At 46.9% G+C, this 57,183-nt stretch carries 56 protein-coding genes, 1 tRNA gene, 1 pseudogene and 1 CRISPR repeat array (1 of these 59 only partly in view); of the genes and pseudogenes, 33 read left to right on the top strand and 25 right to left on the bottom strand.

Features of this window, described 5'->3' with window-relative positions; all coding sequences use genetic code 11:
* From yidC to C8R30_RS05935, 5 genes are all read left to right on the top strand, one after another.
* Window positions 1–984, top strand: partial view of a membrane protein insertase YidC gene (gene yidC / locus C8R30_RS05955; RefSeq protein WP_090669582.1) — the 3' portion only. Its footprint begins 756 nt before the window's first position; only the last 984 of its 1,740 coding nucleotides appear in the window; its start codon lies beyond the left edge, outside the window; the stop codon is at window positions 982–984.
* A gap of 130 nt (window positions 985–1,114) precedes the next feature.
* A complete protein-coding gene (gene mnmE / locus C8R30_RS05950; RefSeq protein WP_107789750.1) occupies window positions 1,115–2,470 on the top strand; it encodes a tRNA uridine-5-carboxymethylaminomethyl(34) synthesis GTPase MnmE in 1,356 nt (451 codons plus the stop codon).
* Window positions 2,471–2,835: 365 nt separating this feature from the next.
* A complete protein-coding gene (locus tag C8R30_RS05945) occupies window positions 2,836–5,304 on the top strand; it encodes a vitamin K epoxide reductase family protein (protein ID WP_181258702.1) in 2,469 nt (822 codons plus the stop codon).
* 221 nt (window positions 5,305–5,525) lie between these two features.
* Window positions 5,526–6,047, top strand: coding sequence for a hypothetical protein (locus tag C8R30_RS05940; protein WP_090669520.1), 522 nt, complete (start codon window positions 5,526–5,528; stop codon window positions 6,045–6,047).
* A 112-nt stretch (window positions 6,048–6,159) separates the two neighbouring features.
* The gene (locus C8R30_RS05935; protein ID WP_107783046.1) at window positions 6,160–7,341 is read left to right on the top strand and encodes a BaiN/RdsA family NAD(P)/FAD-dependent oxidoreductase; all 1,182 of its coding nucleotides are present in this window, start codon (window positions 6,160–6,162) and stop codon (window positions 7,339–7,341) included.
* Window positions 7,342–7,370: 29 nt separating this feature from the next.
* Here the strand turns inward: C8R30_RS05935 and ppa are convergent, their stop codons facing one another.
* Window positions 7,371–7,919: an inorganic diphosphatase gene (gene ppa, locus C8R30_RS05930; RefSeq protein ID WP_107789748.1), complete on the bottom strand. Its 549-nt coding sequence runs from the start codon at window positions 7,917–7,919 to the stop codon at window positions 7,371–7,373.
* 47 nt (window positions 7,920–7,966) lie between these two features.
* Between ppa and C8R30_RS05925 the strand changes: the two genes are divergently transcribed.
* From C8R30_RS05925 to C8R30_RS05895, 7 genes are all read left to right on the top strand, one after another.
* Window positions 7,967–8,917: an alpha/beta hydrolase gene (locus C8R30_RS05925; protein ID WP_258191949.1), complete on the top strand. Its 951-nt coding sequence runs from the start codon at window positions 7,967–7,969 to the stop codon at window positions 8,915–8,917.
* A gap of 93 nt (window positions 8,918–9,010) precedes the next feature.
* A complete protein-coding gene (locus tag C8R30_RS05920) occupies window positions 9,011–9,259 on the top strand; it encodes a tetratricopeptide repeat protein (RefSeq protein ID WP_090669511.1) in 249 nt (82 codons plus the stop codon).
* Between the two features lie 63 nt (window positions 9,260–9,322).
* A complete protein-coding gene (locus tag C8R30_RS05915; protein WP_107789747.1) occupies window positions 9,323–10,477 on the top strand; it encodes a cysteine desulfurase family protein in 1,155 nt (384 codons plus the stop codon).
* Window positions 10,478–10,577: 100 nt separating this feature from the next.
* Window positions 10,578–11,402 carry a phosphocholine cytidylyltransferase family protein gene (locus tag C8R30_RS05910; protein ID WP_090669505.1) on the top strand — a complete coding sequence of 275 codons (825 nt, stop codon included), beginning with the start codon at window positions 10,578–10,580 and terminating at the stop codon, window positions 11,400–11,402.
* Between the two features lie 3 nt (window positions 11,403–11,405).
* Window positions 11,406–11,858, top strand: coding sequence for an HIT family protein (locus C8R30_RS05905; protein WP_090669502.1), 453 nt, complete (start codon window positions 11,406–11,408; stop codon window positions 11,856–11,858).
* A gap of 1 nt (window position 11,859) precedes the next feature.
* A complete protein-coding gene (locus C8R30_RS05900; RefSeq protein ID WP_090669499.1) occupies window positions 11,860–12,903 on the top strand; it encodes a fatty acid desaturase family protein in 1,044 nt (347 codons plus the stop codon).
* Between the two features lie 20 nt (window positions 12,904–12,923).
* The gene (locus C8R30_RS05895) at window positions 12,924–13,634 is read left to right on the top strand and encodes a 2,3-bisphosphoglycerate-dependent phosphoglycerate mutase (protein ID WP_107783048.1); all 711 of its coding nucleotides are present in this window, start codon (window positions 12,924–12,926) and stop codon (window positions 13,632–13,634) included.
* Between the two features lie 114 nt (window positions 13,635–13,748).
* On the opposite strand, the gene C8R30_RS05890 is transcribed toward C8R30_RS05895, so the two are convergent.
* The 3 genes from C8R30_RS05890 to C8R30_RS05880 form a co-directional block, all read right to left on the bottom strand.
* Window positions 13,749–14,195 (bottom strand): c-type cytochrome, encoded by a 447-nt coding sequence (locus tag C8R30_RS05890; protein WP_239654204.1) that lies wholly within the window; start codon window positions 14,193–14,195, stop codon window positions 13,749–13,751.
* Between the two features lie 88 nt (window positions 14,196–14,283).
* Window positions 14,284–14,769: a DUF411 domain-containing protein gene (locus C8R30_RS05885; RefSeq protein WP_420812393.1), complete on the bottom strand. Its 486-nt coding sequence runs from the start codon at window positions 14,767–14,769 to the stop codon at window positions 14,284–14,286.
* Window positions 14,766–15,284: a cupredoxin domain-containing protein gene (locus C8R30_RS05880; protein ID WP_107783049.1), complete on the bottom strand. Its 519-nt coding sequence runs from the start codon at window positions 15,282–15,284 to the stop codon at window positions 14,766–14,768. The genes C8R30_RS05885 and C8R30_RS05880 overlap by 4 nt, the downstream gene beginning before the upstream one ends.
* 117 nt (window positions 15,285–15,401) lie before the next feature.
* On the opposite strand from C8R30_RS05880, the gene ttcA reads away from it, so the two are divergent.
* Window positions 15,402–16,322, top strand: coding sequence for a tRNA 2-thiocytidine(32) synthetase TtcA (ttcA, locus tag C8R30_RS05875; protein WP_090669490.1), 921 nt, complete (start codon window positions 15,402–15,404; stop codon window positions 16,320–16,322).
* Here ttcA and C8R30_RS05870 read toward each other — a convergent pair.
* From C8R30_RS05870 to cutA, 4 genes are all read right to left on the bottom strand, one after another.
* The gene (locus C8R30_RS05870; protein ID WP_090669487.1) at window positions 16,316–16,705 is read right to left on the bottom strand and encodes a DUF2784 domain-containing protein; all 390 of its coding nucleotides are present in this window, start codon (window positions 16,703–16,705) and stop codon (window positions 16,316–16,318) included. The genes ttcA and C8R30_RS05870 overlap by 7 nt on opposite strands.
* Before the next feature lie 10 nt (window positions 16,706–16,715).
* Window positions 16,716–17,258 carry a TlpA family protein disulfide reductase gene (locus C8R30_RS05865; protein ID WP_090669485.1) on the bottom strand — a complete coding sequence of 181 codons (543 nt, stop codon included), beginning with the start codon at window positions 17,256–17,258 and terminating at the stop codon, window positions 16,716–16,718.
* 117 nt (window positions 17,259–17,375) lie between these two features.
* Entirely contained in the window at window positions 17,376–19,325 is a 1,950-nt protein-coding gene (gene dsbD / locus C8R30_RS05860; RefSeq protein WP_090669483.1) for a protein-disulfide reductase DsbD, read from the bottom strand.
* A gap of 35 nt (window positions 19,326–19,360) precedes the next feature.
* Window positions 19,361–19,681: a divalent-cation tolerance protein CutA gene (gene cutA / locus C8R30_RS05855; protein WP_090669481.1), complete on the bottom strand. Its 321-nt coding sequence runs from the start codon at window positions 19,679–19,681 to the stop codon at window positions 19,361–19,363.
* A gap of 152 nt (window positions 19,682–19,833) precedes the next feature.
* On the opposite strand from cutA, the gene C8R30_RS05850 reads away from it, so the two are divergent.
* From C8R30_RS05850 to C8R30_RS05835, 4 genes are all read left to right on the top strand, one after another.
* Window positions 19,834–20,028, top strand: a complete 195-nt coding sequence (locus C8R30_RS05850; protein WP_239654206.1) for a hypothetical protein — start codon at window positions 19,834–19,836, stop codon at window positions 20,026–20,028.
* Between the two features lie 251 nt (window positions 20,029–20,279).
* Window positions 20,280–20,771, top strand: coding sequence for a hypothetical protein (locus C8R30_RS05845; protein WP_090669478.1), 492 nt, complete (start codon window positions 20,280–20,282; stop codon window positions 20,769–20,771).
* A 60-nt stretch (window positions 20,772–20,831) separates the two neighbouring features.
* Entirely contained in the window at window positions 20,832–21,071 is a 240-nt protein-coding gene (locus tag C8R30_RS05840; RefSeq protein WP_090669474.1) for a hypothetical protein, read from the top strand.
* Between the two features lie 26 nt (window positions 21,072–21,097).
* Window positions 21,098–21,883, top strand: coding sequence for a carbonic anhydrase (locus tag C8R30_RS05835; protein WP_258191948.1), 786 nt, complete (start codon window positions 21,098–21,100; stop codon window positions 21,881–21,883).
* A 46-nt stretch (window positions 21,884–21,929) separates the two neighbouring features.
* Here C8R30_RS05835 and C8R30_RS05830 read toward each other — a convergent pair whose 3' ends face one another.
* Window positions 21,930–23,066 carry a PilT/PilU family type 4a pilus ATPase gene (locus tag C8R30_RS05830; protein WP_090669468.1) on the bottom strand — a complete coding sequence of 379 codons (1,137 nt, stop codon included), beginning with the start codon at window positions 23,064–23,066 and terminating at the stop codon, window positions 21,930–21,932.
* A 30-nt stretch (window positions 23,067–23,096) separates the two neighbouring features.
* Entirely contained in the window at window positions 23,097–24,140 is a 1,044-nt protein-coding gene (locus tag C8R30_RS05825) for a type IV pilus twitching motility protein PilT (RefSeq protein ID WP_090669465.1), read from the bottom strand.
* 216 nt (window positions 24,141–24,356) lie between these two features.
* Here C8R30_RS05825 and C8R30_RS05820 point away from each other — a divergent pair, with 216 nt between their 5' ends.
* Window positions 24,357–25,073, top strand: coding sequence for a YggS family pyridoxal phosphate-dependent enzyme (locus C8R30_RS05820; RefSeq protein ID WP_090669462.1), 717 nt, complete (start codon window positions 24,357–24,359; stop codon window positions 25,071–25,073).
* Here C8R30_RS05820 and C8R30_RS05815 read toward each other — a convergent pair.
* Genes C8R30_RS05815 through rsmD form a run of 3 tightly spaced genes read right to left on the bottom strand, consistent with a single transcriptional unit; the run spans window position 25,042 to window position 26,377 of the window.
* Window positions 25,042–25,311 (bottom strand): YfhL family 4Fe-4S dicluster ferredoxin, encoded by a 270-nt coding sequence (locus C8R30_RS05815; protein WP_090669459.1) that lies wholly within the window; start codon window positions 25,309–25,311, stop codon window positions 25,042–25,044. The genes C8R30_RS05820 and C8R30_RS05815 overlap by 32 nt on opposite strands.
* A 15-nt stretch (window positions 25,312–25,326) precedes the next feature.
* Window positions 25,327–25,806 carry a pantetheine-phosphate adenylyltransferase gene (coaD, locus tag C8R30_RS05810; RefSeq protein ID WP_090669456.1) on the bottom strand — a complete coding sequence of 160 codons (480 nt, stop codon included), beginning with the start codon at window positions 25,804–25,806 and terminating at the stop codon, window positions 25,327–25,329.
* Window positions 25,799–26,377, bottom strand: a complete 579-nt coding sequence (gene rsmD / locus C8R30_RS05805) for a 16S rRNA (guanine(966)-N(2))-methyltransferase RsmD (RefSeq protein ID WP_338061133.1) — start codon at window positions 26,375–26,377, stop codon at window positions 25,799–25,801. The genes coaD and rsmD overlap by 8 nt, the downstream gene beginning before the upstream one ends.
* A gap of 153 nt (window positions 26,378–26,530) precedes the next feature.
* Here rsmD and C8R30_RS05800 point away from each other — a divergent pair, with 153 nt between their 5' ends.
* Both C8R30_RS05800 and lolD read left to right on the top strand, forming a co-directional pair.
* Window positions 26,531–27,778, top strand: a complete 1,248-nt coding sequence (locus C8R30_RS05800) for a lipoprotein-releasing ABC transporter permease subunit (protein WP_090669451.1) — start codon at window positions 26,531–26,533, stop codon at window positions 27,776–27,778.
* The gene (gene lolD, locus C8R30_RS05795) at window positions 27,771–28,445 is read left to right on the top strand and encodes a lipoprotein-releasing ABC transporter ATP-binding protein LolD (protein ID WP_090669448.1); all 675 of its coding nucleotides are present in this window, start codon (window positions 27,771–27,773) and stop codon (window positions 28,443–28,445) included. The genes C8R30_RS05800 and lolD overlap by 8 nt, the downstream gene beginning before the upstream one ends.
* A 274-nt stretch (window positions 28,446–28,719) precedes the next feature.
* Here lolD and C8R30_RS05790 read toward each other — a convergent pair whose 3' ends face one another.
* A complete protein-coding gene (locus C8R30_RS05790; protein WP_090669445.1) occupies window positions 28,720–29,034 on the bottom strand; it encodes a DUF1488 family protein in 315 nt (104 codons plus the stop codon).
* Between the two features lie 272 nt (window positions 29,035–29,306).
* Between C8R30_RS05790 and C8R30_RS05785 the strand changes: the two genes are divergently transcribed.
* The gene (locus C8R30_RS05785) at window positions 29,307–30,575 is read left to right on the top strand and encodes a glucose-1-phosphate adenylyltransferase (RefSeq protein ID WP_090669442.1); all 1,269 of its coding nucleotides are present in this window, start codon (window positions 29,307–29,309) and stop codon (window positions 30,573–30,575) included.
* 93 nt (window positions 30,576–30,668) lie between these two features.
* On the opposite strand, the gene C8R30_RS05780 is transcribed toward C8R30_RS05785, so the two are convergent.
* The 3 genes from C8R30_RS05780 to C8R30_RS05770 form a co-directional block, all read right to left on the bottom strand.
* Window positions 30,669–30,744 (bottom strand) — tRNA-Arg (locus tag C8R30_RS05780).
* Window positions 30,745–30,817: 73 nt separating this feature from the next.
* The gene (locus C8R30_RS05775) at window positions 30,818–32,092 is read right to left on the bottom strand and encodes an HlyC/CorC family transporter (RefSeq protein ID WP_090669439.1); all 1,275 of its coding nucleotides are present in this window, start codon (window positions 32,090–32,092) and stop codon (window positions 30,818–30,820) included.
* A gap of 125 nt (window positions 32,093–32,217) precedes the next feature.
* Window positions 32,218–32,418, bottom strand: coding sequence for a DUF3460 family protein (locus tag C8R30_RS05770; RefSeq protein WP_090669436.1), 201 nt, complete (start codon window positions 32,416–32,418; stop codon window positions 32,218–32,220).
* A 200-nt stretch (window positions 32,419–32,618) separates the two neighbouring features.
* Here C8R30_RS05770 and C8R30_RS05765 point away from each other — a divergent pair, with 200 nt between their 5' ends.
* The 6 genes and pseudogenes from C8R30_RS05765 to C8R30_RS05740 all read left to right on the top strand — a co-directional run.
* Window positions 32,619–34,037 (top strand): homospermidine synthase, encoded by a 1,419-nt coding sequence (locus C8R30_RS05765; protein WP_090669433.1) that lies wholly within the window; start codon window positions 32,619–32,621, stop codon window positions 34,035–34,037.
* Window positions 34,038–34,213: 176 nt separating this feature from the next.
* Window positions 34,214–36,103 (top strand): tRNA uridine-5-carboxymethylaminomethyl(34) synthesis enzyme MnmG, encoded by a 1,890-nt coding sequence (gene mnmG, locus C8R30_RS05760; RefSeq protein ID WP_090669430.1) that lies wholly within the window; start codon window positions 34,214–34,216, stop codon window positions 36,101–36,103.
* An 8-nt stretch (window positions 36,104–36,111) separates the two neighbouring features.
* On the top strand, window positions 36,112–36,765 hold the full coding sequence (rsmG, locus tag C8R30_RS05755; protein ID WP_090669428.1) for a 16S rRNA (guanine(527)-N(7))-methyltransferase RsmG: 654 nt from the start codon (window positions 36,112–36,114) through the stop codon (window positions 36,763–36,765).
* A 41-nt stretch (window positions 36,766–36,806) separates the two neighbouring features.
* The gene (locus C8R30_RS05750; protein ID WP_090669425.1) at window positions 36,807–37,571 is read left to right on the top strand and encodes a ParA family protein; all 765 of its coding nucleotides are present in this window, start codon (window positions 36,807–36,809) and stop codon (window positions 37,569–37,571) included.
* Between the two features lie 30 nt (window positions 37,572–37,601).
* On the top strand, window positions 37,602–38,438 hold the full coding sequence (locus tag C8R30_RS05745; protein ID WP_090669423.1) for a ParB/RepB/Spo0J family partition protein: 837 nt from the start codon (window positions 37,602–37,604) through the stop codon (window positions 38,436–38,438).
* Window positions 38,439–38,778: 340 nt separating this feature from the next.
* Window positions 38,779–39,591, top strand: a pseudogene (locus tag C8R30_RS05740) (ADP-ribosylglycohydrolase family protein); the annotation flags it as partial.
* A gap of 154 nt (window positions 39,592–39,745) precedes the next feature.
* Window positions 39,746–40,988: direct repeats of the CRISPR family, unit length 37 nt; unit sequence GTTGTAGCTCCCTCTCTCACCCCGGATGAACTACAAT.
* Window positions 40,989–41,050: 62 nt separating this feature from the next.
* Here C8R30_RS05740 and cas2 read toward each other — a convergent pair.
* The 4 genes from cas2 to C8R30_RS05720 all read right to left on the bottom strand — a co-directional run bounded on the left by cas2 (window position 41,051) and on the right by C8R30_RS05720 (window position 46,569).
* Window positions 41,051–41,359 (bottom strand): CRISPR-associated endonuclease Cas2, encoded by a 309-nt coding sequence (gene cas2 / locus C8R30_RS05735; RefSeq protein WP_107789745.1) that lies wholly within the window; start codon window positions 41,357–41,359, stop codon window positions 41,051–41,053.
* A gap of 27 nt (window positions 41,360–41,386) precedes the next feature.
* Complete coding sequence (cas1, locus tag C8R30_RS05730; RefSeq protein WP_219908822.1) at window positions 41,387–42,292, bottom strand: type II CRISPR-associated endonuclease Cas1; 906 nt, start codon at window positions 42,290–42,292, stop codon at window positions 41,387–41,389.
* Window positions 42,279–45,638, bottom strand: a complete 3,360-nt coding sequence (gene cas9, locus C8R30_RS05725) for a type II CRISPR RNA-guided endonuclease Cas9 (RefSeq protein ID WP_107789743.1) — start codon at window positions 45,636–45,638, stop codon at window positions 42,279–42,281. Before cas9 ends, cas1 begins: the two co-directional genes overlap by 14 nt.
* Window positions 45,639–46,104: 466 nt before the next feature.
* Window positions 46,105–46,569 (bottom strand): L,D-transpeptidase family protein, encoded by a 465-nt coding sequence (locus C8R30_RS05720; RefSeq protein WP_239654208.1) that lies wholly within the window; start codon window positions 46,567–46,569, stop codon window positions 46,105–46,107.
* A 233-nt stretch (window positions 46,570–46,802) separates the two neighbouring features.
* Here C8R30_RS05720 and C8R30_RS05715 point away from each other — a divergent pair, with 233 nt between their 5' ends.
* Genes C8R30_RS05715 through hypE form a run of 3 tightly spaced genes read left to right on the top strand, consistent with a single transcriptional unit; the run spans window position 46,803 to window position 49,242 of the window.
* Window positions 46,803–47,042: a HypC/HybG/HupF family hydrogenase formation chaperone gene (locus tag C8R30_RS05715; protein WP_090669417.1), complete on the top strand. Its 240-nt coding sequence runs from the start codon at window positions 46,803–46,805 to the stop codon at window positions 47,040–47,042.
* A gap of 5 nt (window positions 47,043–47,047) precedes the next feature.
* Window positions 47,048–48,175 (top strand): hydrogenase formation protein HypD, encoded by a 1,128-nt coding sequence (hypD, locus tag C8R30_RS05710; protein ID WP_107789742.1) that lies wholly within the window; start codon window positions 47,048–47,050, stop codon window positions 48,173–48,175.
* Window positions 48,172–49,242 carry a hydrogenase expression/formation protein HypE gene (hypE, locus tag C8R30_RS05705; RefSeq protein WP_107789741.1) on the top strand — a complete coding sequence of 357 codons (1,071 nt, stop codon included), beginning with the start codon at window positions 48,172–48,174 and terminating at the stop codon, window positions 49,240–49,242. The genes hypD and hypE overlap by 4 nt, the downstream gene beginning before the upstream one ends.
* 75 nt (window positions 49,243–49,317) lie before the next feature.
* On the opposite strand, the gene C8R30_RS05700 is transcribed toward hypE, so the two are convergent.
* Window positions 49,318–49,521 (bottom strand): cold-shock protein, encoded by a 204-nt coding sequence (locus tag C8R30_RS05700; RefSeq protein ID WP_090669410.1) that lies wholly within the window; start codon window positions 49,519–49,521, stop codon window positions 49,318–49,320.
* 297 nt (window positions 49,522–49,818) lie between these two features.
* On the opposite strand from C8R30_RS05700, the gene C8R30_RS05690 reads away from it, so the two are divergent.
* From C8R30_RS05690 to C8R30_RS05680, 3 genes are all read left to right on the top strand, one after another.
* Window positions 49,819–51,546: a hydrogenase maturation protein gene (locus C8R30_RS05690; protein WP_107789740.1), complete on the top strand. Its 1,728-nt coding sequence runs from the start codon at window positions 49,819–49,821 to the stop codon at window positions 51,544–51,546.
* Window positions 51,547–51,661: 115 nt separating this feature from the next.
* Window positions 51,662–52,276, top strand: a complete 615-nt coding sequence (locus tag C8R30_RS05685) for a hypothetical protein (RefSeq protein ID WP_107789739.1) — start codon at window positions 51,662–51,664, stop codon at window positions 52,274–52,276.
* Window positions 52,277–52,287: 11 nt separating this feature from the next.
* Window positions 52,288–52,854, top strand: coding sequence for a DNA-deoxyinosine glycosylase (locus C8R30_RS05680; RefSeq protein WP_107783063.1), 567 nt, complete (start codon window positions 52,288–52,290; stop codon window positions 52,852–52,854).
* Here the strand turns inward: C8R30_RS05680 and C8R30_RS05675 are convergent.
* The 3 genes from C8R30_RS05675 to C8R30_RS05665 are packed head-to-tail and all read right to left on the bottom strand — an operon-like array spanning window position 52,829 to window position 57,001.
* Complete coding sequence (locus C8R30_RS05675) at window positions 52,829–53,944, bottom strand: glycosyltransferase family protein (protein WP_107789738.1); 1,116 nt, start codon at window positions 53,942–53,944, stop codon at window positions 52,829–52,831. The two genes, C8R30_RS05680 and C8R30_RS05675, sit on opposite strands and share 26 nt — an antisense overlap.
* The gene (gene wecB, locus C8R30_RS05670; RefSeq protein WP_107789737.1) at window positions 53,944–55,053 is read right to left on the bottom strand and encodes a non-hydrolyzing UDP-N-acetylglucosamine 2-epimerase; all 1,110 of its coding nucleotides are present in this window, start codon (window positions 55,051–55,053) and stop codon (window positions 53,944–53,946) included. The genes C8R30_RS05675 and wecB overlap by 1 nt, the downstream gene beginning before the upstream one ends.
* Window positions 55,034–57,001 (bottom strand): glycosyltransferase, encoded by a 1,968-nt coding sequence (locus C8R30_RS05665; protein WP_107789736.1) that lies wholly within the window; start codon window positions 56,999–57,001, stop codon window positions 55,034–55,036. Before C8R30_RS05665 ends, wecB begins: the two co-directional genes overlap by 20 nt.
* Window positions 57,002–57,183 lie beyond the last annotated feature (182 nt).

The following is a 57,183-nucleotide window of genomic DNA, read 5'->3' as shown; positions in this document are numbered from 1 at the left end:
AAAATACATTTTTCCGATCTAGATAAAAATAAAGCGGATTATCCGCAAAATGCGGACAATGGCTGGATTGCCATGCTGGAGCATTATTTTGTTTCTGCTTGGTTGCCGGAGCAGGGCAAACCACGCGAATTTTTCGCCAAAAGAATTGGAGACAATTTATATACGGCGGGGATCATTGTACCGGTAGGCGGGATTTCTCCCGGTGACACCGCGCGTGTCACTATGCCACTTTATGCCGGGCCGCAGGAGCAGGATAAGCTTGCTGAACTTTCGCCGGGTCTTGAATTGACGGTCGATTATGGCTGGCTGACCGTCATTGCCGCCCCCTTGTTTTGGCTGCTTTCGTTCTATCATGAATGGGTGGGTAACTGGGGGGTTGCGATCATTCTGTTAACAATGACCGTCAAGCTTCTATTTTTCCCCCTCTCGGCTGCAGGCTATCGGTCGATGGCTAAACTCAGGCTGGTTACGCCTAAATTGCAACGTATTCAGGAGCAATACAAAAGCGATCGCCCGAGGATGCATCAGGCGATGATGGAACTCTACAAAGAAGAGAAAATCAACCCAATGGGCGGGTGCTTGCCGATTCTGGTGCAAATTCCGGTATTTATTGCGCTCTTCTGGACACTGCTTGCGGCGGTCGAGTTGCGCTATGCGCCGTTTGCGCTGTGGATCACCGACTTGTCTTCGCCCGACCCCTACTATGTACTGCCGGTTCTGATGGGGATATCGATGTTCATTCAATTTAAATTGAACCCTAAGCCCACCGATCCTCTACAGGCTCGCGTCATGCAAATCATGCCGATCGCGTTCAGTATTTTCTTCTTCTTCTTTCCGGCTGGGCTCGTGCTGTATTCATTGGTCAACAATATTCTGTCTATATTGCAGCAATGGCAAATTACCCGCTTATACGGCCAACCTGCGGAAGAAAAGGGAAGCAAAGTTAAACCCAAAGAAAAAGCGAAAGAAAAAAGAAAATCTTGACGTTTTTAATGTTGTTGGCAAGGCAAGCGTTGATTGATTCGGTAGACGCTTGCCAATGTTTATAGTGGCAATCGATTTCAATGTACGTTCTTCACCCTACTAGGTTTAAAACCTGATCTGTCAAAATCGTATGCAAGGCAATGACATCATTGCTGCTGTCGCAACCCCTCCTGGCCGGGGGGGTATCGGAATCGTCCGAGTTTCCGGTAAAAACTTACAGTCGATTGCGCAAGCCGTTATCGGCTCAGTTCCCTCCCCCCGCGTGGCCCAATTGAGCCACTTTCTCGACGAAAATAGAGATCCAATCGATCAAGGAATCGCCATTTATTATCCATCGCCCCATTCTTATACGGGCGAAGACGTCCTCGAATTACAGGGTCATGGCGGACCTGCGGTCATCAATTTATTATTGTCACGCTGTTTGCAATTGGGCGCACGTTTGGCGGAACCCGGTGAATTTACCCTGCGCGCTTTTCTGAACAACAAGCTCGACCTGGTGCAAGCAGAAAGCGTGGCGGATCTGATCGACGCCAGCACTTCAGGCGCAGCCCGCTGTGCAATACGCTCTTTGCAGGGAGCCTTTTCTGCCAAGATTCACGCATTGGTCCGCGCGGTGATTGATTTGCGCATGTTGGTTGAAGCAACCCTGGATTTTCCGGAAGAAGAAATCGATTATCTGGAATCGGCTCATGCCGCCCGCCAATTGCAAATTATCCGAGAAAAACTGGAGTGCGTGCTGATTGCTTCCCGTCAAGGTAGCCTATTGCAAGAAGGGATCATAGTCGTGCTGGTCGGGCAACCCAATGTCGGCAAATCCAGTCTGATGAACCAGCTGGCAGGCGATGATGTCGCGATTGTGACGGAAATACCGGGTACGACTCGTGACACGATCCAGCAATTGGTTCAAATGGAAAGTATACCGGTGCACATCATCGACACGGCGGGTTTGAGAGAAACCACTGATATCGTCGAAAAAAGCGGCATTGCGCGCACACATGCCGCAATCAAAAAAGCAGACCTTGCGCTGTTATTGATCGATAGCCGAGCAGGCCTGACTGCCGCTGACCAGCAGGTTTTGCAAAGCCTGCCTGCTGATTTGCCGCTGCTGACGGTCTATAACAAAATCGATCTTTCGAGTGAGTCAGCACGACTCGAAGAAGTATCCGGCCGACCGCGCGTATACCTTTCCGCCAAAACTGGCGCAGGGATCGAGCTGTTGCGCAAGAAACTGCTCGAAATGATCGGATGGCAAGCCAATGTTGCTGGTGAAGGTATGTTCATGGCGCGTCAGCGGCACCTGCAAGCGTTGAACCAAGCCAAAACACATCTGGATCAAGCCGGTCCCTGGGTGCAAAGCGGCATGCAGCTGGAGCTGCTGGCGGAAGAACTGCGGTTGGCACAACGAGCATTGTCATCGATTACCGGAGAATTCACGGCCGATGATTTATTAGGAGAAATATTTTCGAGATTTTGTATTGGCAAATGACCGTATTGATTACGTTTTTAAAAAGATGAATATCACTTACTGCGATATTCGCCGACGACAATGAATTTATCGGATTTGAAACCGATACATCAGAACGGTGAGTGAATGCTTATTTGGTACACACTCATTTATGTCAAAACTAGGATTGAGTAAGAATAACAACGAATTGCTCCGATAGTATTTTCCCAAGAATAGAAATTTGACTGATTGACTGAAGAATAACTGCAACGATCAATTGATCATCTTGTTCCTCAATTACATAAAGCACTTGGATTTAGAATCGCCGTGAGATATTCTTCAAGGTATCGGTAAGTTGCATCAAGTGCCCACCAAGAACTGAACCTCCTATTTGGATTTACGAGTGCATGATTAATCGGCAAAAACCGCTTATCGTCATAACGGGAGCTTCCGGTAATATCGGAAGTACGCTTTGTGAAGTCTTAAAGAAGAACTACCATGTAATTGGACTTGATATCAAGCCATGTGAAAAAGCAGATGACAATGTCAATTGTGACCTGGCATATGAAGATTCCATAGAATCAGCATTAAACAATATACGAGTCAGGTATGGGCAAAAAATTGCTGCTATTATCCATTTAGCTGCTTATTTTGATTTTACTGGTGCATCCAATCCGCTTTATCAGAGGATTACAGTTGAAGGCACCCGGTATTTACTTAAAATTTTGCAGGATTTTGAGGTTGAGCGTTTTATTTATTCCAGCAGCATGCTGGTGCATGAATCCACGGTTCCAGGCCAAAAAATCAACGAAGATTCTCCTCTCAAACCGCGGTGGGCTTATCCGCAATCCAAAGCCGCGGCAGAAAAAGTCATAATGCAGCAACATGGCCATATCCCTTTTACCATTTTGCGATTAGCAGGCGTATATGATAACGATAGTGCGGTACCAACGTTGTCTCACCAGATTGCGCGGATTTACGAACGTGACTTTAAAAGTCATCTTTATGCTGGCGATGTGATGGCCGGTCAGGCTCTCATCCATAAAGAAGACATGGTCAATCTTTTCCTGCGCGTAGTGGATCGCCGCAAGAAACTGCCAAAGACCAACATCATACTCGCGGGCGAGAGTGAAGTGATGAGCTATCGGGAATTGCAAAATCGGATCGGTCATCTGATTTTTGGCAAGAAAGAGTGGCAAACGATCGATATTCCGAAATTTGTTGCAAAGTCTGGCGCGTGGCTAGAGGCGCAAGTTGAACCAATCATTCCTGATGCAATTGATCATGGTGAAAAGCCTTTCATCAGGCCATTCATGATAGATCTTGCTTCCGATCATTACGATCTCGACATCAGTCGAGCGAGAGAATTACTGGATTGGCAACCCAAGCATAATATCTACGATGGATTAAAAAATCTCATTGCCAGCCTAAAAAAAGACCCCGCTGCTTGGTATAAAAGGAACGGCATTCCATTGCCGGATTGGGTACTAACGGCGAAGGAAAAGCATAAAAACGCTGATCAAATCAGGTCTCGACATGAAATAGCATATCGCCGTCAACATTATGAAAATCTTTGGGCGCATTTCCTCAATATGGGCCTAGCCTTTTGGCTCATAACGGCCCCTTTTACGTTGGCGTATGAGTCGCAAGCCATGGTGTGGAGCGATGTTGTTTCTGGTTTCACCCTACTGGTATTGTCATTCATATCCCTGTCATGGCGCTTTGGTCTGGTTCGCTGGCTTTGTGGGGCTGTGGGGCTCTGGTTATTGTGCGCACCATTAATCTTTTGGGCACCTACTGCAGCTGGTTATCTTAACGACACGATTGTCGGGATGTTGGTCATTGGATTTGCAGTGTTAACTCGACCAGAACCAGGTGTTGCAGCAGTTGCTGCGCAAACCGGTCCGACAATTCCGCCGGGTTGGGCATATTCACCTTCCGGCTGGTTTCAACGTTTGCCAATCATCATTCTAGCATTTGTAGGTTTTTTTATATCCCGCTACCTCTGCGCTTATCAGCTTGGTCATATCGAGGGAGTATGGGAGCCATTTTTTGCAGGCTCACTGGAAGACCCGCGAAATGGAACGGAAGAAATTATCACTTCGTCTATTTCTAAAGCTTGGCCGGTACCGGATGCTGGACTGGGGGCGCTGACCTATGCATTGGAAATTCTGATCGGCATCATAGGCTCAGCAAGGCGTTGGCGCACGATGCCGTGGCTGGTGATATTGTTCGGTATCATGATTGTGCCATTGGGCATTGTTTCCATTTTCTTTATCATTATTCAGCCTATCTTGCTCGGGACGTGGTGTACATTATGTTTGATTGCTGCCGCGGCCATGCTGCTACAAATTCCCTATTCCATCGATGAATTGGTCGCAACAAGTCAATTTTTATATCGCCGCAAAAAACAAGGGCGTTCTCTCTTGCGTGTTTTCTTTCAAGGTGATACAGACGAAGGAAAATGGGAGGCCATCGAAGATGATTTTGCACAAAGGCCGTCAAAAATTTTTAAGGAAATACTGGGGGGCGGCGTGACTCTGCCCTGGAATTTGGTGTTGTGTATCCCCATAGGGATTTGGTTGATGTTTACCCGTGTTACCCTCGATGCTGGAACGAGCATGGCCAATGCAGATCATTTGATTGGCGCACTTGTTCTGACGGTGACCATCACGGCGCTGGCCGAATCAGCCCGCGCCAGCCGCTTTTTTATCATACCCCTTGGCACTGCTTTATTAGTTACCCCTTTCTTTTATGATACTAGCATGATGTCACTCATTTCCAGCATCCTATGTGGATTACTTTTAATTGCATTTTGTTTGCCTCGAGGTACCATTCACAATCATTATGGAACATGGGACCGATTTATTGTTTGAAATTTTTAGCCTGATCCTTCAGAGGTTCATGCAATGATTAAACGGAATTTTATTGATAGCTAAGTATTATAGCGTATAGGGGTATATGGCCAGGCTCAGCGCAAGCAGGTAATTGATGCCGACATCGATTTATGAGGTATTCACCAGTAAAAACAGTATGCTATCTACAATGAGCCCAAATCAGAGCTACGTTTTACCATTTTTCCAGGAGAAAGAAGGCCATGAAACGATCAATCATGCTGCTGGCCGTATTGTTGTCCGCGTGCGTCAGTCTTAGCGAGCAGAAAGAGAGGCCCTTGATCTATGAAGACCAGATCGTCGAGAATCATGCAAGGCTGGCGCGTTGCGTCATGAGTCGGCTGCAGGCAGACAGTCGCTGGTCGTTTCGCTTGCTGCGATTCAGTCACCGTGTGTACCCCGACATTGGAACTGCCGAGATCGTTGCGCATGACATGAGATTACTGCCTGGCGTTTATGCGCGTAATTCCCCAACCAATCCGGATGCCGTTTTGGATCCCCCTGGACCGAATCCAGAAATTCGTTCTTCCGTGCAAAAAAATAGTGAAGCTGAGCCACCTTACGTATTCAACCTGCTGATCGAGCAGCGGGATGAAATTCATGTGCAGGTGACGCTGCGAGGGGAGCGCAATCGAGGTGAGCGCGCGTGGCGGTATGTGCAGGCCTGTGCGTCAACACCCAAACGGGGTGCGAATGACCGTGTTGATCGTCGATTCTACGTATAGGTGGGACGTATAAGGAATGCGGTTATGGAGGGAATCTTGCCACATTCAAAAAATCTTCCTAAACGTGCATCGCTGACAAATCCCCTGCCTTGGATTACTGAACCCCGCAAAAATGTCTCAAACCTACGATGTGATCATTATCGGAGCCGGTGCGGCTGGGCTGATGTGTGCAATCGAAGCCGGAAAACGTGGGCGGCGCGTATGGCTGATCGATCATATGGCAAAGATTGCTGAGAAAATACGTATATCTGGCGGCGGACGCTGCAATTTCACCAATCTGCATGCGCAGCCGCAATACTATCTCTCGCAAAACCCGCATTTCTGCAAATCTGCACTCAAGCAATATACGCCGCAGGATTTCATCGCGCGGGTACGACACCACGGCATCGCCTTCCACGAAAAAAAACTGGGGCAGTTGTTTTGCGATGGCTCATCTAAGCAGATTATCGATATGTTGTTGACGGAAGCACGTGAGGCGGGAGTTAAATTGGAGACCGCCACGCGCGTGCATGAGATCACGGCCATAGCGGGCGGCTACCAAGTTAAAACAAATCAGGGTGAGCAGACATGCCGCTCGCTGGTAATCGCAACGGGCGGGCTATCCATCCCGAAAATCGGTGCGACAAATTTTGGCTATGAAACAGCCAAGAAATTCGGCCTGAACGTTATCCGGCCACGGGCCGGGCTGGTTCCGCTGACGTTCGGCGGTACATTGCTGGAGCGGTGCAAGGCCTTGAGCGGCTTGTCAGTCGAAGCGGAAGTACGCTACGGTAAACAGGTTTTTGCCGAAGGACTGCTGTTCACGCATCGTGGATTGAGCGGCCCTTCCATCTTGCAGATTTCGTCTTATTGGCAGGAAGGCGGTGCCCTCATCATCGACCTTGCGCCAGGGATCGATGTTTTCATGCATTGCAAAGAGAAGAAACGCAGTCAGCCCAAGCAGCATGTCAACAATAGGCTTACCGAGATATTGCCCAAGCGGCTGGCGCTGAGTATCTGTGATGATCAGGCGTGCGATGGGCCGTTGGGGTCATTGTCCGACCAAAAGCTCGCTAATTTGGCGCGTGCAATCAATGAATGGCAAGTTTGGCCGACGGGCACGGAAGGTTACCGGACCGCGGAAGTGACCGTGGGTGGGGTCGATACCCGGGCGCTTTCTTCACAGACTATGGAGGCCAAGCAATGCCCCGGTCTGTTTTTTATCGGCGAAGTCGTCGATGTGACCGGTCACCTCGGCGGTTTTAATTTCCAGTGGGCTTGGTCTTCGGGCCATGTGGCTGGACAGGTGGTGTAACGCAGGCCTGGATCAGGCAGTCGATGGAACTAGAATTTGGGTTTGGTTTTCGCTGAATTATAACGCTTTACTCCCGACATGATTTCAGCTTTGGCTTGGTCTGGGCCGCCCCAGCCTTCAATTTTGACCCATTTACCCTTTTCGAGGTCTTTGTAATGTGCGAAGAAGTGTGCAATTTGCGACCGCATGAATTCAGGCAGGTCCTCCAGCGTTTTGATATGGGTATACAGGCTGCAGAGCTTATCGATGGGTACGGCGATCAGCTTGATATCTTCACCGGCTTCATCCGTCATCTGCAGTACGCCGAGCGGCCGGCAGCGTACTACCACACCGGTGATCAAAGGTACGGGGGAAATCACCAGTACGTCGACCGGATCTTTATCTTCAGATAAGGTATGCGGAATATAGCCATAATTGCAGGGATAATGCATGGAGGTCGACATAAAGCGATCGACAAACATCGCGCCAGTTTTTTTATCCATCTCATACTTGATGGGATCGGAATTCATAGGGATTTCGATGATTACATTGAAATCATTGGGGAGATCATGGCCGGAATCGACGCGATCTAAATTCATGGGTAGTCCTGGAGATAAATAAAGCGGTATTATAGCGAGAGGTGCGGATGATCTGGGATACGATGCAGGCTTACCAATTAATTTTTTTTACTTTAGGATGCTCGCTCAGCTTGAACATGATAAGGATGCTATTTAATACGGTTATTTTTATCGCAATGGGCTACATCGCATTGCTGTTGCTGGTATTTTTTACACAATCGAGCCTGCTCTATTTTCCGCAAGTGGAGCGCGAGCTGGTGGCGACGCCAGCAGACGATGGGCTGTCCTATGAGTCGGTGACATTGACCACTACCGATAACGAATCCTTGCATGGCTGGTTTATACCGGCAGCTTCATCGGCAAAGGCAACCATTCTTTTTTTTCATGGCAATGCGGGCAATATTTCCCACCGCATGTATTATTTACTGACGTTCTACCGATTGGGCTATAACACGTTTATTTTCGATTACCGGGGGTATGGCAAAAGCAGCGGCGCGCCCTCGGAAGCAGGTACTTATCAGGATGCGGTTGCAGCATGGCAGTATTTGATCGAGGAAAAAGCGATTCGCTCTACGGATATCGTGCTATTCGGCGAGTCGCTGGGAGGTGCGGTCGCTGCTTGGCTAGCTGCGCAGCATGAACCGCGCGCCTTGGTGCTGGCTTCTACGTTTACTTCCGTACCCGATCTGGCAGCCGAATTGTATCCTTTTTTGCCTGTTCGTCTATTGTCGCGCTTTCAGTACAGTACGATCGATTACTTGCAGTCGATTAACTGCCCGGTATTGATTGCGCACAGCCCACAGGATGAGATTGTTCCTTTTTCACACGGACAAGCACTGTTCGAAGCGGCTTCCGAACCTAAGCAATTCATTAAATTGCAAGGCGGGCACAATGTGGGCTTCATTTATAGCCGGAAAGAATGGGCACTGGCGATGGATGAATTTATTCAGACCAGAGGGGGTGCAGGGAATAACGATCGACCCGGGCATGCCGTGAGCCAAGACGATCACGTGGAATAGGCTGTTTTTATGGGGTGCGATAAACTCACGACATGCTTTATCTTTCGGAAGTTCATGGTCAATTTAGTTAACTATAGATGACAGGAGAAACCGATGATACTTCGTCAATTAATCGTTATGGTTTGTTTGCTTATAGTTAGCAGCAGCACATTCGCTTATCGCTGCACAATCGATATGAGAAAAATTGACGAAGCAATGGCAAAAAAACCAGCGATCACTCAGTCTCAGGAGATTGAAGTCAGAAAGTTGCGAACGGAAGGGGAAGCTTTGCATAAAAAAGGAAAACACAAAGAATCGATAGAGGCCCTGCATAAGGCCCTGGAAATCCTGGATGTTCAATAAATTCCGAAATAGCGAAATGGCACTGGCGCAACCCGTGTCCATTCAAGAAAAAAGAGGAAATCAATGAGCGAAACCTATTTTGATCACAATGCCACTACCCCGGTCGATGAGGAAGTATTGGAGGTCATGTTACCCTATTTCCGGGAAAGCTATGGCAACGCTTCCAGCCGACATGCGTATGGAATGGTTGCACGCCGTGCGATCAATCAGGCGCGAGAGCAGGTGGCGCAAGCAGTCGGCGTACAGCCATCACAAATTATCTTTACTAGTGGCGGATCGGAAGCCAATAATCTATTCATACGCGGTGTGGCAGACTATTTGAAACCATCCAGCGTGGTTATTAGCGCGATCGAACATCCTTGCATCAAGCGTCCTGCGCAGGAATTGGCGAGGAGAAGCAGTGAGCGCTGGCAATTGCGCACATTAGCTGTCGATGAATTGGGGCAGGTGAAATTGGATGATGCTGAGCAGGTACTGGCAGAGCGGCCTGGTATGGTCTCCGTGATGACAGCAAACAATGAAACCGGTGTAATTCAAGACGTTACCACAATCGCCGACATGGCCCGAGCACAGGGGGCTTGGGTGCATACCGATGCGGTTCAGGCGTTCGGCAAAATCCCAGTCGATTTTAACGAGCTGAATGTGCATGCGATGACACTTTCGGCGCATAAGATATACGGGCCGAAAGGTGCGGCTGCCTTGATCGTCGACAAGCGATTGCTGCTTAAGCCACTTATTTATGGGGGAGGACATGAACATGGCTTACGCTCGGGTACTGAAAACGTGCCGGCGATTGTCGGTTTTGGTGCGGCTTGTCAACTGGCCTGGTCGCGCATGCAGGAGTTGTCCTCTCGTGTGACGGTCTTGCGTGACAGGCTCGAGCGTGGGTTAATAGCAATGGGGGCGACTATTTTCGGTCTGGGCGCGCCTCGCCTGCCGAATACTTGTTATTTTGCATTACCGGAAATCGAAGGCGATACCTTGGTCATCCGTCTGGATAAAGCCGGTTTTGCCGTTGCGAGCGGCGCAGCCTGTTCCAGCGTCACGCCGGGGCAGAGCCATGTGCTGGAGGCAATGGGTGTTGCGCCCATGTTGGCACGGTGTGCAGTCAGAGTGAGTCTGGGGCACGACAATACCGAAGAAGAGGTTGATGGATTTTTGAAAGCGACCCGTAAAATCGCTGAGGAGTTGAAGCGTTTGAATGGGATACTGATTTGATTGAGGAAACCGAGATGTTTTCAAGTAGAATAACTTCTTAAAATCAATTTCGAAACAGTTTGTATTGCCTCCGGAAGGTAAATCATTTGACCAAGAAGTTATGACTGACAATTTAAAGGCGTGCCCTGCAAAAGCGATTATTTTAAGTGCTGGACAAGGCCGGCGGCTGCTTCCTCTGACTGAAAATACCCCCAAGTGCCTGTTGCCGGTTTTTGGCACGCCTGTAATCGCTTGGCAAATCGATGCTTTATTGCAGGCCGGTATCGAAGAAGTGATCGTCATCGCGGGTTTTCAAGTGGCGAAGGTGGAGAACCTGCTGACCGAGCGCTATGCACGGTATCCACGTATCAGAACACTGTTCAATCCATTTTACGAAGTGGCGGATAACCTGGCCAGTTGCTGGATTGCACGTCACGAGATGACTGAGGATTTCCTGCTACTCAATGGCGATACCCTGTTTGATGCGGGGCTATTGTCGCGCGTGTTTGCAACGGAGAAAGTCCCCATTACATTGTGCGTTGATTTCAAGAATGCCTACGATGAAGACGACATGAAAGTGCAATTGGATGCCGAAGGATGGGTGCGGCATGTCAGCAAGGTGCTGACTGCCGGCCAAACGGATGCCGAATCGATTGGCTTGATTTATTTTCGTGAACAAGGGGTGTCACTTTTCCGTCATGCGGTCGAACAAGCTTTGCGTGACCCCGCCAAACTTAAATCCTGGTATCTCACGATCATCGATATGCTCGCCCAGCAGCGCGTAGTGAATTCATGCTCGGTACAAGGCTACAATTGGTGCGAAATTGACTTTATCGATGACCTACGCAGAACTGAAACACTGTTTGCTTTACAAGGCAGTACCTTGAAGGATGCGAGTAAACTGGCAAGCACAGTGCATAGTAATGTTTTACCTACTTCGATCTAGCATATGGCAATCACTGTTTATAATGGCACGATGCAAAAGTTCGGTGCGCCAGACACGGTCATCCACCAGTATGACCATTGGAGTGTGCTGCTGCGTCCTGCGCAATTGACCTTGGGCGCTTTGGTTTTGGTTGCGCACGAACCCGTTCATGCCTTTTCTGAATTGAGCCCTGCGAGCTTCGTGGAATTGCATCAGGTGACAGGTCAGATCGAGTCAGCTCTGCAAAAAGCGTTCCAATACGACAAATTGAATTATCTGATGCTGATGATGGTCGATCCGGATGTGCATTTTCACGTAATCCCACGGTATGCCCAAGCGATATCATTCAATGATCGAGCCTTTGTCGATGCAGGCTGGCCAGCAGTGCCGAATTTCGGCCAGATCAATGATACCGATAGCGCCACTCGCCAACTGATCATCGAGCGCATTAAAGCCTGCTGGGAGCACGGTACTTAAGATGTCTGATAACAATACATCGGTTGATTTTCCGCTGCACGAAGCGCATGCGCTCGTGCGCGATCTGATGACACCCAATCCCTGGATATACTGGTGCGATTTTCTATTTCATATCACCTTAAGTTGGGTGGCCTTCGTGACAGCGTTGCATAGTCCGTTTTTATCGATTTGGCAGGTACTTGCTTGTGGCGTAGCGGTTTTGACTTTTTATCGATCGGCAATTTTTATCCATGAACTGGCCCATCTCAAAAAAGGAACCTTTAAAGTTTTTCGTTTGGTATGGAACCTGCTTTGCGGGATTCCACTGATGATTCCGTCGTTTACTTATGATGGTGTTCATAACGACCATCATAAGCGTGATGTGTACGGCACGAGCAAGGATGGAGAATATTTGCCATTTGCCATCCAGCGGCCCAGTGAGATGGTTCGTTACGTGCTGCTGTCATTCCTGTTGCCGCTTTTGCTGGTCGCGCGTTTCTTGCTGTTGACACCGCTATCCTATCTGATTCCTCCCTTGCGCAGGCTCGTTTGGGAACGGGCTTCATCCTTGACGATCAATCCACATTACAAGCGTGCACCGAACGCAGTGCGTAACGATCACAACTGGCGCTTGCAAGAATGCGCGACCTTCTTGTTTGCATCGATGGTCGTTGCCGGCGTGGTCGTTGGGATACTCTCCCCCGCAGTGCTGGTACTCTGGTATGTCATTGCTGTGTTGATCTTTATTTTGAATTCGCTGCGCACCCTGGCTGCACATGCTTACCGCAATCCAGGGGATCGCACGCTGGGCTTGGCTGAGCAATACCTCGATTCGATCAATATTCCAGGTAATTTCGTTACCGGCCTGTGGGCCCCGGTAGGTCTGCGTTATCACGCGACACATCATCTTTTCATGAGTCTGCCCTATCACAATCTCGGCAAAGCGCAGAGGCGGCTGGTTAATGGCTTGAGCGACAATACGCTTTATCTGCAAACAGTCCGTAAAGGACTGTGGGACGCATTGGCGCGCATATGGAAAGAAGCTTCCCTATCGTCGTCACGGTGATAGTGCCAAGGATTATCCCTATGAACGCTATAGTACAATTGGTGTTGCTGCGCCACGGGCAGAGCATCTGGAACAAGGATAAGCATTTTACCGGTTGGAGCGATGTGCCGTTGAGTGCAAAAGGTGAACAAGAAGCGGAACGCGCAGGCCGCGTACTCAGGGACGCAGGCTATACTTTCGATATCTGCTATACCTCAGAACTACAGCGCGCGGCAGATACCCTTAGGATTGTATTGGCTACAATGGGTTTAGAAGGAATAGTCATTAGAAAAGACTGGCGATTGAATGAACGTCATTATGGCGCGTTGGAAGGGTTGGGTCGTTGGCAAGCTATTCGGCAATTTGGCATCTGGCCTGTATTGAGCACCCAGATTCGTTTTGCAGCTTCACCCCCTGCCCTGGATGTGAGCGATGTGCGATTTCCAGGTAATCAAGCACGCTATGCCGAGATTGATAAAGTCGTACTACCGCAGGCGGAAAGCATTGAACAAACGGTGGAGCGTGTACTTCCTTTCTGGCAGCATACAATTTTGCCAGAAATACGGTGTGGCAAGCGCGTGCTAATCGTTTCACATAAAAATCTGTTACGTGGCTTGATGATGCTGCTTGCCAACCTGTCACAAAAGCAAGTGATGAAGCTTTCCATCGCCACTGCCCAGCCACTGTGTTTTGAGCTCGATCACCAGCTTAATTTGGTGCGGTATTATTACGTACAGCGGGGAAAGGGGTGAATCCAATTTGAGATACCCTTGATGTGCTTAATTTCGAGAGTTTCTCTACCATGCTGAAAAATCAACGCAACAATCTTCATCTATATATTGCCTTGACTTAGGGGCTGGCGCAAATTACTTGCTAGTATACGGCTCCTTATTCTCAATGCGCCGATACCAAGCTTCGTACACCTCGTCTGACCACAATGATTTGATCCAGACGAGAATATCATCGATCTCTTGCTCAGTCAGTACACCTTCCCATCCCGGCATGCGCCCCTCGCCCGGTGGCCCTCCGTTCAAAATAAAGCGCTTTAATTCTTCCGTTGAATGGTGCCAGGCATGCGCACTGTCATCTAATGGTGGTGGGGGGTATCTTCCATTTTCTAACGGTTTTCTCCAATCAGGTGTGGCTTCGCCGTTTGGGCCATGACAAACGGAACAATTTTTCAGATAGGTTGCATAGCCTCGTTCGATCTGTGCCGCATCGAAGTTTCTAACTATTTCTTGATCGGGCTGAATTTGCTGCAGAATTTTGGTAATGGTCGAGACAGGATCCGTACAGCCCGATATTAAAACCACACCTATTATCGATAGTGGTAAAAGGATAGGGAATTTTTTATCAAGCTGCATAGGAATTAAAAAAGCGCGTTCGCCAAGTAATCGTTTTTTACTTAAATCTTATTTGTTCCGGGGTATTGTAGCTGCTGTAAATCGAAGCATCTCGGCGCTGGTCCCCCTTCTGCTTGACAAGCAGTACATCGTAGGGGTCATTTCGCTTCCCTTCCATGCCTGGCGAGCCATGTGGCATATCTGGCACAGCCAGTCCTACTGCCTTAGGTTGTTCTCTGAGAAGGCGCTTGATATCGCGCGCAGGCACATGTCCTTCAATGGCATAACCGCCAACAAGCGCAGTATGACATGATCCGAGAGAAGGCGATATGCCAGCTCGCGCTCGTGCTTCTTTGTTACCAACGTCATGCTCATTAACTTTGAAGCCATGATCCTTTAGATGATCAACCCATTTCGAGCAACAACCGCATGTTGGGCTTTTATAGACTTCAACTGTTTCGGAAGCAGAAGCTGAAAATACCATGGATGCCAACACACCCGCTACGATCGATTTCATAAAAATTTTGTAATTCATTGTTCTCATTTTTTCTCCACATATATTTTCCCGCGCATCTTTTTGAAGTGACCAGGATAACCGCATGCAAAATCGACTATACTGCTTTCTGTGAAGTGCCATATGAGTTCTTTTTGCTCGCGCGGCAATACGTCGACATGGTTAGGTTTATCACTGATATAAGCGGGATCAGAACGCATCAATTTGGCGTGTTTTTTTAAATTTTCCAACGTATCAATCACCATTTCATGGCGTCTTAAACCTTCATTTTTTATGATGAATTTGATAGTCTCATCTTGCATCACAGTGATTTTGGAAGGCAAAAAACGATTATCGATTACTTTGATTTCTATGGTGCGTGTGACATTGGCAGGATCGCCGGGTTTACCAATCCTCGAAGCGTTCGTACCATCGTGCTGAGAATTCATCTCAGTTGAAACACTAACCGGCCAGAACATTAAAATCAAGAAGAATATCGAAAAACACTTCTTCATTACATTCTGTTCCTTTTGGGTTATGGTACAAATCAGCTTTTTTAGATTCATCTGTTAGAGCACATTACGGTTTTATTGTTCCAGCTGCTAAACTATTTAATTTGTGGCAGCTATTGCAGTATAAAAGAATAAGATATTTATCATTTTAAGGTCTATGGCATTTGCATGATGGAAACATTATCCAGAAAAATACAATATAACACTAACAAACTTCGTAAAAGATTGCGTCGCCTTGTTGGCACCGCTATTGCCGACTTTAATATGATCGAAGCGGGCGATCGCGTTATGGTATGTTTATCGGGTGGAAAAGATAGCTATACCTTGCTTGATATTTTACGTAACCTCCAAGCCCATGCACCGTTGGATTTTGAATTGATCGCTGTCAATCTTGACCAGAAACAACCCGGTTTCCCTGAGCAAGTTTTGCCGGATTATCTCACTCAAATTGGCATACCCTTTCGCATCGTCGAGCAAGATACCTACAGTGTCGTCAAACGGGTTATTGCTGAAGGAAAAACAACGTGCAGTCTATGTTCCCGCTTGCGCCGCGGAGTGCTTTACCGTGTTGCTTCGGAGCTAGGCGCGACGAAAATAGCCTTAGGGCATCATAGAGATGACATACTCGAAACATTCTTTCTCAATATGTTTTATGGGGGTAAGCTCAAAGCCATGCCACCTAAATTAATCAGTGACGATGGCCGCCATATCGTGATTCGCCCACTGGCCTATTGCAAAGAAAAAGATTTGGCTGCTTACGCCGAAATCGAGAATTTCCCGATTATTCCTTGTAATCTATGCGGCTCGCAACCCAATATGCAACGGCAAGTAATCAAAGAAATGATGCAACAATGGGACAAAAAATTTCCCGGAAGATTAGAGACGATGTTCACGGCGTTGCAAAATGTCAAACTTTCCCACCTAGCCGACACTAGTCTTTACGATTTTCAAGGTCTTAAGCCAAACGGGACGGCTATCGCTGATGGGGATATGGCATTTGATGAAGAAATTTTTGAGCCTCCGATTACGGAACTTCTCCCATTCCCTGCTCGTATACAAGGTGAAGAAAGTGACGAAACTGCGCATCATTGATGCTTGCTTTCTGATTTTTCGGCAATCGCTGGAGGAACCCATTTGAACGTCAGGATGACCAACATAGCAAATAGCCCATAAATTGCTGTTAATACGCTTTCAGGGAAATCATAGTACAACACGCGATGCAGCCAGTATTGAATAAAACTTTGATCCGACTCAATTTCCCGTAATTCATGCTCCCATCTTGTCAATGGACACACCTTGCCTAGCAGGGATTCTCCGACAACAAACAGTATCGCTGCTAGGTGAGCAAAACGGAATAGACGATTCCGCACAAATTTCAGATGCATCCACGCGCCAATCCAGATTAGAGGCAGACTACCGACAACGAATAAAACGAACATAAAATGTATGATCAATACGATATCGGCTAACAGCATGCTTTAAAAATTAAAGCAAGGATTTCAGTATTTTTTCGACTTTATCTATGTGAATTCGCCCCAAATGTGAATCCACAATCTCGCCATCTCGATTGATCATTACGGTATAAGGTAGGGCTCCTTGCGGATTCCCCATTACTTCAGCCAACGAGAAGGCATCGATATCACCAACCACTATCGGATAATTAATGCCAAATTCGTTACTGAACATTTCCACCCTTTCTTTCTGATCAATCGCAATTCCCACTAGAACGACACCCCGATCACGGTATTTTTCCTGCGCATCGATGAATTCGGGTATTTCCTCTCGGCAAGGGGCACACCAAGTAGCCCAGAAATTAACCAGCAATACATTGCCGCGCCATTGGGAAAAGGGTTGCATATTTCCTGCAATATCGGGCAGGCTTGTTGCAAAAAACGCTTCTGCCCCTGCTTTCTTTTCTGTACTGCTCAGTCGAGTACCATCGATTTGTTTTACTTTATAAACAATCCCAGCGGAAACGGCCAATAGGGCAACGACCGCATAGAGCAATATCTGGCTTAATTTTGACATGTAACCTTCCTTGGATTGGAATAACTGCGTTTTCAAGCTGTGGATTAACAACCCACCCCTATTCTAGCTATGCGCTGAAATAAATACGCAGAGTAAAAGTTGAACAAGATTTTGGAACTAAATCAACACTGCATCCAACACGGAAAGGAAATCTTCCTTATTGAGATAGCCAATGATTTTGATGTTCGGTATATCACGTCCTTGACGGTCGAGAAATAAAATACCTGGTGGGCCAAATAACTTGAAGCGCTTCAACAGTGCGGCATCATCAGGTGTTCCGGCAGTGACATCGACTTGTAGCAAAACGACATCTTTCAACCGATCATGTATTCTAGGATCGGTGAAGGTAAACCGTTCCATCTCTTTGCAAGAAATACACCAGTCGGCGTAAAAATCTACCATGATGTATTTATTTCTTGATTGTTGAATGACCTCATCTAGTTCAGCAATGGTTTTTATCCGCTGAAATGGCAAATGTCCACCTTGGTCGGAGATTCCCGGCTGAACCATTTCACTGTTGCTGATACCGACAATACTCAACTTCGAAAGCGGCTGCAGGACATCCCGGCTACCAGACAGCACGCCAATCAACAGCGCAACACCCACCAATAGTGAAATTACCCCGACACCTTTGAGAAACTTGCGGAATCCAGAAGCCCGTTCTGGTAAAGGATCGATCGCATGCAGATAAATTGCCGAGATGATGAGCAAGGCTGCCCAGAGCAACATGTAGATGACTTCGGTTACTACAGGTGAAATCAACCAGATCGCGACCGCCAATAACAGTACGCCGAAAAATTGCTTGATCGATTCCATCCATGGGCCAGATTTAGGAAGTAGCGCGCCCGCGGACGCACCCAATAGTAATAGCGGCACGCCCATGCCGAGTGCCATAACGAATAATGCTGACCCTCCCAGCAAGACATCTCGCGTCTGGCTGATATAGAGCAAGGCACCTGCAAGGGGTGCTGCTACGCATGGGCTGACGATTAATGCAGACAAGGCACCCATTCCAAATACGCCGGTCAATCTTCCACCCTTTAGCTGCCCTGCTTCTTCAGTAAGCTTACTTTGGAGAAACCCGGGTAACTGCAAATCGTAAAAACCGAACATTGAAAAAGCCAGCATGACAAAAACCAAAGCAAATGTTCCAAGAACCCACGCATTTTGAAGTGCGGCCGATAACATTGCTCCCGATAATCCGGCAGCAATGCCGGCAATCGCATAGGCAATTGCCATACCCAAAACATAGGCCAACGCGAGTACAAACCCGCGCCACTTGGTCAGATGTTGACTGCGATTTGCGATAATGCCTGATAATATTGGAAACATGGGAAAGACGCATGGCGTGAATGCAAGCAGCAGACCGATGCCAAAAAAGCCCGTCAAGATCAACCCGAAGCTGCCGCTGGCAAACATCTGCTCGATTTTATACGATTCGGTTTCAATCGCCGGCGATGAGGGTGTCTGAAACAACTCTGCGGTCGCGTCGACACGCGCTGCGGAAGCGTTACTGCTGATTGTTTCGGCCACTGCATTTACCGCAGCCTGGATTGCTGGCAGAGTGAGATTGCTTTCTTTCTTGATGGGTGCATAACAGACACCGACAGGTTCATTGCAACCCTGATAGGTTGCGGTAAGCGATAGCTGGTCTGTGGCAGATGGATCGCGTTTCAGTGAAATGATAGCTTGGACTGGCTGATAATAAACCTCAGTTTGACCAAAAGTCAGGTCATTCTTCATTTTTCCTTGAGGGAGAACGACTTTTTCTATGTGAATGCCATCACTTTTCGGCTCAAAAGCAATTTTGTCGCGATAAAGATAGTAATCTTTTGCCGGCGTTAAATTGGCGATGAGGGTATGCTCATCACGTACCTGAATGGAGAATTTGAACGCTTCATCAGGAGGGAGCAACTCTTGCTCCGCTTGCCCAAAACTTGCGCCCAGCTTCTGTAAAATCGACAGTACACTCGTGCCACTCGTGCTTGTGGAAGGCTTACCCTCTTCTGCTAAAACATTTGTGCTAGTAAAGCAAACCAAAATCAGGAAAAAATGAATTAAACGCATAGCTTACTCAAATTTATTTTTAATATTTTGTTAATTCACAGGCCAGACACTTCATCGGACACCCACTGCAAGTAGGCGGGTAATCCCATCTTTACAGGGACAGCGATAATCTCAGGGAGTTCATAAGGATGGAGGCTTTTGACAACCTTTTCCACCTGTCCATAATTTTCCGCCACCGTTTTGATAATTAGAGGGGTTTCATTGGTGGTTTCAATCTTTGCCTGCCAACGATATACCGAGGTAGATTCAGCCAGTATATTAACGCACGCGGCCAATCGATCCTCAATGAGTTGTTGTGCGACTTTGAGTGCACTGGCTTTGTCAGGAAAATTTGTAATGATCAGTATGATTTCCATTTACAAATAATGTTGCAATTTATTTACTTACTCGCTGAAAGATTCAAAAGTTCTGTATTCTTTTTTATACTAAGCTCAAACGTATGTTGGCGGAATAACTAATTGCCAATTTTCTATGATGAGCCACTGCAATGATTATGGGAGCTAACACTATGATTAAAAAACTATTTATTTTGCTACAAATCCTCGCCTTAATCGCACCGGTCGGTATCTTTTTTATGTACATCATTATGGATGAAGGTGACCAGTTTACCTATGAGCATTATTGGGTAACGGCGATGAGCTTCATTCCTTTCTTATTTGTCTTGTTACTAAAAAGCTTATTTTTGGGGTTGAGTAAAAAATGATAACAAATTTCTTCCCAGACACGCTCGAATCATCTTATTTTTATAAAGATCGAGACGGCTACCAGTTTGCTTAATTAAAAATTATCAGTGCAAGCAAACGCAACGCTATGACAATGTTACTGCAAAGAGTAATTTCTGATTTTCTATGATCGATATTGGGTTGTCTTCACATATTTTTTAGGTTTTATCATGTACTTTATGCCTAAATACAGAAAGGCGATAACAGTATAGCGGGTAGAGAGGTTTGTTTAATGCAAAGAATTTTGTTAGCGGGGTTTATGTGGATAGTCATGGCAATCTGGCCTCATCTGGTTATCGCGAGTCCTTACTCCACCGAAAATGACGCTTGTATTGACGTTAGTATGCCAAGCAATGCCGAAGATCGGGATTCAAGAAATCAATGTGTTTCTCATCTTAGTGCATCCGGTATATTGGTACTTCCTACCGAAGCCTTGAGTAAGCTCAAGATCGACGCTGGATTTGGCTGGGGTATTTTTAATGGCAGTATTTATAATGGCAACGATGATTATGCTATCGAGCGCATAACTGTCAAACTGATTCCTTCACAAATTCCTGGAACAACTACTGAAGAACCCCTCGAAACAAAAGAATACATTATCGATGTTGCCGTGCCGCCGTTATCTAAGGGTGCGCTTTCGATGTTTATAAATTCGGATGGCACACAAGAATTTGAGTGGCATTTAATCAATGCCTTCGGACGTAAAATAGCTGTAAACCAGTAGCATTATGTTGTTTCCTCAGTTTCTAAACCAACCCAGTAATTTTTATTTAAGGAGGACTCTATGCTTAAAGCGCTTATGGCCATCGGCTTGAGTATGGCTTTTTCGACAGTAGTAGCTTCAGAAACACCCCCTGCAACGCCGACACATCAAGACTCAGCAACAACGACCGAAACACGCCAACAGCCAAAAAAACTGGAAGCCAATCAACCGTCAACGGAAAACAAATCTTCGGCCAAGCAACCTTCCAATACTGAGAAAAAACCGAGTATGGCCGATTATTGTAGAAAACATCCTTGCTAAATTTGATCAAAGGAATAGTCGCAATTATGAAAATTAAAACTATTTTTACTGGAACAATTGCTAGCTGCTTGTTTGCCGTAACGCCGCTAATGACGGCGGAAGCCGTTGAGTGGTCTTATCATGAACAAGAAGAATGGGGGGCGATTCATGATCCATCTCAAACAGTCGCTCCTCATATGTATCCCTATGCCGTCTGCGGCCTCGGTCAGCATCAATCACCTGTCGATCTGGCATCAGCAAATCCTTCAAGACTGCTGAACAAGCTAAAAATACACTATCCGGCCGATACCGTGAATTTCTATAACAGTGGTCATGGCGTGCAAGTCAATTTTTCCGAAGGCTATCAGGGGCAGCTATTAATTGGTGGTGAAGCCTATCCGCTGATACAGTTCCACTTCCATGAGCCAAGCGAACACGTAATTGGCGACCGTACTTTCCCTGCCGAACTGCATTTTGTGCACGTGCGCGATGACGGAAAAATCGCTGTGCTAGGGGTTCTCATTGAAATTGGTCAAGAAAATGAAGTATTCCAGACCGTTCTGGATAATACCCCGTATACCGGAAAAGATTCCAATCAGAACCCAGGCACATCAATAAACCCGGTATTACTGCTTCCTCGTGACAAACGGCATTTTTATACATTGGCTGGTTCATTAACGACCCCACCTTGTAGTGAGGGTGTTAACTGGTATGTTCTGGCTAATCCGATCACCATATCGGAAGCACAGCTTGCTCAGTTGAAAAGCTTTTATTCCGATAATGCTAGATTGCCACAAGATTTGAACAATCGTGTAGTGGCTGAGACCCCTTGATTGGGGCCGGCAGCCGGCACGCCGGCTGCCGGTTTTATGCTTGCTGTTATGTTATAGTCAAATGTTCGATACCTGAGTTGAGATCTACGTGTTTAGCTTCCGAACCATGTAACTTGATTTGCAAACGGAGCTCATTCATGGAGTCAGCATTTCTCAGCGCATCCTCATAGCTGATTAACCCAGCTTCATAAAGCTCAAAGAGAGCGGTATCGAAAGTTTGCATGCCTAGCTCTCTTGATTTTTTCATGATTTCCTTGATCTCATGCACTTCACCTTTAAAAATCAAATCGGATATCAATGGAGAATTCAGCATCACCTCAATTGCCGCAACGCGCCCTTTCTCTTCTTTCTTTGGAATCAAACGTTGTGCAATCAATGCTCTCAAATTGAGTGATAAATCCATCAAAAGTTGAGCACGCCGTTCTTCCGGAAAAAAATTAATGATACGATCGAGTGCCTGATTAGCACTATTTGCATGCAGCGTTCCCATGCATAAGTGGCCCGTTTCAGCAAAAGCGATCGCGTGCTCCATTGTTTCGCGGTCACGAATTTCACCAATCAAAATAAGATCCGGCGCCTGTCGCAGGGTGTTCTTTAGTGCGGCTTCCCAAGATTCCGTATCTACACCGACTTCCCGCTGGGTTACGACACAATTTATATGCTCGTGTACATATTCCACCGGATCTTCGATCGTGATGATATGGCCATAACTGTTCTGGTTGCGATGACCAATCAATGCTGCCAACGAGGTCGATTTACCGGAGCCGGTGCCCCCGACGAAAATGACCAAGCCACGTTTACTCATTACCACCTCTTTGAGGACAGGCGGCAGGCCTAAATCATCAAATTTTGGAATTTGTGTGGTGATTGTGCGAAGCACGAGTCCAACACGCTGCTGCTGAACAAATGCATTGACACGGAATCGCCCAATACCGTGAGGATGAATAGCAAAATTGCATTCCTTGCTCGCATCAAATTCGGCTGCCTGTTTTTCATTCATGATGGCGCGCGCAAGTTCTGCCGTATGCTGTGGTGAAAGTTGCTGCTGCGATACTGGCGTCATTTTGCCGTCGATTTTAAACGCAGGTGGATAGCCCGCTGTGATAAACAAATCGGATGCTTTTTTACTGAGCATCAAACGCAACAGATCGTGCATGAATTTGATTGCTTGTTCTCGTTCCATGATTCCTTTCCTCGTTCTATTATCGGTATATCAACCTGCAAAATTATCTTTATTCATGGCCTTAGCTCTTGCCTCGGCAACAGAGACGACATTGCGCTTGACTAAATCGGCCAAATTTTGATCGAGCGTTTGCATGCCCACTGCTTGGCTGGTTTGTATGGTTGAGTACATTTGTGCGATCTTGCCTTCTCGAATCAAATTACGAATGGCTGGTGTACCGATCATGATTTCATGGGCGGCTACGCGGCCTGATCCATCTTTTGTTTTCAGCAGAGCCTGGGAAATGACTGCCCGGAGAGATTCAGATAGCATAGCGCGCACCATTTCTTTTTCCTCAGCAGGGAACACGTCAATGATACGATCGATCGTTTTTGCCGCCGAGCTCGTATGTAATGTGCCAAATACCAAGTGACCCGTTTCTGCTGCGGTCATTGCCAAACGAATCGTCTCCAGATCACGCATTTCACCCACCAAGATGATGTCCGGATCTTCCCGCAAAGCCGCGCGTAATGCATTGGCGAAACTGTGCGTATCTCTCCCGACTTCACGTTGGTTGATGAGACATTTCTTACTTTCATGAACGAACTCGATCGGGTCTTCAAGTGTTAAGATATGTCCATATTGATTTTCATTGATGTCATTGATCATGGCCGCCAATGTCGTTGATTTACCTGAACCTGTCGGTCCTGTCACCAAAACCACGCCACGAGGCTGTTGAGCAATTTCAGCAAAAATTTTAGGTGCTTTGATTTGCTCCAGCGTTAACACTTTTGATGGGATTGTCCGCATAACCGAGGCCGCGCCGCGATGAGTGTTGAATGCATTTACCCGGAAGCGGGCCAGATTGGGAATGGCAAAAGAAAAATCGCATTCCAGGTGTTCTTCGTAGAATTTTCGTTGACCATCATTCATGATGTCATACACCATATCATGTACGTCTTTATGTTCCATCGCTGGCAGATTGATGCGCCTGATCTCGCCGTGCACGCGAATCATCGGAGGCATTCCTGCAGATAAGTGCAAGTCAGAAGCATTATTCTTGACCACAAAAGCAAGTAGTTCTACTATGTTCATTTAAGTAAATTTCCTGAAGTTTATGGATTAGTAAGCGTCGAGCGTCCTCGCGCAATCCGTACCCAAAATAAAAGCTTATTTACTTATCAACGGTAGAGAAAAATAAAAATTGAGAAGATGTTGGGCAGCTAATTATTATTTACCCTGATCACTCGAAAGTTTTCCCTCGAAAAGAACGCCATTTCACTCATAGCTTTTCATTTCTATTCATAAACCATGACAACAATTGCCACACGCCTGCAAACGGTCAAATCCCGTATTGCAGAAGCTGCAAGAAACGCAGGCCGATCTCCAGATGACATCCTATTATTAGCAGCAAGTAAAACCAATCCACCTGAAAAACTGAGGGAAGCCTGGGAGGCAGGACAAACTGTTTTTGGGGAAAATTATTTACAAGAAGGGTTGATAAAAATTCGCGCACTCTCTGATTTGCCCATTGAGTGGCATTTCATTGGCCCGATCCAAAGTAATAAAACAAAACCCATCGCAGAAAACTTTTCCTGGGTGCACAGCATAGACCGGGAAAAGATCGCGACACGGCTATCCAGTGCTCGACCCGAATCATTGCCGCCTTTGCAGGTTTGCGTGCAGGTCAATGTCAGTGGTGAAGTCACTAAAAGCGGTGTTGACCCTGAGCAAGCGGTTGAGCTGGCTGCTTTTGTCAGCCAGTTGCCGCGTCTCAAATTACGCGGGTTGATGGCCGTTCCAGAACTGACATCAGCAACAGCACTCCAGCGTGAGCAGTTTCAAGTCATGCGCGCTATTTTTGAGCAGCTCAAACGGGATGGATTCGATGTCGATACGCTGTCGATGGGGATGTCCGAGGATATGGATATGGCGATTGCAGAAGGGGCGACCATCGTACGCGTAGGAACAGCAATTTTCGGGCCAAGGCGCTACGCTATTCCTGAGGAGCTCGCTCCGCGCCAGTAATCAATGCATGGTATTTCGCCAGCAATTGTTCACGATTCTCGATTCTATCCGGATCAGTGACGATGCAATTCACCGGGCAAACCTCGACACATTGGGGCACATCATAGTGCCCCACGCATTCTGTGCATGAATTAGGATCGATGACATAAATTTCCTCACCTTGCGAAATCGCGCCATTCGGGCACTCGGGTTCGCATACGTCACAATTGATACATTCGTCAGTAATGATTAGTGCCATAACAACCTCAAAAAATCAATTTTTCATTTTTTTACGTAATTGTTCTGCAACGATGGGATGCACGAATTGATCTGCATCCCCGCCCAACCGGGCGATTTCCCGGACGATTGTTGCGGATATAAACATGTATTGTTCGGAAGGCGTCAAGAAAACAGTCTCTACCTCGGGAAAAAGACAACGATTCATTCCTGCCAGCTGAAATTCATATTCAAAATCAGATACGGCGCGTAACCCTCTCAAAATGACGCGCGCATTTTGTTGCTGCAGAAATGTGGTCAATAAGCCTGAAAAACCGACAACCTCCACATTTGAACAATCGCTCAGCACGGCTTGCGCCATCTCGATACGATCGTTCAATGTGAAAAAGGGTGTTTTAGCGCTGTCCGCAGCAACGGCCACCACGACTTTATCAAACAATTTTGCTGCACGGCGTACGAGATCTTCGTGACCGCGCGTCATGGGATCGAAAGTTCCGGGGTAGACTGCCTTATCCATTTTTATTCAATTTCAGTAATTGATAGTACACCTTGCCGGCTCGCCCACTTCGCCACACGAGCCACTGCTCATCCAAATCGACCTTATTGTCACTTTCCATATAGACTAATCCTGCATCAGTCATTCGCGAGGGAAGATGGCGCAGTAATTGGGGCATTAGATCAGACTGGAAAGGAGGGTCCAAAAAAATGACATCATACTGCCTCCTGTCTGCAGCGATGAATGCCAATGCATTCATCGCCACCAATTCAACCTGCGTTGCGTCTAGTTTTTTCTGGCTGGCTTGGAGTCCACGCAAAATGTTTTTATTCGATTCCACTATCACGACCTGGGTCGCTCCGCGGGATGCCGCCTCGAAACCCATGGCCCCGCTTCCTGCAAACAAATCCAAACAATGTAACCCGGTTAGATCCTGACCCAGCCAATTAAATACCGTTTCTCGCACCCGATCGGGGGTTGGCCGCAAGAATTTGTCACTGGGAAACAAAATTACGCGGCTACGCCATTTTCCTCCTATAATCCGGACCTTTCCCTCACGTAACATAAATAAGTCGGTTACACTCGATACCAATACTGTTTTCTCGTTTGTAATTATACTGAAGACTGGATGCGCTTACTGTAATTTGACATAAATTGCCGCCTCCCAAGGAAATTTCCTATCACTCTACATGCAGGTTCATTAAAATACCGTGTATATCCATACTTATATTCAGGAATATTATTCGTGTCACCCTATGAACTGTTAATCGGCTTGCGTTACACGCGCGCAAAACGTCGCAATCATTTTATCTCTTTTATTTCCCTTATTTCTTTGCTTGGAATCACGCTTGGTATGACCGCGCTGATCACCGTCATGTCGGTAATGAACGGTTTTCATAAAGAGGTCCGAACACGAATCCTGGGGGTGGCCTCACACATTCAGATCAGTAGCCTCAATGGCATTTTGACGGATTGGCAACAGGTCGCAGACATCGTCATCAAGCATCCCCAAGTGATGGCCGCCGCACCGTACGTCAATGCGCAGGGTATGCTCTCACATAATCAAGTGGTGCGCGGTGTAATCGTACGTGGAATTCTGCCTGAAGCTGAGAACAAGGTAGCCGATTTTGCACAGATGATGGTGATGGGTGAGCTCTACCAGTTAAATGAGGGGGAATTCGGTATTGTCATCGGTTTGGAGTTGGCGCGGAGTCTCGGTACTTTTCCTGGCGACAAAATTGTCCTGATTTCCCCGCAAGGCCAAGTTACCCCAGCCGGAATACTCCCTCGACTCAAACAGTTTACTGTTGTCGGTGTATTTGAGGCGGGGCACTATGAATACGATTCCGGTTTGGCGCTGATTCACATGGCAGATGCACAGAAGCTCTATCGTATGGAGCCTAGCCAGGTTTCGGGCGTTCGGTTGAAATTGCACGATTTGTTCGATGCCCCCACTGTCGTTCGCGATTTGTCGTCCATGGTTTCGGCTGATCATTATCTCAGCGACTGGACACACCAGCATGCTAATTATTTCCGTGCGATCCAAATCGAAAAACGCATGCTGTCTCTGATACTCGCGCTGATCATTGCCGTTGCTGCGTTTAACATCGTTTCTACCTTAGTCATGGCGGTTACCGACAAACAATCGGATATCGCCATTCTCCGCACCCTGGGCGCCAGCCCAGGCAGCATTATGAAAATTTTTATTGTTCAAGGTACCCTCATCGGTGTGTTTGGTACTGTATTGGGCGTCATCGGCGGCACGCTCCTCGCATACAATGTCAGCGATGTCGTTGTCTTTATCGAACAATTGTTCAGCGTTCAGTTTCTCTCGCAGGAGGTCTACTACATCAGTGAGATCCCCTCCGATCCACACCTTGAAGACATCGTTACCGTGGCGACCGTATCTTTCTTCCTGACGCTGTTGGCAACACTTTACCCCAGTTACCGAGCATCAAAAGTCAACCCGGCGGAGGCGCTCCGTTATGAATAACGTCGTCATTTCCTGTAAGAATCTCTATAAAAGTTACTATCAGGGCAAACTGGAAGTACCTGTGCTTCATGGTGTCAACCTGACGCTGAATAAAGGGGAAATGATTTCGATAGTCGGCGCTTCTGGCTCGGGGAAAAGTACGCTGCTGCATTTACTGGGCGGACTGGATATCCCAACTAAAGGAGAAATTCTCCTGCTGGGACAGGATATCACTCGGATCAGCGAACAAGAAAAATGTCGGCTGCGCAACCAATCACTCGGTTTTATTTATCAATTCCACCATTTACTTCCCGAATTCAGCGCTCAGGAAAATGTGGCTATGCCGCTGCTTATCCGCCGAACGAATAGGCTGGAAGCCATGGAACGCGCAGCTGACATGCTTGAGCATGTGGGGTTGGGGCATCGCCTTACGCACACACCCGCTGAATTGTCTGGCGGCGAGCGTCAACGTGCAGCCGTCGCACGCGCGTTGGTCACTCAGCCTGCTTGCGTGCTGGCTGATGAGCCAACCGGCAATCTGGATCGCCACACTGCCGAAGGTGTATTTAATTCAATGCTGGAACTTAATCGTAAAGTCAATGCTAGCCTCATTATTGTCACGCATGATACGCAACTTGCCAACCAAGCAGAGCGGGTGCTGCAGTTGATCGATGGTGTGCTGGTATAGTCACAGATCATTTTCTGCTCAGATATAGCCCATGGCAAGCCAGCCGACTTGCCATTTCGCGGGGTGGGGTCTTCTATTTCGCCTCATCAGTATACTTCTTTCCCGCTACAATCTAAAAGGCTGTCCGAGAATAGCGATCGTAGCGAGGGTGAGTTTGGTTGAGTTGGCTTTTTCGATCATTTGAGGCGAATAGTCGTTCTGTTTAACGAAAAGAACCGGAAAATCCAGTCAACCAAGCCCGTCTGCAGGAGATCGGTCTCTCGGATAGCCTAGGTTAAAGAAAATAATGGCGCGCCAATTCTGAAGTGATCAAATAATAACCGCTACCATGGACGTCACCTTTTTTAATGAGCTCTACCGCGACGGCATGAATACGAGGCGCATATACTTTGTATGCATCCATGGCACCCTCTGGTAAATCTGTCATTCCAAAACAATCAGCGATCGCTGCTTGCGTAATGCCACAAAAAAATTGTGTCGTATCGCTCATGGCCATGAAGGCGATTAATGAATCGCCACAATTATTTGCGTGTGGTGTCCACGATGGTTCGGAAAATTCCCAGTCAGAGCATAAAGTTTTTTTATCCATACGACCAACCAAAATCTTTAAAGATAAAAAATAATCGGTATAGAAAACACTAAACTTGAGCGTGATTCAGATCTTTTCCTATATAAATTTTTAAACCTGCGTCCCGCAGAGGCAATTTTCGTTTTTTTGCATCAAAATATGAGACCAATCGGGCCGCCCCTTCCTCACGAGAAATCATTTCTTGCTAAATTTAAATGTGATTTAGCACCTAGATACGCTAATATTTTTAATACGGCATTAAAGAATGAAAAATTCATCACAGGGAGAAGAAAATGAAGGACAGAAGAAATCCGGACAAGATTATCGCTTTTGTGATGGCAGGAGGAGAAGGAAAACGTTTAAACCCGCTATCAGCGGATCGTTGTAAACCTGCAGTACCATTTGGTGCACGCTACCGGATCGTAGATTTCGTTTTGAGTAATCTGATCAATTCCGGGATAAGTTCGGTTTACCTTTTGGTCCAATATAAAGCACAAGAGCTCATTGAACACATCCGCAAAGCTTGGGTGATTTCGCCCTTGCTTCCGAGCCAGTTTGTCACAGTGGTACCGCCGGAAATGCATAAGGAAACGCTGCAATTTAAAGGCACATCGGATGCGGTTTATCAAAGCCTTAGGCTGATCGAACTACATCAGCCTAATATTGTTGCAGTGTTTGGTGCCGATCATATCTACCGGATGGATATCAACCAAATGGTCTGGTTTCACAAAGAACAACGCGCTGATGTCACCATTGCAGCCTTACCCGTGCCCTTGGAGCAGGCATCGAGTTTTGGCATCATTGATACTGAAGCGGATGGAAAAGTACGCGAGTTTCAAGAAAAACCGCAATCTCCCAAACCGATGCCGACTGATCCCAGCCGAGCCTATGCATCCATGGGCAACTATCTGTTCAATACCGAAGTTTTGGTGGAAGCATTGTATGAAGCCCATCGCCTCGGCGAGACTGATTTCGGCAACCATGTGCTCCCACGCCTGATAGCCAGCAGACGCTTATATGCCTATGATTTTTCCAATAACGAAATACCTGGTATCAAGCCTTACGAAGAAGTAGGCTACTGGCGTGATGTTGGTACTATCGATGCTTATTTCGACGCCCATAAAGATGTACTGGGTGAAAACCCCCGTTTCGATGCATTTAATCCACAATGGCCCATTTATTCCAGCAATTATCAAGGACCGGTTGCAAAGATTCTGGGTGGTGAAATCGAAAACAGTTTATTTGGCGCGGCCTGCGTTATTCACAAAAACACGCGTCTTCATAATTGCATTGTGCGTCGTGAAGCTGTAGTTGAAGAAGGTGCCGAATTGGAGGATTGCATCATTATGGACTATGTTCGCATCGGGCGTAATGCTCGGCTGCGACGCGTCATTGTTGACCGCCACAATGTGATCGAAGCCAACGTACAGCTCGGCTATGACCGCGTGGCTGATGCCCAGAAATACATTGTAACTGATGGGGGCATCGTGGTGGTGCCCATGGGTAAGATCAACTTTTTTGCACGCGATTCGCGTGGTCATGGACCCGGTTATGCTGAATGACATCAAGAGGCGTGATCCTCGGATGAATAGATACTATCGATTAGTCAAGGGTACTGCAGAATAGGGCGATCGATGCCGTCCTAATTGAATCAGTGGCGCGCCCAACACGATTCGAACGTGTGACCCCCGCCTTCGGAGGGCGGTACTCTATCCACTGAGCTATGAGCGCGTAAGGTTTACAACTATCCAATAAGGTGTGCTGATGCGAAGCCATTTAAACGCATAATATTCGATGACATACCTTATTCTGGTTTTGGCAAAGCTGGATAAATGCGCACAACTTTGACTGCTTGGTTTTTAGTCTGGATGATCTCCATTGGGTATCCCGCTATATTTAACCCTATGCCAGCTTCTGGAATATCTTGAAAATGCTCAAGAATTAACCCGTTCAATGTCTTGGGTCCATCCAGAGGTAAATGCAATCCAAGCTTTCGGTTAAGATCACGTAGTAAAACACTTCCCTCGACAATTATACTACCATCTGGTTGTTGCATGAATGTGCTGGCTTGAGAGGGTGAGTGCGTGGTGAATTCACCGATAATTTCTTCGAGAATATCTTCTAATGTCACCAATCCTATCCACTCGCCATATTCATCGACGACCAGACCGATCCGTTTCCGGTTTTCCTGAAAAAATTGCAATTGAGAAAATAAGGGCGTGCCGGAAGGAATGAAGTAAGGTGCTTGCATCGTTTTTTCGATTATCGATGCCGTAATTTTACCTCCCCTCATTTGATTAAATATCTTGCGTATATGAATGATCCCGACGACGTTATCGAGATGTCCTCTAAAAACGGGTAATCGCGTATGGTGACAAGTTAGCAATTGGTCGTAAATGATGTCATCGTCCGCTTCTAAATCGATTGCCTCGATCTGGCCTCTTGGAACGATTACATCGTCAACGGTAACTGATTCAAGATCAACAAGGTTAACTAGAACACTCTGGTGTTTTTTTTGAATAAAGTGGCCGGCTTCCAATACCAGTGTTTTAAGCTCTTCTGGGCTGATTTTATGCGTTGTATGATCTTGCGGTTTTAAACGAAAAAGGATAAGCAGTCCCTGCACGAACAGATTGACGAACCAAACAACAGGGTAAAAAATCTTTAGTAGGGGAGTCAGCACGTAACTCGCTGTCAGTGCGATTTTTTCTGGGTAGGCGGCAGCGATGACTTTGGGTGTAATCTCGCTGAAAATCAATATCGCGAGGGTTACACAAATCGTTCCGATAAGTAATGCAAATTCGTTGTGTGCGAAAAATGAAGAAATAATCACCGCAACTAATGTTGCAGCTGCCGTGTTGAGCAAATTATTGCCTAGCAAGATAACGCCCAACAACCTGTCAGTGTTAGCGAGCAATTGTGTCGTCAATCGTGCGCCACGATGTCCTTGTTTAGCGAGATGCTTTAACCGATAGCGATTGATCGCCATCATGCTGGTTTCGGAAAGCGAGAAAAACCCCGACAAAATCAACAATAAAACTAATGCAATAAGTAATATATGTAATGGAATATCTTCCAAATGGTGTTACCTTCGTAAGTTTCTTCGATCAGCGCACAAAATGACAAACCTGAATCATAACGTAATAAAATATAGGATTTGGTTGCTATCGAACTTATAGGGTTCGATAGCAATGGCTATTACTATTAATCTTTATCCAGCCAATCGAAATAAACATAACCTTTTTGCGGCTCTTTTGATTCCTTAAAACGTTTAAGTTCTTCTTGATTTACCTTCTTATCCCACCAAATAGCACGTGCTTCTTTTTGTTGCTCGTATAAATGGGGTCTTTTCTCGAAAAGCTCGCGCATAAATTTAGTATGTTCGGATTCGTACATGTCTTCCATAGTAGGTTTGCCCATCCCATTAATAATTTGTAAACTTAAAGGTTTTAGTCTGTATACACACTCTTGATGCGAACATTCGGCCTCTCGGTACGAAATGTATCGTCAACGGCGGCCGTTTCAAGATATAGAGTGATTGCTCAAGATTACTTCATACGTGTAGATTATAAATGAAGAAAAGTTATAGATAAAAGATAAAGCTAATGGTCAACGATGAAAAATTATTTAAATTTAACGGAAAATTTATATTTATTGGTTTCGGAAGCGTGGGGCAGGGGTTTCTCCCATTATTGTTCAGACACGTTGAGATCTCTCCGCACCAGATTAGAGTAATCGCAGCAGATGAGAGAGGAAAGGCTCAAGCTGAGAACTTCGATATCCCATTCGAAGTTAAACCACTCAATCCAGAGAATTATCGTCAGGTACTCGATCCATTATTAGCCCCTGGCGATTTTTTGCTCAATGTCTCAGTAAATGTCTCGAGCTGCGCTTTGATTGAATTCTGTCATGCACGCGGAGTGCTTTATCTCGATACTTGTATCGAACCTTGGGTGGGTGGGTATGCGGATGCTAATCGTTCGCTTTCTGAAAGATCTAACTACGGGCTACGAGAAGAAGCATTAAGACTGCGGGAAAAATTAGGCAACGGTCCCACGGCTATGCTTTGTCATGGCGTCAATCCCGGATTGGTTTCGCATTGGGTAAAACAAGCGCTACTCAACATTGCTAATGATGTCGGTATTTGCCCACAAATACCCAGGACGCGTGAGCAGTGGGCGAAGCTAGCATCGCTGTTAAAAGTGGCTGTCATTCAGTGTGCAGAGCGCGATACACAGGTTATTGATCCACCCAAAAAGATCGATGAATTTGTCAATACCTGGTCTATAGATGGCTTCGTTTCTGAAGGAATTCAGCCAGCGGAGTTAGGCTGGGGAAGTCATGAAAAACAAATGCCGGTCGATGGAAGACGCCATGAATATGGGTGTGATGCTTCTATTTATCTAACACAACCGGGCGTACAAACACAAGTTTATGGCTGGACACCGCGGGAAGGATCCTATCGTGGATTTTTAATTACGCATAGTGAATCGATATCGTTGGCCAACTATTTAACGGTTAAGGAAGGGGGCAATATTAGCTATCGCCCGACGGTTTATTATGCATATCATCCCTGTGATGCGGCAGTCCTTTCAATTCATGAGCTGAATGGAAAATGTTTAGCATTGCAATCGAAAACACGCCTAGCGATGGATGATATTTATGATGGTGTCGATGAGTTGGGTGTGTTACTGATGGGGCACGCAAAAGGTGTCTATTGGTATGGTTCTGTTTTATCTATTCAAGCAGCACGAAAACTTGCTCCCTGTAATAATGCAACCAGTCTACAAGTCGCAGCGGGCGTTTTGGGTGGGGTTGTATGGGCTTTAAACAATCCGCGGGCTGGGATAGTCGAGCCTGACGAAGTGCCTTTTGATGAAGTGCAGAAAGTGGCGGCGCTATACTTGGGGGAAATGGTCGGACAATATAGTGATTGGACACCTCTTCAAGGCCGTGGAGTATTGTTCGAGGAAGATTTGGATCGATCTGATCCGTGGCAATTCAAGAATTTTCGGGTAACTTAAAATCATAAAAATAATTTCTTTCGATTCGTGCTGTGATGATCCGGTAAATTTTGATGGGTGGTTAATTGACGATGTTTCACGTGAAACATTCCATAAAAAACCAAATTTTTGTGAATAATAAGTGCTGAATAGCTTAGAATAAAGAGGATAGATTAACTTATTATTGATATGCCTTTATGAGATTCTCGGAAACATTTGATGTTATCGTGGTGGGAGGTGGCCATGCAGGAACTGAAGCTGCCATGGCTGCTGCGCGCATGGGGCAAAAAACGCTTTTGTTGACGCATAATCTTGAAACATTAGGGCAAATGTCCTGTAACCCCTCTATCGGTGGAATTGGCAAAGGTCATCTGGTCAAGGAGATCGATGCGCTTGGTGGTGTAATGGCTGAGGCGATCGATGAGGCGGGGATTCAATTTAGAGTGCTTAATTCCAGTAAGGGTCCTGCCGTACGCGCGACGCGTGCTCAGGCGGATCGCGTACTCTATCGACAAGCTATTCGCAGACGACTGGAAAACCAACCCCATCTCTGGCTGATTCAACAGGCAGTAGATGATCTGGTTTTGCAAGGGGACCGAATTGCCGGTGTAGTTACCCAGCTAGGCGTTAAATTTTCTGCACACACCGTTATTTTGACGACAGGGACATTTTTGGCGGGTTTGGCGCATGTTGGAAACAATAATTTTCAAGCTGGCAGAGCAGGCGATCCCCCCTCGATCAGTTTGGCACAAAGATTACGTGAAATGAATCTGCCTGTCGGACGCTTGAAAACGGGAACACCTCCACGAATTGACGGGCGCAGCATCAATTATTCCTTGCTACAAGAGCAACCGGGTGACGATCCCGTGCCGGTATTTTCATTTCTAGGTAGCGTTGCGCAGCATCCCCGTCAGATAGCATGCTGGATTACGCGGACGAATCGCCGCACGCACGATGTTATTCGGGATGGTTTGGATAGATCGCCTTTGTTCACGGGAAAAATTGAAGGGATTGGGCCCCGTTATTGCCCCTCGATCGAAGACAAGATCATGCGTTTTTCTGATAGAGATTCTCATACCATCTTTCTCGAACCTGAAGGACTGGATACGCATGAGGTCTACCCCAACGGTATTTCAACCAGCTTACCTTACGATGTGCAAATCGATCTGGTGCGTTCTATCCGCGGATTGGAAAATGCGCATATCACCCGGCCTGGCTATGCGATTGAATATGATTATTTTGACCCACGTGCGCTGACGCGTTCTCTGGAAACGCGTGCGATCGAGGGCCTATTTTTTGCGGGGCAGATCAATGGCACCACAGGGTATGAAGAAGCTGCAGCACAAGGATTATTGGCTGGCCTGAATGCCAGTCTAAAAGTACAGGGGCGTGATGCATGGTGTCCACGTCGCGATGAGGCTTATCTGGGGGTGCTCATCGATGATCTGATCACACGCGGCGTGACGGAGCCCTACCGCATGTTTACTAGCCGGGCAGAGTACCGATTGCAGTTACGCGAAGATAATGCTGATATGCGGTTGACAGAGATGGGTTACCGATTGGGCGTAGTGAATGAATCACGCTGGCAGGCATTTGTTGCCAAGCGCGAGGCAATCGAAACCGAACAACAAAGGTTGCGTAAGCTATGGTTACGCCCAGGTATGCTGCCGGAGGCTGATCTAGTCAATGTGTTAGGTAAAACGATAGAAAAAGAGTATTCGCTGTATGAATTACTGCGTAGACCGGATGTGACCTATGCCAGACTTATGTCATTGCCCGGTATCGAACAGGGGTTGGTCGATGAGAGAATTGCCGAGCAAGTGGAAATTAATGTTAAGTACGAAGGTTATATCGAACGGCAAAAGCAGGAAGTGGCTCGGCACACAGCTTATGAAATGACGAGCTTACCTAAGGATATCGATTATCGGAATGTACGTGGGCTTTCTAGCGAAGTTCAACAAAAGTTGAATCAATTTAAACCTGAGACAATTGGACATGCAGCCCGCATTTCGGGTATTACGCCAGCTGCAATTTCCTTGCTGTTAGTGCATTTGAAACGCGGTTTCGAATTGTCAGAAATCAAATAATATTAAAAATGAGTCTAGAAAATCAATTGCTGGATGGCCTTGAAAAACTGGCATGTGGGCTGCCTGAGGAAAGAAAAAGGCTCGCAGCTCGACTGCAGCAATATATTCTTTTCCTCGATAAATGGAATCGGGTGCATAATCTGACTGCCGTACGGAAACCAGAAGAAATGGTGACCAAACATATACTCGACAGTTTGACACTGTTACCCACTCTTAATGGTAAAAGGCATGCCGATGTCGGCAGCGGTGCTGGATTGCCTGGAATTCCGCTGGCGCTTGTCCGGCCTGACTGGCACATGACGCTGATAGAGAGCAATCAAAAAAAATGTGCATTCTTAACACAAGCATGTGTTGAGTTAGCGTTGAAGAATGTCAAAATTGTTTGTGAGCGTGTAGAAAATTTTTTTCCCTCTGAAAAATTCGATACGGTAATTTCACGCGCATTTGCCGATTTGAGTGCGTTTGTAGCCTCCGCTGTGCATTTATGTGCCGACTCTGAAGAAAGTCGGTTGGTTGCCATGAAAGGCAAATTTCCTGATGCGGAATTGATGCAGTTACCCCCGCAATATGAGGTGGAAAAAGTGTTACGAGTTATGGCGCCAGGCCTTAGAGCAGCACGACATTTGATCGTTATTAAACCTGGATCTGAACGTTCGAATTGATTGTGGTTACCTTGATTCACCCCGATTAAGGAGTGGGAGTAGTGGTAAAAATACTTGCGATTGCCAATCAGAAAGGAGGCGTCGGTAAAACAACTACCGGAATCAATTTGGCGGCAAGCCTGGCCATTGCTGGAAAACGTACCCTTTTAGTCGATTTGGATCCACAAGGCAACACGACGATGGGAAGTGGGGTTGATAAACGTATTTTGCGCTACACCGTTTATCATGCCTTGCTTGGCGAACAATCTATTACCGATGTCCGGATTACAGCCACGGCGGGTAAATATGATTTAATTCCGGCTAATCAGGATTTAGCAGGTGCCGAGGTGGAGATGGTCAGTCTAGCACAGAGAGAGACCCGTCTTAAAGTTGCACTGCAAACGGTAAAGGACGATTATGATTTTATCTTAATGGACTGCCCGCCCGCGCTTAATTTACTTACCCTCAATGGTTTATGTGCTGCGCAAGCCGTCATGATACCGATGCAGTGTGAATACTTCGCCCTGGAAGGCTTGAGTGATCTCGTCAATACGATCAAAAGGGTACGTGCCAATTTCAACCCTACCCTTAAAATTGAAGGTCTGCTGCGCACTATGTTCGATCCGCGCAATGTATTGGCCAAACAAGTTTCAGACCAACTGCAACAACATTTTGGGGATAAAGTCTATCGAACCGTGATTCCACGCAATATCCGGCTGGCTGAAGCGCCGGGATTTGGTGTTCCTGCCCTGTTCCATGATAAATTTTCAAAAGGTGCACAAGCCTATCTTGCACTGGCCAAAGAGATTATGGAAGCTGCAGCATAATATGGATTTACAAACTGACTATAACAGCGAATGACGAAATTAAAAGGTTTAGGAAGAGGGCTTGATGCATTGCTGTCGAACGATAGCGACCATGCATTTTCTGAATCCCTGCAACATTTGGAAATCAAGCTGCTGCAACCGGGTAAATATCAACCGCGTACCAGCATGGATCAAGCATCCTTAATGGAGTTGGCTGAATCGATCAAGGCGCAAGGGGTCATGCAACCCATTCTGGTACGCCCGATCGGCGCCGATCTTTATGAAATCATCGCTGGAGAGCGCCGCTGGCGCGCTGCACAATTGGCTGGATTAACCCAGGTTCCCACTATCATTCGCGAAGTGCCCGATGAATCCGCGTTAGCGATGTCGCTCATTGAAAATATCCAACGAGAAAATCTAAATCCTTTGGAAACAGCGATGGGCATTCAACGGCTCATCAAAGAATTCGGGATGACGCACCAGACAGCAGGTGAAGCGCTGGGCAGCTCTCGCAGTGCCATATCGAATTTATTGCGATTGCTTAATCTGGCGACACCTGTGCAGGAATTGATGATGCAAGGAAAAATCGATATGGGGCATGGGCGTGCCCTCCTCCCGCTCTCTGCCGCAAAACAAGTTGAAATTGCTAACTTAATTGCGCATAAGCAACTTTCAGTAAGAGAAACTGAAAAGCTGATCAAGCGGATCGAACAAGCACCAACAAGAAGAACAATCATGCAAGATCGCGACTTACTGCGTTTACAAGAAGATATTTCATCCAAACTGGGTGCGAATGTCACGATTAAGCCTGGAAAACGCGGTACTGGCAATTTGGTCATTCACTATACGAGCTTAGAACAGCTGGATGATATTCTTTCCAAATTTTAAGATTAGCAGCAGCGCTACGCTGAAATACCCAGTTACTATTCTGGGTAAATTTTCTTATTTGGTTGGATTGTTTGTCCTGACACTTGTGCTGAACAACTTTACTCTCGCAATTGTTGCTTAAGGGTGACTCTAACAATTCATAGTTTTAAACAAGCCGAGGGGAACACAAAAAATGTTGACACAGGCCTATGCTTGATAAGTAAGGAAACATTTTTTGTGCAACAATGTATTGTGACGACATAGGGGTTTTTAGAAGCACCTTTAAAGTTGAGCATAAATAGTTTGAAAATGGTCTTCATGAATGATTTATCAAAATAAAATACTCATTTGAACGCTATCAATGAATACACATATTCTGACCCATCCTAACGTTGCGGCCATTCTCGGTGCACTGGTCGCAGATGCAGCTTCTCTAGGCCTGCACTGGCTTTATGACCCTGCGCGAATTGCCGAAATCGAAACAAATGCGGATATCGTATTTCGCCATCCCGATCCGGCCGATTATGCTGGAACAAGCGGTTTTTTTGCACATGGCAGCAAACTGGCAGGAGAATCAAGCGGATACGGTGAAGCCTGTTTGTTAATGCTTAAGCACATGGCAAAACACGGAAAATTTACAAGAGCTGCCTACCAACTCGAATTCCGTACACACTATGGCCCCGGTGGAGAATATACCGGCTATATCGACTCGCCTACTCGTCAAACTGTGCGTGTACTTCTACCCCTTGATACTGAAAATTTTCCGGAAATATCAGGGGCCGATGACGATCAAATGCTTGCACTTGCTACGATCCCTGTACTGGTCGCCACTCACGAGGATTCACATGCAGTGCTCATGAAACGTGTCGAGGAAGTCGTGCGCATAACCAATCACAATGATATCGCCGTTTCCGCAGCATGTTGCGCTGCTACAGCGCTGCAAAGCCTATTAGAAGGTAAATCGATGGCACAAGCTTTGACCAATGCCATGGAAGTTTCGGGCGATATATTGAAACCATCGTTAATGGCAGCGCTCGCAACCGACAAGCTGGATAGCGTATCTGCCGCTAGCCACTTTGGCTCCGCATGTCATGTAACTGAAGGGCTACCCATCGTTTTTCATATCGCTAAACATGCGCCGGATTATACGACTGCGATCAAAGCCAACATTCGAGCCGGTGGGGATAGCTGCGGCCGTGCCATTATTCTTGGTGCGTTAGTGGCAGCACATCATGCCAAGCAGCAAAATATGGCTTCTTCCATTCCATTATCATGGATCGCACGGTATCGTAAACTTGCAGCAGTTGCTGAAGCTTGTGAGAGAATCTGATGTCGCTCTCTTTCTCACCCCGGATGAACTACAATTGGTAATAAATATGACCGTACCACCAGCAGGTTGTAGCTCCCTCTCTCACCCCGGATGAACTACAATTTCTGCTGACCGCGCCTTATTGGCTGATCGGTTGTAGCTCCCTCTCTCACCCCGGATGAACTACAATTCGAATTCAATAGAAAAACTTTGACTCATAGTTGTAGCTCCCTCTCTCACCCCGGATGAACTACAATTCGACGCGATAGTTAATTTCGTCAAAATTTGTTGTAGCTCCCTCTCTCACCCCGGATGAACTACAATCACAATATGTAGCGAGTAGTCTGTTTTTGTGTTGTAGCTCCCTCTCTCACCCCGGATGAACTACAATTCATTATTCGACTTCTCCGTCATCCAATTTGTTGTAGCTCCCTCTCTCACCCCGGATGAACTACAATCTTTTCCGGCAGATTGCCACACATCGCACAGTTGTAGCTCCCTCTCTCACCCCGGATGAACTACAATGTGTACCCCGATGCTTCCGGTAAGTCTGGCGTTGTAGCTCCCTCTCTCACCCCGGATGAACTACAATAGACAGTTCACATACCGCGCTATAAATTTGGTTGTAGCTCCCTCTCTCACCCCGGATGAACTACAATAATGAAGAGATAGACGATTCATGTATTTACGTTGTAGCTCCCTCTCTCACCCCGGATGAACTACAATGAGATTGTTTTACTGGCGGCAGAGTAAGAAGTTGTAGCTCCCTCTCTCACCCCGGATGAACTACAATCGCGACACCCGCCAGCCGGCGGAGCAGCCGGTTGTAGCTCCCTCTCTCACCCCGGATGAACTACAATCCGCGAGCGGAGAGGTAATACTCGGCAGTGGTTGTAGCTCCCTCTCTCACCCCGGATGAACTACAATGCCATTCCTTGATCACTTCCGGGTATTCGCGTTGTAGCTCCCTCTCTCACCCCGGATGAACTACAATAATAGATTTTATAGACATAGAAATTTATTGGTTGTAGCTCCCTCTCTCACCCCGGATGAACTACAATGTGGCCACAGGCATCAATTACCTGGCATTCGTTGTAGCTCCCTCTCTCACCCCGGATGAACTACAATAAAAATGCATGAACACATGTACATACAGGTGTTGTAGCTCCCTCTCTCACCCCGGATGAACTACAATTGCGCATGACAACTTCTCTACCGTTTCGACGTTGTAGCTCCCTCTCTCACCCCGGATGAACTACAATAGACCTTACAGAAACACCCTTCCCACTTACATGTGAAGGGTGTTTTGAGTAAAAAAAATTGCTTAGAACAGCAGTAATTGTTGAGGATTGACTTTTTTTTCTTGAAAAAGAGGGAGACCGACAAGCAATTTCATACTAGCAAATTGTTTTTCAGTGACACTTAAACAGCGTACCGATCCATCCGGCGGCAAGTTGTCGATTAAGCGCTTCATATGCTTCTCTAATGCATCGTTTCCATTGAGAATCCGTCCATATACCGAGAACTGGATCATATCATAGCCATCATTGAGCAAAAAACGTCGAAAAATGGTATAAGCGCGACGATCCGCTTTAGTTACAACCGGGAGATCAAAGAAAACAAGTAAGCGCATATATCTCCGAGTCTCCTTACTCACAATTTAATACTCCAGCTGATGGGATGCTAATCCGATCAAACTAGGCAACTCTAGACAGGCCTTATCGTTTCTCTCATAGAGACGCGCAATGCTCTCGACTGATTGCTCAATGGCAGAAAGTACAGACATTTTTCCCCGTGGCATGAATACATCCACATTGAGCAAATTAATCAATGCAGCTTTGATGTCAGGTTGCAATATTTCATCATCGGGTATAGCGAGATTGACGGCGAATAGATCAACGAGTGGGCGAAAGGGCTCAATGATGTCGTCAGCCAAGTTGAAGGCATTTTGCTCACTGGCATGAAACAAACCTAATGAGGGTAATAATCCATGTGAAACCAGCGCGCGGGCAATAGCACCACGCATCACTGCATAGCCATAATCCAACGCAGCATTGACAAAATGAATCTGATTACGGCGAAAATCCTTGCCAAAAAGTCGTGCGAAATAGAAGGCTGCGGCCTGTCCTTCCAGATTATCGCTATCACCAGAACGTACTCGTTGTTCGTAAGATTTTAGACGGTCAATACCTTCTCTGTTGGCGAGTTGTAGGCATGCTGCTTGATTAGCTATTTTTTTGCGTACAATGGTGGCCCAAGCTTGTTTGGCAACAGGACGTGGCAAATTTAACTGCAACCGCATCCAGCGGGTCGCACGAGAGTGAGGAAGAAAGGGCAGAAATACTCCACTCGGATGATGTGTCGTTCCTGTGGCAAACAGGCTGATACCATATTCACCGCAAGCTGAGAGCACCGGATGGGTAAGCGTAATCTCTGGGTGGTTGAGTACGATGACCGCAATATCCTCAAAAGGAACAAATGCAGTTTGTTCCTGCTCGACCGCCAGCGAATAATGCTCACGTCGTAATCTGGCAGGACGCGAAATCATAATACTACGCCAGACCACAGCGTTTTTCCTTGGGAGCAGGAAAAATATGACCTAACACATCTACATGGAATTTTTCAATCGATAGTGCAGTTTTGGCACCAATCCCACGAATCAATCCATCCTTACCAACGTTCTGACTACGATCATGCGCCCATAATTGGATAGCGCCTGTCGAGCGATCACATCCTGCAAAATATCCGAATTGCGTTTCCTTTTTTAGCTTTATTTTAAGCAAATCATTCGGGTAAAGTGAGAAGCAGAATGTAAAGCTATCGTCGATCAATGACCATTCATTCTCATCTTTAAATGCCACAATTGCTCGGTTAGGAAGTTCCTTGGCGACCTTATGATGAACATAAACTGGTACAAGATGAAATTTACCTGCTTTGGTAAAGATGTCCACGCGCAGCATGGTGTCGTTCTTAGCGATACCACCTCGCACCGGAATACCCGTCAATTTGTCGACGAGTTTGACGCTGCGCACAACCGGGCCGTTCAAATCACCCTTTCGCCCAGGCTTGCGCAATGGCTTGTCAGGGGGAAACGCTTTGTCGCCCTTGCCACCATGTTGTTCAAGCCGGGTGCGAATGGCCGTGTAGAGTTTTTCGTTGCGATGCGGATCGATCAATTTATCCATGTCGCTCAGTGTTAGGCTGCTCAATGGCACTTTTTGGGCTGCGCGCCCAATTTCCTGTAGCTGTTTGGGTTGGCTATAGATGGTATCTTTATGCGCTGCTCCACCGTTCCTTCGTTGCGGCGCGCGTGATACAAATAGAGGACGCAATGTTGTAAGCGCCTCCGGTGGATAAGTCGCAAATTTTTCTATTTCTTTTCTTAGCAGTGATGGATCATCTACCTGTAATCGTAATTTCAACTCTTCACGGAAATGTGGCCAGGGACTGGGGAAATGCGCTTCCAGTTTTCGCAGCATAGCCGAATCAACCACTTCTCCCGTTGCTATATCAATAAAACCTGCACGCACTTGATCGAGCTCCCGATTGCGCGAATAGTCAGCCAATCTCTTGACCATGCCGTGGCTGCATGCAGCGACGACTGCTGCGTCCAGCGCATGGTGGCGATCGCTCTCTTGACGTGATTTATTAAGTCCCCAGCGTGCACGTAAAAACGCAGTCAATTGTCCGTTTACGACAACACAGCGTTTGGCTTCGCTGTCCTCGTGCAGTTGCAAATAACGCTCGATATAGTTCTTGAAGAAGCGGCTGATGTAGCGTGTGTCATTCAAATTCCGCTCCCTGAAATCTTTTGCATCCTCCTCACCGAAATCCTTCTTGAGCAGCCGATTACGCTTAGCCTGGCGGTAAGCCTTGTTCGATTCGACGAAAGCTACAAACTGCCGCCAGCGTTCACTGTTGTTCTTACCGTCCAGGTATTCGTAGGGGGTCATATTGCCCTTGTTGCGGTTTTCGCGGGACAGTACCAGTACCCGATTGTTTTTGCTATCATCGAAGCTGCGTGAATAAGGTAGGGCATGGTCGATCTCGGCATAGCCTTGCTCGAAGAGAGCACGATGAATATCTAGGGGTTCCTGCGAATAAGCGCACTTGCCTTGCTGTTCCCGATAAAGCTGATATTTCTCGAATTCTTTGCCTTTAGGTGTGCTAACAAAATTGAATTCCTCGGTGAATTGAGCTTTATCTTTATCATTGCGTTCGCGAAATTCACCTTGGGCCTTTTCAATTTTTTTGCGCTCATTGAAAGGTTTGGATAGATCGCGTGCCATTTCGATATGGACTGAATGCAGCAAGCCATATTTGCGGATAATTGCGTTGACGACCTTGCGTGCCTGATTCAGGGCACGTAGTACCACCGGATTGCGCGGGACATCCCTATCTTTGTTGAAAATCATGCGGCCATCTTTGGTTCTGCCAGCATAAAAGGGAGGTAAATATTTATCTTTAATTACCGCGGGTAATTGGCTGTGGTGGTAACCTGCTTGTTCACAGGCTTGATCATAGCGTAGCCCCGTTTCCATGAGAGGTACGATCTTGTAGAGCGCTTTTAGCGATAAGGCATGAAATTCTTTAAAGCTGATCTCGCTCAATGCTTCGATCATTCTGGTTTTGTTGGGTAGATCGAGCTTTTCTAATTCGCCGCTGATTTCTTGTTCTTCCTTGTACACGCTGAGAACACGGGCAATTTGATCAAGCAGCTCGGGGTGTCCCTCCAGCGCCGCTGTCGAAATTTGCTGCCATTCTGCTTCCAATCCTTCATCTTTAAGTACTTTTTTTAATGTTTGCCAAGCTGGCAGTCTAATCAACTTTTCATCTTCTGGGTTTTTAGCTTTTCCATCACCTTTCTGCTTTTCACTTGGATAAGCGAGACCCGCATATCGAAATGAATCTGACAAACCAATTTTCTGCAACGCATTGCGCAATTGTTTGTAGGTAAAATCACTCGTTTGCTGATAAGGCAGCAGTAATACGGCCGTGCGTTCCTGTAAATTCAACGGTCGAATAACCCCATCCAATATAATGCGTAAATTGTTCAAACGTGTCAGCCAGACATGGCGCTCCGCGGTAAAGCTTGCTCTGGGAGCACGGTATTCCATTTTTTCGAGAGTGCAGCATCCGAGCATTTTCAACAAGGCGTCTCCAGCTAATGCGGGATTCTGCTGCCAGAACAAACCGCTCTTTTGATCACCATTACCTAAAATTTTGGTCTCCAATTCAATGCTGGAATAAGGGTTGCCAAGTTTTCTCTGGCATCTAAAAAGCATCTTCAGTTCATCCGCAAGAAGAGTTCGTGATAGGGCTTTCCCGTAATCTCCCGCTTTATTACGCTGCGCTCCAGGGAATTCTGTTAGCACCATTTCGGCTGCAGTGCGATAGCCCTTTTCTTGCGTCAATTGCTTGGTTTTGGCAAGACCCCGCTTGACTTTCCCGCCTTCCCCCTTGCTATCACTTTCTAATGCTTTTTCCTCTGCACGGCTGATCCAATGAAAACCACGATGTTTGCAGAGATGGTATATGACTCGTGCCCATTCTTCATTGCTAAGCAAGCGATCCAACCCCTGTACACGAAGTTGCCAGAGAGATTGGGTAAACGGCTGTTGCGTTTTGAATAATTTAATGTCAGGAATTAATCCTTCTTGTTTCAATAGTCTAGCAAGCTTAGTCAATCTCCAGGCACGGCGCTGCAGACGGCGGCGCATGAGACGCGCATCCCGTCGAACTTTGTTGAGTGATTCGCCTTCTTTCGCTGTTTCTGCTTTATCGAATGCTCGTACCCCTAAATCCACGATTCGGTCAGGCGCTAGCACTGCCCACCCAACCGAAGCCATACCGATATCCAGCCCGAGAGTGAGCGGAACAGAATTAATTTCGTCGTGATACTTGTCTGACATTTCATTCTCCCTGATAATATCGCTGTTGTAGCTCATCCGGGGTGAGAGCCGTTGCTACAATAAGCTGAATCGAAAGATTCGAGTCGTATCCGCCCGGTAGGGGACTACCGGGCATTATTATTTTTAGAACAGTAAATTAATAATATCGACTATCTTCATCGTTACGGTTCTGATTACCACTAGAATTTTTGCTTTATTTTTTATTTAAGTTATCTATTTATTCTGCTTATTACTTTTTTGTTTCTCGATTGGAACATACAAACATATGTAAAAGTTTGTTTAAGAGGGAGGGACAATACAAGAGAGACTGCACTAAGTAAAATTTAGAAGATGCATCTGTAATATAGATATATGGCGGCAATGATATTGTCCGTGAAGGTACCGGGGCGGTCATGTCATAGTAATGCTGGCGCAGGAACTAACCAATATTCCTCAATGATTTATTCAGGAAGTGAGCAATATTTCCTTAACGAATCTCCACAAGTACGCCTGGTTTTAACCATTTACTCAATTTATCAAGTTGTTCGTTGGTCAGTGCGATGCACCCGTTAGTCCAGTTGAACTGTTCGTGTACCTTCCGGTCGCCCTTGCCTATGCCATGGATGCCTAGATAACCGCCCAGAGGCGTGTTTTGTGGAGGGATTCTTCCTGCTTCGATAGCGTTGATGATCGTTTGCCATGTGTCTTTATCGATCCGGTTTTCCGCGAGTGCAAGATCCGCAACTTCTCGCGTAGGATAGTTGAAACCATAAAATCGGTAATACTGACTTTTTTCTTTTATCCACCCAATACGGAAACTGCCCAGCGGGGTTCTGTCATCGTTTTTCATCCGGGCTTTGCTTGCGCCAAAGCGACCGATTGCGATATTGTCGAATACGACTTCGATCGCTTCTCCATTCATGACGGCAAGTGTCAGATTTTCTGTATCCACATTAATCCAGATATCTTGATGTGCGCTCGATGGGAGAGAAAAAAATAGAAAAACTATCAGTATTAGTAATTTTCTGTACATAGAAAAAAATGATGGGTTAATGTTTGTATTAAAATCTAGCAAACGCAATTGAATCACGTTACCATGCTTTATTGAAGCTGTTCTATCGATATTTCGGCTGAACGGCCGCTTCTTCTCATAACGGTACTTTTGCCGGATGATTTAATTTTCTTATGTGTCTAGCTATCCCTGCTTGTGTCGAAGAAATTGTCTCGGAAGATTGTGCGATCGTCAATCTAAGTGGCATACGTCGGGAAGTTTCGCTTGCATTGATGGAGAACGTTGAAATTGGTGATTACGTCATCGTGCATGTGGGTTTCGCCCTACAAAAAATAGATCCGCTTGAGGCACAACAAACCTTAGCGATGTTCGCCAAAATGCAAAATGAGGATGATCCTTTTGCGGATAATTGAATGATATGAAGTATATAGATGAGTTCCGCGACGGCACCTTAGCAAAAAAAATAGCCTCCGCTATTAAGAATGAAGTAAATCCTAACCGGCGCTATCAATTGATGGAATTTTGCGGCGGCCATACGCATGCCATTTCCCGCTATGGTATTCCTGACTTGCTTCCAGGTAATGTACGCATGATACATGGGCCTGGTTGTCCGGTTTGTGTGCTTCCCGTCGGGCGAATAGAAAATGCCATCCGTTTAGCGCAACAACCCGGGGTGATCTTGTGCAGTTACGGAGATATGCTGCGGGTGCCGACTGATCATGGCATGAGTCTCCTGAAAATCAAAGCACAAGGTGCCGATGTGCGCATGGTGTATTCAAGTATCGATGCAGTCCGGATCGCTCAGGAAAATCCGCAGCATCAAGTGGTCTTTTTTGCTATCGGATTTGAAACGACCACTCCTCCTACTGCAATTGCCATCAAGCAGGCACAAGCGATGGGTCTGAACAACTTCACCGTATTCTGCAACCACGTTTTAACGCCTCCGGCCATTTCCCACATTTTGCAGTCTCCTGAAGTGCGTCAACTTGGCTGGGTACCCTTGGATGGCTTTATCGGCCCCGCCCATGTATCCACTATCATAGGCAGTCATCCCTATGAATATTTCGCTGAAGAATTTCAGAAACCGGTTGTTATTGCCGGCTTCGAACCACTGGACGTGATGCAGGCGATATTGATGCTTATCCAGCAGATCAATCAAGGGCGTGCAGACGTGGAAAACGAATTCACCCGCGCGGTTACGCGCGAAGGTAATCTCAAAGCACAATATCTGGTCGCTGAAGTTTTCGAGTTGCGGCGTGTCTTTGAATGGCGTGGGCTGGGCTGGGTACCCTACAGTGCGTTGCGGATCAAGGCTGCGTTTGCTGATTTCGATGCAGAAAAACGCTTTCAGATTCCGGCGCTATCCATTGCTGACCATAAGGCATGCGAATGTGGCGCGATTCTACGGGGAATCAAGCAACCGCAGGATTGCAAAATTTTTGGTACGGTCTGTACGCCCGACAATCCGGTGGGCTCTTGCATGGTTTCATCTGAGGGTGCTTGTGCGGCTCACTACAGCTATGGACGTTTTCGCCAAACCGCATGAAATCGACGGGAAAATCCGTTATCGCCGGTAATGCCGCTTATGTCCGCCCTATTGATTTCAAAAAAGGCAGGGTAGAGATGGGGCATGGTGGAGGGGGACGCATGACGATGCAACTGATCGATACGCTCTTCCTGACTGCATTCGATAACGATATTTTGCGTCAAATGAACGATCAAGCTTGTTTTTCCGTACCAGCAGGAAGGATGGTGATGTCTACCGATAGCCACGTGGTATCGCCTTTGTTCTTCCCGGGAGGGGATATCGGGAGCCTGTCCGTCAATGGCACGATTAATGATGTGGCCATGTCGGGTGCCAGGCCGCACTATTTGTCTGCCAGCTTTATCCTGGAAGAAGGGTTTCCCTTGTCCGATCTCAAGCGCATCGTCGAATCGATGGCAAAAGCAGCACACAGTGCAGGGGTGCCTATCATTACTGGTGATACCAAAGTTGTGGAAAAGGGAAAAGGTGATGGTGTATTCATCACGACCACGGGGGTCGGTAGCGTTCCTGACGGTATCCATATTTCTTCTGAACTTGCTCGGCCGGGTGACAAAATCCTGCTATCAGGTACGCTGGGCGATCATGGGATTGCCATTTTATCTCTGCGCGAAAATCTAACGTTTCATACCTCTGTCCAATCAGATACTGCAGCCTTGCATGAATTGGTTGCCAGCATGATCCAAGCCGTCCCTGCGATACATGTACTACGCGATCCGACTCGTGGTGGACTTGCTACGGCGCTGAACGAAATCGCACGCCAATCTGGCGTTGGTATCAAGCTGCGTGAAGATAAGCTGCCGATACACGAACAGGTCAGAGCAGCCTGTGAATTTCTGGGATTCGATCCGCTTTATGTGGCCAATGAAGGTAAGTTGATTGCCATTTGTGAGCCTGACCTAGCTGATAAATTACTGCAAACGATGCAAGCTTCACCACTAGGAAGGGATGCAGCGATCATTGGAGAGGTTATCGCAGATCCTCATTGTTTTGTGCAAATGGAAACGATTTTTGGAGGGCAGCGGGTCGTGGATTGGCTCAGTGGCGAGCAGTTACCACGTATCTGCTGATTTGTATGGGTGTTGCTGAAAATAAAAAACCCCGGTTATCCGGGGTTTTGCACGTACTTAAACGATTTGATACACTTACTGTGGCACGATATTCGAAGCCTGTTTACCTTTCGGTCCAGTCGTGACTTCAAAGGTTACGCGTTGTGCTTCGCGTAATGTCTTGAAACCATTCGCGTTGATTGCAGAAAAATGTGCAAATAGATCTTCTCCGCCATTGTCCGGGGTAATAAAGCCAAAACCCTTAGCGTCATTGAACCATTTTACAATACCTGTTGCCATGTTCTATTTCCTTAATGATAAATTAATGATTACGGTTATCCGTATGTTGCCATCGAATATCAAGGAAAAAAGGACAACCAACGGTATCGCATTTAACAACTTGAATCCAAAAGACCTATCTAAGATACACGTTTTAATGGAAAGTTCAAGTATTTATTTCGGTAATGAAACGATGTTGAGTGGAGGGAGTAGCTTTATTACATTTAGTTATATGATATTTCCGGGTAATACCTTTCGAGCGCGACTTAAATTTACCCACAGCATCCCCTTCGTTAATTTTATCAGTGGTAACTTAGCGTGAATATTTTATTTCTCACCCATAGCTTCAACAGCCTGGCGCAGCGGTTATTCATTGAATTGACACGCTGTGGTCATGATGTCTCAGTTGAATTCGACATTAGTGATGCGGTGACGGAACAAGCGGTCGAGCTTTGCTGTCCGGATATCATCGTTGCGCCTTTTCTCAAACGGGCCATTCCTGAAACGGTATGGCGTCACGTGACGTGTTTCGTGGTGCATCCTGGCATCGTCGGCGATCGTGGCCCTTCTGCGTTGGATTGGGCTATCCTGCGTGAAGAGCGCGAGTGGGGGGTGACGGTGCTGCAAGCCAACGGCGAAATGGACGCAGGGGATATCTGGGCGACGGAAATGTTTCCGATGCGCTTTGCCAGTAAAAGTAGTCTGTATCGTCAGGAAGTGACTGAAGCAGCGGTCAGGGCTGTGTTGACTGCAATTAGCCGCTACCTGTCCGGTTCATATCAAGCGGTCCCGCTAGACTACACATGCCACGATGTAAGGGGGCGATTGCATGTGCCGATACGCCAGTCCGACCGTGCCATTGACTGGCAGCATGATGATATGCGCACCGTATTGAAAAAAATATATGCAGCGGATAGCTATCCCGGCGTACTTGATAGGCTCTATGGTGCATCTTTTTATTTGTTCGATGCCTGTACAGAAACAGAATTGCAGGGCCCGCCGGGGGCAATCATCGCGCGCTGCCATGGTGCCCTATGCCGCGCAACAACCGATGGCGCAGTATGGATTGGCCATATGAAGCAAAAAAACGATGCAGAACCGGCTTTTAAATTACCCGCCACGGTCGTCTTGGGCGAATACGTTAAGAATGTGCCTGAAATCCCTTCCCCACTGCTGCGTGCCCGCTCGCCAGTCTGCCGCCTTACCAACCGCGATATCTGGTTCGAGCAGAAGGATCGCGTTGGTTATCTGCATTTTGTCTTTTATAACGGTGCAATGAGCACCCAACAGTGTGAGCGACTGCGTGAGGCCTATCAAATGGCTTGCCTGAGTGGTGTGCGCGTGATCGTATTGATGGGGGGGGCTGATTTCTGGTCGAATGGGATCCATCTCAATCTGATCGAACAGGCGGAGAGTCCGGCAGATGAATCTTGGCGCAATATCCAGGCCATGAATGATCTGGTGCACGCCATCATTACCAATACCGATCAGCTAATTTTGGCAGCTTTGCAAGGTAATGCGGGTGCCGGAGGTGTCTTTCTCGCGCTAGCAGCCGATAGGATTTATGCACGAAAGAGCGTGATATTGAATCCGCACTACAAGAGCATGGGCAATCTGTATGGCTCGGAATACTGGACCTACTTACTACCTAAACGAGTGGGTGAGCGTAAAGCGCGGGAGTTGACGCATAACCGCTTGCCGATCGACGCATTGGCCGCGCAGGATATGGGACTCATCGATGGTTGTTTTGCACTGGATCATGTCGATTTTTATAAACAAATCGAACAGATCGCAGAAGACATGGCGAGGTATGAAAATTATGACCGGTTACGCATAAGCAAACGCTTGCAACGTGAGCAAGATGAACGGGAAAAACCGCTCGCACAATACCGATCCGCGGAATTACGTCAGATGCAGCTCAATTTTTATGGTTTTGATCCAAGCTATCATGTGGCACGGTATCATTTCGTGCACAAAATTCCGCATGCTTGGACACCGCTTTATCTTGCCCGTCATAGACAGCTACTGAAAACAAAATCTGCGTAATGATTAGGGCGCACAAAATACACGAAAATTCGGCAGCCGGTTTTCAGCTCGAAAATTCATGTGATAAGCTGAGAGTCGTTGAACCATTTCCGAAATCGAATGGAGGATTAAACAGATGCTAGGTTTTTACTCTTGCCCCCGCCCCCGCATTTCTTGGTTGATGACAATTTTACTGGCGATGTCAGTGATAGGGTTGCTTCCTAAGCCATTCATTATGCCAACTGCGTCGGCTGCGGAATCAAGCCATACTTTCCCGCTTCAACAGTTTCTTGATCTCGAGATAGAAGGAATTTCTCTCAGTGCGCCGCCAGAAAAAATTCAAGCTCAGTTGGAAGATGCAGGCTATCACCAGATCGCCGATGGTATTTTTATCAAGGAAGCGCCCATCCCGGGCGGACGAAAATCAACTTACCGGCTCGAAGTGGAGGAGACTGTTGAATTGCGCAGCATCACTTATGTTCGTGGTGAAATTGGGGGAAGAAACAAAAGCCCGGTCGAAAAAAACCGGCCTATTCCGGCTAATGAGGTAGCCTGGGTTAAAACGCTGTACGAGTTGGTCTGCTCGAGAGTTCCGGATAAGGTCAAAAGTGAGCGTGCATGTCAGCCATTGCTCGATTGGCAGGCGCGTTTTGGTGAAGGGGAGGTGCTACGTATTTCAGATCAGGCGGGTGCCCGGCTCGATGCTTCAGGAGCGAGTACAACGCTAGCCCTCATCTATTTCAAAAAATAATTCAATATTGCGTGACTAGAATCCATAGCTTTACCCCGGTCGCGGATGAGCGAGCGAGAATCCTCATCCTCGGCAGTATGCCGGGGTCCGCTTCACTTGCCGCAGGGCAGTATTACGCGCATAAGCAGAATGCTTTCTGGCGCATCATGGCCGAATTGCTCGCATTCGATTACGGCATAGCGTATGCAGACAAGCTCGCCATGTTAAGATCAGCGCATATTGCGTTATGGGACGTGCTCCACTCCTGTAAAAGAATCGGTAGCTTGGATACGATGATCGAGGCCGAAACACAGTTAGCCAACGATTTCGTATCCTTTTTCCACCGTCATCGTGCGATCACCCATATTTACTTTAATGGCAGCAAAGCCGAGGCCTGCTTCAAGCAACTCGTCATGCCCAATATCGAGTGCGATACGTTTCACTACCAACGCTTGCCTTCAACCAGCCCGGCAAATGCTACCATTCCTTTTATGAAAAAACTCGAAGCATGGCGTGCTATTCTCAAGCCACTGCACGATGAATCGATCCCGCATTCAATTCATGGCGTTGCGCTTAAGAAAGAATACCGCTTGCGTTAAAACGTGCTTCCCAAGAGTTGTTTTTTCTGAATGCGAGAATCTCGTATCGATGGTATTTGTGGACCATGGCGATCGTGACTTGGTATGTCAAGTCGGAATCAGCATCGGTGATAAATACGCCTGCCTGTCCCTGTCGCCGGGTCATTTCACCAAAGTAGGTCGAGAGGATGGGCAAGCCGAGTGCGCGATATTCATAGTATTTGATGGGGTCGATCGAAGCAGTCAAGTCGCTACGATTGAATGGAATCAATCCAACCGAGAAGGATTGCATCAAGCTGATTGCCGTTGCGTGATCGCATGCGGGTAACAGTCTGATATTGAAAGGCAGGGGCTCAGGAAGCGGGGTATAAAGCGGCCCAATCAAATGAATGCTCAGCGCTGAATTAGCCTGAGCCAGAGCAAGGACAAATGGCCAGTCAAACCAATGGCCTATCGTGCCAAGATAGCCGAGTACGAGCTCGCCGGAGTGTTTCCTGATTGCATTGACAGGTGGGAGTGAATCGACCGTACAAGCATTATGGACGATAGTGAGTTTTGAGTGGTAGGTAGAGAATCGCTCTGCCAATGCGGTTGAAGAGACCGATATACGCGAGACATTATTGGCGATCACCTGCTCCCGTCGGGCCATGGCGCTTCGTGATAGTCCCTGGTAAAAAGCCGGAAAATCATCCATGGCGTCATAAAAAGAAGGGATGGAAGGATGTCGAGCGAGAACCTGCAGCGCCAGCTCAGAAGGTTTACCAATACCCAGTAGTGTTTCATCCTGCTGTATAAATCGATCGATAGTGCGCAGAATATCCCGCCATAACCAGCGCGAAACCCAATTAGCGCCCGCTAACGGCTCTATCGGCAATCGATGGGGGCGAACCACCGTTAACCAGTCCGGTATATCTGCATTTGTCGCTAGCGGATCCGGAAAGAGCCTTGCATTTTTGATTCTTCTGAAATCTGCCCACATGGGCAGCCGCGTTGGATAAGGATCTATCCACAGCACCCTTCCTCCCCGCTTGCTATGAAACCATTCCACAAATTTGTGGGGGCGCTGCGCAAAGCTATTCCAAGGCAAAGGAGATAGATAGACCAGTTGCATCAGGATAAATACTCCCTCATCACGGCGATAATACGTTGAGCGGCATGGCCGTCCCCATAAGGGGAGATACCCTTTACCATGGACTGGTATGCAGTATGATCATCTAGAAGAAGCTGTGTTGCTGCTATGATTTGTTCATATTGGGTGCCAACCAGTTTTGCGACACCGTGCTCGATCGCTTCAGAGCGTTCCGTTTCGTTGCGGAGCACCAAGACCGGCTTTCCCAAAGCCGGTGCCTCTTCCTGTATTCCCCCTGAATCGGTCAAGATTAGATAAGATCGCTTGATGGCTGAGACAAAATGGACATAGTTCAAAGGAGACGAAAGGATGATGTTCGGTCGATCTGCCAGCAGGCCGTTGACGGTATCTTGCACGTTGGGATTGGGATGAACTGGATAAAGAAATACCACTTCCGGATTGTTTTGTGCCAACGTACGTATGGCCTGACAAATATTGCGTAATGGCTCACCAAAATTCTCCCGGCGGTGAGCGGTGATCAACACGAGGCGTTTATCGGGAGCGACCGGAATGGGTAGTGCGATATCTTGCGCTGCCACAGTCAGGAGTGCATCGATGACGGTATTACCGGTAATAAAAATTTTTTCATCCGCTATACCTTCATGCAGCAAATTCTGGCGGGAACATTCAGTCGGGACGAAATGCCAGTGTGCTAATTTTCCGGTAATGACACGATTTGCTTCTTCCGGGAAGGGATTGCGCATATCTCGGGTACGTAAGCCAGCTTCGACATGACCGATTGGAATGTCTTGATAAAAACAGGCCAGCGCAACAGCCATCACGGTGGTCGTGTCTCCTTGCACTAAGACAGCAGCAGGTTTTTCAATGTATAGCACATTTTCCAATTCGAGAAGTAATCGCGCAGTCAACGCTGTCAACGTTTGGTTGGAGCGCATGATGTTCAAATCGATATCGGGCGCGATGTTGAAAAGATTTAACACTTGATCGAGCAAATGGCGGTGCTGGGCTGTGGCGAGTATCCGCACATCTGCCCATGACTGAGTCTGTAATCCTTGAATGACCGGCGCCATTTTAATTGCCTCGGGACGGGTGCCCACCACACAGATGATCTTATTTGTGGCGATATTCATGAGGTTCCCATTTGCCCCATTTTGATTCATAGTAGGCTTTGTTTTTTTCAAACAACGCACGTTTCTCGGCATCGTGGATTTTGTTAAACGATGCAGAAAGATGGTGGTGAATAAAGACATCTTCGGCACAGGCGATACGCAAACCAAGTCGCTCGATTCGCCGGCAATAATCGTCATCCTCAAAAAAACCACGGCCAAAATTTTCGTCTAGTAGCCCAACTTGTTCAAAGACTTTCCTGGGAATCATTACGCAGAAGAATGCAGCCGTTCGTAGTAGCCTATGCTGGCCTATGTGAGCTGTCGTATAAGTGAACGCGGCAGGCAGCATTTCATCTGGCCCTTGGTATGCGATCTCGATCTTGGCTTCATTGCCAATGTTGTTGGTCACCGCGCCGATCAGCCCAATCGTGGGGTCGGCTTGCAAATGTCTCAGCATGGTTAAAAGCCAGCCCGGCGTGACGATAGTGTCATTGTTGAGCACTACCAGGAAATCACCTGTTGCTGTTCGCAAGCCGATATTATTACCTTTGGCAAAACCATGGTTTTGCTCGTTCAGTACCAACTGAACGATTGGTTCTTTTTGTTGTAATTCCCTCAGGTAGTCAGGCGTGCCATCGGTCGAGGCATTATCAACTACTATCACTTCGATGCTGGGATAGTCGCTCCAGTGTAACAAGCTATTCAAGCAAAGCTTGGTGAGTTCAAGATTATTATAGGTCAGTACAACTATGCTGATTTTGGGAAGCGAGATCGCTTGAATGGCTTCAGTGAGCGTACTGACGCGGTGATTCCAAGTTTGTTCGCGTGCAAACTCCTGGCGTTGCTGAAATACGGTGTTGTCCACCGCAGTCACGGAATGCAGGCAGTTGGATACTATGCGTATAAATGAATCGTGTGTAGCTGCACGGTATACTAGGTCGCCAAATTGGGCAATTTCAGGAAGATCCGTGCAAACGACCGGTTTACCAGCAGCCAGATACTCGTAAACTTTGACAGGATTGGTTGCCAGCGTTAGTGGCGAAACGCGAAACGGTAGCAGACACACGTCAAACGCATGTAGATAATAAGGTAAGCGGTGATAAGGGACTTCCCCGGTAAAGACGATATTAGGAATGGTTTTTACCACTTCGGCCGCAGCGATGGTGTCATTCCCTACCAGCAGGATCAGGGCGTCAGGTTCTGCTTGAGCGATGCCGCGAATTAAATCGAGATCGAACCACTCTGCAATCGCACCGTAGTAGCCTATGATTTTACTCCCTCGGCTATCGCTGAAACATTCAGGAGGCGGTGCCGCAAAATGATCGAATTCACTCGCATTCCGAATCACGGTGCAATTACGGTTGTAATTACACGCGTAATTTTCTAACCAAGTAGAGGTCACGACCACGAGATCGGATTCGCGCAGCATCTTTTTTTCGATTTCAATCAGTTTTTCAGGCACGTTGCCAAAACCTTCGTGATGATCCATGCAGTCGTAAATGCGTAAGCTATTGGGTAAGCGCGTTACCAATGGATACCAATAAGCGTGCTGTACGATCGATACGCTCGAAATTACGGCAAAATCCATTAAAAATTGCACCATACCCTGTTCTATCATCGCCAGGTGATGCCTAGTCGGTGGGGAAAAGTAAATCGCGGGCGCACCTGCTACGTGAAGTTTAATCTGATAAAGCTCATCCACTGAGTCCAACCGCTCGATGGCATAACCCGGCTGAGTGGCATCAATGAAATGATTGCTAAAGAAAAAAGTGCGCTTGCCAGATTTAGCCAAGTATTTCGATAACTGCTGCGGGCGCTGAATACGGAAATGCCAGTCGATAATGGAAAAAATGAGGAAATCTCGTCTGCTGTGGACCGAATCTCCCTTGATCAATGCGGCCAAATTGGCAGGCAACGGTTTATCCGATGGATACTGCCGGTTTACTTTTTTTGCCTGAGTTACAGACAACCTGATCCCGAAACGATCCTTATTATTAAGGGATTCTAAAGAATAGATATAAATCAATCTATTACATGAGTTAGCAGAGGGAGTGGAAAAATTAGCAGCCAAACAGTCTGGATTTTGCGAAGATACGACTTTTTGAGATGGGCTTTACACAGAAATTGTTTGCGAGGGATTCCTGATGCCAC

Source organism: Nitrosomonas nitrosa (assembly GCF_003051105.1).
Classification (GTDB): Bacteria; Pseudomonadota; Gammaproteobacteria; order Burkholderiales; family Nitrosomonadaceae; genus Nitrosomonas; species Nitrosomonas nitrosa.
Note: the sequence above shows the minus strand (reverse complement) of the source record. Positions and strands in the feature narration are given on the sequence as shown.

Excerpts from the sequence above, each read along its gene's own strand:
- mnmE (WP_107789750.1), top strand. The coding sequence starts at position 1,115 with ATGCAAGGCAATGACATCATTGCTGCTGTCGCAACCCCTCCTGGCCGG.
- C8R30_RS05945 (WP_181258702.1), top strand. The coding sequence starts at position 2,836 with ATGATTAATCGGCAAAAACCGCTTATCGTCATAACGGGAGCTTCCGGT.
- C8R30_RS05940 (WP_090669520.1), top strand. The coding sequence starts at position 5,526 with ATGAAACGATCAATCATGCTGCTGGCCGTATTGTTGTCCGCGTGCGTC.
- C8R30_RS05935 (WP_107783046.1), top strand. The coding sequence starts at position 6,160 with ATGTCTCAAACCTACGATGTGATCATTATCGGAGCCGGTGCGGCTGGG.
- ppa (WP_107789748.1), bottom strand. The coding sequence starts at position 7,919 with ATGAATTTAGATCGCGTCGATTCCGGCCATGATCTCCCCAATGATTTC.
- C8R30_RS05925 (WP_258191949.1), top strand. The coding sequence starts at position 7,967 with ATGATCTGGGATACGATGCAGGCTTACCAATTAATTTTTTTTACTTTA.
- C8R30_RS05920 (WP_090669511.1), top strand. The coding sequence starts at position 9,011 with ATGATACTTCGTCAATTAATCGTTATGGTTTGTTTGCTTATAGTTAGC.
- C8R30_RS05915 (WP_107789747.1), top strand. The coding sequence starts at position 9,323 with ATGAGCGAAACCTATTTTGATCACAATGCCACTACCCCGGTCGATGAG.
- C8R30_RS05910 (WP_090669505.1), top strand. The coding sequence starts at position 10,578 with ATGACTGACAATTTAAAGGCGTGCCCTGCAAAAGCGATTATTTTAAGT.
- C8R30_RS05905 (WP_090669502.1), top strand. The coding sequence starts at position 11,406 with ATGGCAATCACTGTTTATAATGGCACGATGCAAAAGTTCGGTGCGCCA.
- C8R30_RS05900 (WP_090669499.1), top strand. The coding sequence starts at position 11,860 with ATGTCTGATAACAATACATCGGTTGATTTTCCGCTGCACGAAGCGCAT.
- C8R30_RS05895 (WP_107783048.1), top strand. The coding sequence starts at position 12,924 with ATGAACGCTATAGTACAATTGGTGTTGCTGCGCCACGGGCAGAGCATC.
- C8R30_RS05885 (WP_420812393.1), bottom strand. The coding sequence starts at position 14,769 with ATGAGAACAATGAATTACAAAATTTTTATGAAATCGATCGTAGCGGGT.
- C8R30_RS05880 (WP_107783049.1), bottom strand. The coding sequence starts at position 15,284 with ATGAATCTAAAAAAGCTGATTTGTACCATAACCCAAAAGGAACAGAAT.
- ttcA (WP_090669490.1), top strand. The coding sequence starts at position 15,402 with ATGGAAACATTATCCAGAAAAATACAATATAACACTAACAAACTTCGT.
- C8R30_RS05870 (WP_090669487.1), bottom strand. The coding sequence starts at position 16,705 with ATGCTGTTAGCCGATATCGTATTGATCATACATTTTATGTTCGTTTTA.
- C8R30_RS05865 (WP_090669485.1), bottom strand. The coding sequence starts at position 17,258 with ATGTCAAAATTAAGCCAGATATTGCTCTATGCGGTCGTTGCCCTATTG.
- dsbD (WP_090669483.1), bottom strand. The coding sequence starts at position 19,325 with ATGCGTTTAATTCATTTTTTCCTGATTTTGGTTTGCTTTACTAGCACA.
- cutA (WP_090669481.1), bottom strand. The coding sequence starts at position 19,681 with ATGGAAATCATACTGATCATTACAAATTTTCCTGACAAAGCCAGTGCA.
- C8R30_RS05850 (WP_239654206.1), top strand. The coding sequence starts at position 19,834 with ATGATTAAAAAACTATTTATTTTGCTACAAATCCTCGCCTTAATCGCA.
- C8R30_RS05845 (WP_090669478.1), top strand. The coding sequence starts at position 20,280 with ATGCAAAGAATTTTGTTAGCGGGGTTTATGTGGATAGTCATGGCAATC.
- C8R30_RS05840 (WP_090669474.1), top strand. The coding sequence starts at position 20,832 with ATGCTTAAAGCGCTTATGGCCATCGGCTTGAGTATGGCTTTTTCGACA.
- C8R30_RS05835 (WP_258191948.1), top strand. The coding sequence starts at position 21,098 with ATGAAAATTAAAACTATTTTTACTGGAACAATTGCTAGCTGCTTGTTT.
- C8R30_RS05830 (WP_090669468.1), bottom strand. The coding sequence starts at position 23,066 with ATGGAACGAGAACAAGCAATCAAATTCATGCACGATCTGTTGCGTTTG.
- C8R30_RS05825 (WP_090669465.1), bottom strand. The coding sequence starts at position 24,140 with ATGAACATAGTAGAACTACTTGCTTTTGTGGTCAAGAATAATGCTTCT.
- C8R30_RS05820 (WP_090669462.1), top strand. The coding sequence starts at position 24,357 with ATGACAACAATTGCCACACGCCTGCAAACGGTCAAATCCCGTATTGCA.
- C8R30_RS05815 (WP_090669459.1), bottom strand. The coding sequence starts at position 25,311 with ATGGCACTAATCATTACTGACGAATGTATCAATTGTGACGTATGCGAA.
- coaD (WP_090669456.1), bottom strand. The coding sequence starts at position 25,806 with ATGGATAAGGCAGTCTACCCCGGAACTTTCGATCCCATGACGCGCGGT.
- lolD (WP_090669448.1), top strand. The coding sequence starts at position 27,771 with ATGAATAACGTCGTCATTTCCTGTAAGAATCTCTATAAAAGTTACTAT.
- C8R30_RS05790 (WP_090669445.1), bottom strand. The coding sequence starts at position 29,034 with ATGGATAAAAAAACTTTATGCTCTGACTGGGAATTTTCCGAACCATCG.
- C8R30_RS05785 (WP_090669442.1), top strand. The coding sequence starts at position 29,307 with ATGAAGGACAGAAGAAATCCGGACAAGATTATCGCTTTTGTGATGGCA.
- C8R30_RS05770 (WP_090669436.1), bottom strand. The coding sequence starts at position 32,418 with ATGGAAGACATGTACGAATCCGAACATACTAAATTTATGCGCGAGCTT.
- C8R30_RS05765 (WP_090669433.1), top strand. The coding sequence starts at position 32,619 with ATGGTCAACGATGAAAAATTATTTAAATTTAACGGAAAATTTATATTT.
- mnmG (WP_090669430.1), top strand. The coding sequence starts at position 34,214 with ATGAGATTCTCGGAAACATTTGATGTTATCGTGGTGGGAGGTGGCCAT.
- rsmG (WP_090669428.1), top strand. The coding sequence starts at position 36,112 with ATGAGTCTAGAAAATCAATTGCTGGATGGCCTTGAAAAACTGGCATGT.
- C8R30_RS05745 (WP_090669423.1), top strand. The coding sequence starts at position 37,602 with ATGACGAAATTAAAAGGTTTAGGAAGAGGGCTTGATGCATTGCTGTCG.
- cas2 (WP_107789745.1), bottom strand. The coding sequence starts at position 41,359 with ATGCGCTTACTTGTTTTCTTTGATCTCCCGGTTGTAACTAAAGCGGAT.
- cas9 (WP_107789743.1), bottom strand. The coding sequence starts at position 45,638 with ATGTCAGACAAGTATCACGACGAAATTAATTCTGTTCCGCTCACTCTC.
- C8R30_RS05715 (WP_090669417.1), top strand. The coding sequence starts at position 46,803 with ATGTGTCTAGCTATCCCTGCTTGTGTCGAAGAAATTGTCTCGGAAGAT.
- hypD (WP_107789742.1), top strand. The coding sequence starts at position 47,048 with ATGAAGTATATAGATGAGTTCCGCGACGGCACCTTAGCAAAAAAAATA.
- hypE (WP_107789741.1), top strand. The coding sequence starts at position 48,172 with ATGAAATCGACGGGAAAATCCGTTATCGCCGGTAATGCCGCTTATGTC.
- C8R30_RS05700 (WP_090669410.1), bottom strand. The coding sequence starts at position 49,521 with ATGGCAACAGGTATTGTAAAATGGTTCAATGACGCTAAGGGTTTTGGC.
- C8R30_RS05685 (WP_107789739.1), top strand. The coding sequence starts at position 51,662 with ATGCTAGGTTTTTACTCTTGCCCCCGCCCCCGCATTTCTTGGTTGATG.
- C8R30_RS05675 (WP_107789738.1), bottom strand. The coding sequence starts at position 53,944 with ATGCAACTGGTCTATCTATCTCCTTTGCCTTGGAATAGCTTTGCGCAG.
- wecB (WP_107789737.1), bottom strand. The coding sequence starts at position 55,053 with ATGAATATCGCCACAAATAAGATCATCTGTGTGGTGGGCACCCGTCCC.